The sequence below is a fragment of the Streptomyces sp. NPDC001514 genome, assembly GCF_053597075.1.
Genome location: NZ_JBSFHO010000007.1, coordinates 54,583 through 110,781, shown reverse-complemented (window position 1 = coordinate 110,781; position 56,199 = coordinate 54,583). Strand labels below are relative to the sequence as shown.

Genomic DNA, 56,199 nt, shown 5'->3' with positions numbered 1-56,199 from the left:
CGTAACACAGCTGACGTAACACGGCTGACGTAACACGGAGAAAACCTGAAGGGCCTCATCGGTGGGAACAATCCAGCCACCAGCACCCGCAGGACCGTCACCCGCGAGGAGAGCCCATGCCGCAGCACAGCGCCGTCGACCGCTACTTCAGAATCAGCGAACGGGGATCGACCCTCGTCCGTGAGGTACGAGGCGGCTTCGCCACGTTCTTCACGATGGCCTACATCCTCGTGCTCAACCCGATCATCCTGGGCGGGACCGAGGACAAGTTCGGCCAGCAGCTCTCGGGCCCGGCGCTCGTCACCTCCACCGCGCTCGTCGCCGCCGTGATGACCGCGATCATGGGCCTCGGCGGCAACCTCCCGCTCGCCATCGCTGCCGGGCTCGGCCTGAACGCCGTCGTCGCCTTCCAGCTCGCGCCGCTGATGAGCTGGCCGGACGCGATGGGCGTGGTGGTCCTCGAAGGCATCGTCATCTGCGTCCTGGTCGTCACCGGGCTGCGCGAAGCCGTCATGCACGCCATCCCGCAGCAGCTCAAGCAGGCGATCAGCGTCGGCATCGGGCTCTTCATCGCGTTCATCGGCTTCATCGACGCGGGCTTCGTGACCCGTATCCCCGGCGAGACCGGGGCGGTGCCGGTCCAACTGGGCGCGAACGGGCAGCTCTCCGGCTGGCCCGTGCTCGTCTTCTGCCTCGGCGTCCTGCTCACCATGTCGCTGATGGCCCGCAGGGTGCGCGGCGCGATCCTCATCTCCATCGTCACGATGACCGTCCTCGCGATCGTCATCAACGAGATCGCCGACATCGCCCCGCTCGCCTGGGGCCTGACCGTGCCCAGCGTGCCCACCGACGTCATCGCCGCACCCGACTTCCAGCTCGTCGGCGCGTTCAGCCTCTTCGGCGCGTTCGAGCAGGTGGGGATCGTGACCCTCGTCCTGCTCATCTTCACCCTCGTCCTGAGCGACTTCTTCGACACCATGGGCACGATCGTCGGCGTCTCCAACGAGGCCGGGCTCCTCGACGAAAAGGGCGACGTCCCCAACCTGGGCCGCGTCCTGCTCATCGACGGTGCCGCGGCCTCCGTGGGCGGCATGGCCTCCGCGTCGTCCAACACCTCCTACATCGAGTCCGCGGCCGGCGTCGGCGAAGGCGCCCGCACCGGCCTCGCCTCCGTCGTCACCGGCGCGCTCTTCGGCCTCGCCCTCTTCCTCACCCCGCTCGCCACGGTCGTCCCGGCCCAGGCGGCCGCCCCCGCCCTGGTCGCGGTCGGCTTCCTGCTGATGACGCAGGTCCGGCACATCGAGTGGGAGCGGTACGAGATCGGCATCCCGGCCTTCCTCACGATCGCCGTGATGCCCTTCACGTACTCGATCACCAATGGCATCGGCGCCGGCTTCCTCGCCTATGTCGTCATCAAGACGGTGCTGGGCAGGGCGCGGGACGTGCACTGGCTGCTGTGGGCCGTGTCGGCGCTGTTCGCGGTCTACTTCGCCATCGACCCGCTCGAGGAGCTGCTGGGCATCGGCTAGGGACCCTCGTCCGAGGGCTGTGGTCGCAGCTCCGGGGGCCTCAGCCCCGCAGGTGCCCCAGCACGGACCGTACCGCGCGCTCCACGGCGTCGCGGGCCTGATCGGTGTGGTCGATCGTCTCGAACCCGTGGTGGCCGAGCGGGACGTCGACCAGCTCCACCTCGGCCCGGCAGTCCTCGGCGGCGGTCAGGAACTCCTCGACCGTCACCGCGATCTCCGCGCGCTCCAGCTCCACCCGGGTCAGGACGATCGGCAACCGCCCTGCGGCACGCACCGCGGCCGCAGGGCGGAACCGGGAATCCCCGAGACCCCAGTTCGGCAGCGGCGCGAGCACGGGATAGGTCGCCGCCACACACCGCAACCACGGCGGGGGTGCCGCGAGCCAGTCCGCCGACAACAGCCCCCCGCCGGAGAAGAACCACAGCGCGATGCGCTCCCCGTCGACGCGCGGATCAGCGCGCACGAGGTCGACCGCTGCGGCGACATCGTCGGCAGCATGTCCGTAGTCGCCGAGACCGTGCAGCCCGTGATCCAGCGTCACGCCGACCGCGTCCCGGCTCGCCACGTACTGGCCGTAGCCGACGAAGCACGGCCAGTCCCGCGGCGTCGGCCGCGCCTCGGGGTGAACCGGGCCGCCGTGGACGAACACCACTGCCGGACGAGGGCCGTCGGCATCGGGCAGATGGAGATCGACCTGGCCCACCCGTTCGCGGCGCATCTCCGGCACGTCCATGAGGAAGGGCCGGAGATGCGCGGGCTGTTCGCCCACCTTCGCGGCCACCCGGTGTCCCTCTCCCGCGGCGGCTCGCAGCAGTACCTCAGCGAGTTCACCGGGCGTGGAGAGCATCGGCCAGTGCCCGGTGTCGAGTTCGAAGAAGCTCACCCGCGGGTCGGTGAGCGCCTGGAGGCGAGGATCGCCCAGTCCCACCAGGGCCTCGACCGTGGCGATGCTCGACCCGTTGGCGATGCAGAGGACGCCGGTCGTCGGGAGCCCGGAGACCGCCCCCGACAGCCGGAGCGGCTGGGTGAGCGTGCCCCGCGGCTGCGGAGCGGCAAGACGGGCCAGCCGGGCCAACGCGTCCGCGGGGACGCCGGCGATGCTGCCCCAGCGCTGCCACTCGTCGAGCGGCGGCGGGGGAATGCGCCAGTCCTCGTCGCCGTGCTCGGACCCGTGCAGCCGTTCCCGGAGCGCCTGGTCGGGCACCAGGTTCAGGGCCGGGTCGCCGTCCTGGGGCATCCCCGCGTCCAGGTGGACGATCCGAGCGATCCGCTCCGGGCGCCGGTCGGCGGCGCCGAGCACCGGGTGGATGCCGTAGCAGTGGCCGACGATCACCACCTCCGGCGCATCCACATGGTCGATCACATGCACCAGATCCTGGACATGCGTCTCCAGGTCCGTGTCAGGGCCCGCCAGATGTCGGCGGTCACCCATGCCGGTGAGCGTCACCGGATGCACCTCGCTCCCCGACTCCCGCAGCCGGGCGGCCACCTCCCGCCATATCCAGCCGCCCGTGTGGGCGCCCGACACCAGAACGAATGCCGTCATGACCCTCTCCCTCGCACGTCTCGTCCGCGGGACCGGCCGTAGAGGCCGTCCGCGCTCGCCGGTACGGTAGGAACTCCCCCTGAGGGAGGATCAAGCCTTGTCACCTGACGGTATGTTGAGCATCGGCGAGCTCGCCGAACGTGCGGGCGTCACCGTCAAGACCGTCCGCTTCTACTCCGACCGCGGCCTGCTGCCCGAAGCCGCCCGCAGCGCCGGTGGCCACCGCCGGTACGGCCCCGAGGCGCTCGACCGGCTCCGGACGATCCGCTCGCTGCGCACCCTCGACCTGCCGGTCCCGGACGTGGGCCGGATCCTCGACGAGGAGGACGCACTGGAGGACGTCGTCGCCGGACAGCTCCGGGAGCTCGGCACGCGGCTGTCCGCCCTGCGCTGGCGGGAGGCGGCCCTCCGGCTGCTCCAGGACTGCACCCCCGAGGAACGCGCCGACCGGCTGCACCTGATCGGCGCCATGTCCGTCCCGCCCAGCACGGCCGCGCCGGCGCGCTTCTGGCGGCGCTGGCTGCCCGCGCGGATGCCGGCCCGGCTGGTCTCGGCGATCATCGATGAGGCCGTTCCGCAGCCCCCCGCGGATCCGACCCCGGCGCAGGTACTGGCCTTCGCCCGGCTGCACGCCTTCGTCTCCCGGGACTGCCGCGGCACCGAACCCAGCCGTCCCGCCGCCCACCAGCCCGACAAGGGCTACCGTCCGGCCGTGCTCTACGACGGTCTCCGCGAGGCCTTCGCGCTGGCAGCGCCGGACCTGCGGGAGGAGCGGCCCCCGCACGAGGGCGAGGCACTCGACTGCTTCGTCTCCGCCTACGCCCACTCATGCGGCCTGCGCGACACTCCCGCCTTCCGCCGTCGGCTCAGCGGTGAGCTCGCCACCGATCCCCGGATCGACCACTACTGGCAACTCGTCGCCGAACTGTCCGGCCCGTCGCAGCCGACTCCCGGAGCCTCCCACGACTGGCTCCGCGCCGCCCTGGACATCCGGACGGCCCGCCCGGCCGGTACGGCGTGACCTCTTGGCCCGCCGCCGTCACGCGGGCTGCCGGGCACCCCTGCCCTCGTACCAGAGCGCCGCGCCCGTCACCAGCGCGCCCGCGCCCTCCCACAGGCCCACGCCCAGGAAGCCGGACGGGGCGCGTCCGCCGATCACCGCGAGGGTGAAGACCGTGCAGGTCAGCAGACGGAAGGGGACCGTCCAGCGGAAGAAGGGCTTCCAGTCGGCCAGGGACGCGAGGATGTAGTAGACGCCCATATTGACCGCGGCCATCGAGGACGCGGTGAGGAAGACCAGGGTGTGGTCGCCCTCCGCGCGGCTGGAGTCGGTTATGGGCTCGAAGCCCATAAGACGGATCAGAACGTCGGGGGCGATCAGGCCCACCACACCCAGGGCGGCGGCGAGGACGCCGAACACCGCCATGGTCCAGCCGGACAGGGATCGGGGCAGGGCGCGCACAGAAGTCCTCCGCAGACAAGGGGTGTTGAGGGGTGTTGACGCTTGAACGACCCCTGCATACCGTGCACCCCGCCCCGGCCCGCAGCCGGGGGCTACTTCAGCGCCGCCTTCATCATCTTCTGCGCGATCGGCGCCGCCAGCCCGTTGCCGCTGACCTCCGAGCGCGCCGCGCCCGAGTCCTCGACGATCACCGCGACCGCCACCTCCTCGCCGCTCTTCGTGTCCTTCGCGTACGACGTGAACCAGGCGTACGGCGTCTTGCTGTTGTTCTCGCCGTGCTGGGCCGTGCCCGTCTTGCCGCCCACCTCGGCGCCGTCGATCCGTGCGTTGCTGCCCGTGCCGTCCTCGACGACCGTGACCATGGCGCTGCGCAACTGCTCCGCCGTGGCGGAGGACACGATCCGCTCGGAGTCGGCGTCCTCGTAGCTCTGCAGAGTGTTGCCGTCCGCGTCCACCACCTGGGAAACCATGTGCGGGGACGCCATGAGGCCATCATTGGCCAGGGCTGCCGTCACCATCGCCATCTGCAGCGGAGTGGCCGTCACATCGAACTGACCGATACCCGTCAGCGCCGTCTGCGCCGCGTCCATACCGGACGGGTACAGGCTCTTCGTGGCACGCACCGGCACGTCCTGCTCGCCGTCGTTGAAGCCGAACTTCTCCGCCATCGCCCGGACCTTGTCCTGCCCGAGGTCGGCGGCCATCTTCCCGAAGACGTTGTTGCAGGAGTACTGCAGCGCCGTGCGGATCGTCGCGTTCTCGCAGGGCGCGGACTTGTTCTCGTTCTCCAGCACGGTCCGGGTGTTCGGGAGGGTGTACGGGGACGGGCTGTCCGTCCGCTCGTCCACCGAGGAGTACAGCCCGTCCTCCAGCGCCGCCGCCGCGACCACCAGCTTGAACGTGGAGCCCGGCGGCAGCGGCTGCCGCAGCGCCCGGTTGAGCATCGGCTGGTCCTCGTCCCCGGTGAGCCGCTTCCACGCGTCGCCGTCCGTCGTACCGCTGACCTTCGACGGGTCGTACGACGGGGTGCTCACCAGCCCCAGGATCCGCCCGGTCTTCGGGTCGATCGCGACCGCGGCGCCCTTCTTGTCACCGAGCGCCTCGAAGCCGGCCTTCTGCACGGCCGGATCGATCGTGGTGAGGACGTCACCGGGCTGGGCCTGCTTGCCGGTGAGCACGTCGAGCGGGTTCCTCAGCCGGTTGTCGGTGCCGTCGAGCACGTCGCTGTAGATGCCCTCCAGCTGCGTGGCGCCGTACGCCTGCGAGCTGTAGCCGGTGACGGGCGCGTACAGCTCGCCGTCCGTGTACGTGCGCTTGTAGTCGAGATCGCTGCCCTCCGTTCTCTTCGAGCCGGTGACCGGCGAGCCGGCCACGACGATGTCGCCGAGCGGCTGCGCGTACTGCGCGATGGTGTTCCGCCGGTTGTGCTTGTCGTCCGCGAGGGCCTCGGCCTTGTACGCCTGCACCCAGGTGGCCCGCACCAGCAGGGCGAGCACCAGGAGCAGGCTGAAGACCGCGGCGCGCCTGATCGTCTTGTTCATCCCAACGGAGGACGAGCGGCCTGGACGGATCCGTTCCGGTCTGTCGGGTTTCTCAGGGAATCCTCATCCGGCCCGGGCGGGCGGGCGGCTCAGCGCGGGGTGATGAATCCCGACTCGTACGCCGCGATCACCGCCTGTGTACGGTCCCGGGTGCCCGTCTTCGCCAGGACGGCCGCCACATGCGTCTTCACCGTCGCCGGGCCGACCCGCAGCCGCTCGGCGATCTCCGCGTTCGTCAGGCCCGTCGCCATGAGGCGCAGCACGTCCGCCTCCCGCTCCGTCAGGCGCGCGGCCCACGGCGGCGGGGTGGCCTTGCGGGTGCCGTAAGCGGCGGCCAGGCCGCGGAGCGCGGCCGGGTAGAGGAGCGAGTCGCTGCGGGCGACGAGCCGGACCGCAGCCACCAGGTCCTCCGCCGCGGCCCGCTTGAGCAGGAAGCCCGCGGCGCCGGCCCGCAGGGCGTCGTACACGTACGCATCGTTCTCGAAGGTCGTCACGACCACGATCCGCGGGGGCTCGTCCATCGAGCCGAGGATCTGCCGGGTGGCCCCGATGCCGTCGATCTCCGGCATGCGGACGTCCATCAGCACCACGTCGGGCCGCAGCTCGCGCACCACCGAGACCGCCTCGGCACCCGTCGCCGCCTCCCCGGCCACGTCCAGGTCCGGCTCGGCGTCGAGGATGACCCGCAGTGCGGCGCGGACCATCCGCTCGTCGTCGGCGACGACGACCCGGATCGCGCTCACCGTGCACCGCCCAGCGGGATGCGGGCCGTCAGCCGCCACAGGCCGTCGCACGGCCCTGCCTCGGCGTGGCCGCCGAGCAGCGTGGCCCGCTCGGCGATGCCGCGCAGGCCACGTCCGCCGCCCGGGCGTACCACCGGTGCCCGCTCGGGCAGCGGGTTCTCCATCATCAGCTCCAACTCCTCGTCGTGTACGTGCACATGAAGTGACACGGGCACGGCGCCGCCGTGCCGCAGCGCGTTGCTCAGTCCCTCCTGGACGATCCGGTACGCCTCGCGGGAGACCGCCTCGGGTACGGCGGCCGGGTCGCCCGACGCCTCGTACGCCACGTTCTGTCCGGCGTGTGCGAGCAGCAGCCCGTCCAGCGCGTCGAGCCCCGGCGTGGCCAGCTCGCCGTCGTCCTCTCCCTTCCGCAGCAGGCCGAGGACCGAGTCGAGTTCGCCCACCGTCCGCCGCGTGGTCTCCTCGATCGCCGCCAGCGCCTCCCGTACGAACTCCACATCGCTGTCCAGGACCTTGCGGGCGGCACCGGCCTGGAGCGTCACCGCACTCAGCGCATGGCCCACCGAGTCGTGCAGCTCACGCGCGAGCCGGTTGCGGACGGCGAGTTCGGCGGCCCGCCGCTCGGCCGCCGCCAGCCGGTCCTCGGGCGTCGGGCCCAGCAGCAGCGGCGCCTGGCGGGCGAGCAGCGCTCCGGCTCCGGCCGCGCATGCCGCGAGGGCGAGCAGCATCAGCAGCCCCGCGGGCAGGCCCGCGTACACGACCCAGGACTCGTTCAGCGACCAGAGCTCCGCGAGCGCGGACTCGCGCAGCGACGCGGAGAACGGCAGCACCATGATCGCCACCGCGAACGGCGGCAGCGCCAGGGTCGCCCCGCTGACCAGGCCGCCGAGCCCCAAGTGGAGCGTGTACCAGGCGGCGGTACGGGCTCTGGCCTGCCGGGTCCGCGCCGGCCCGTCCGCGAACCGGTCCGCCGCCACCCCGCACATCGCGCGGGCCGCAGCCACCGACAGCGGCCGGGCCAGCGGGAAGAGCGCGCTGATCGCGGCCAGCGGCAGGGCGATCCCGTACGCCCCGAACTGCACGGCCAGGGAGCCGCGGAACAGGCCCGGAGTGTCCACGAGCGGGCCTATGACGACCGTGCCCAGCAGCCAGTACGGCATCAACAGTGCGCCGCCCAGGATCAGATGGGCCCAGCGCAGCCGGGCCCGCGCCCCGAACAGAGCCCCGAACAGCGCCCTGAGCACGCGCGTCACGCGCCGCGTCGCCGCAGGAAGGACGCGATGCCGGTGGCGAGCAGCAGTCCGGTGATCATTTCCCCAGCGTAGGTCAGGGTCATCAGCGCTGTGGCCGCCTTGTCCGGATCGGCCTCGGGCATCAGCGTGACGAGCAGCATGAAGCCGCCCCATGCGCCCATGACTCCGGAACCCACCCAGCCGAGCGCCAGCGGTGTCCGCACCCGCAGCTGCGGCCCGCGCCGGACGGCGAGGAGCAGCACGCCCGTCACGGCGACCACCACGAACAGCACCCGGACGCCTTCCAGTACATAGAAGTCGGTGGTGCGCTGGTCCAGCCTTGCCGGGGACAGTCCGGCCGTCGAACCGGCCGCCCACAGCAGATGCATGACGGCGGGGAACAGCGCGAGCACCGACCCGGCCAGGGCGGTCGCCCGCATCCGGGGCCCGGTCACGGCGGTGGTCAGATCACAGACCGTTCCGCGCCACACGTGCCCCCAGCGGCCGCGGGCGTACAGCACGAAGAGCGTGCCCAGTGTCAGTCCCTGCACGATGAACCCGCTGTAGACGACGCCGAAGACCCATTCGTCGAGGAACGGCTCCTTCGGAGCGTCCTGCGCCGTCGTGCCGCCGCCGAGGGCCACCAGCAGCTGGAGCGGGAATCCCACCATGATCGGGGTGAGCAGGCCGGTCGCCACCCACATGGGGAACGCCAGGAGCCACGACCTCACCCGGAGCCCCCAGGGCTGGGTGAGCAGCAGCGCGAGGACGACGACGGCCGCGTCCATCAGGACCGTAATGCTGTTCACGACGGCCATCTGCACGCGGTGGTCCAGGAGTCCACTGCCCTCGGGGATGCCGATCTCGCTGCCCGCCACCCAGGCGATCTTGAGCGAGATGTACGGGGCGCAGGACACGATGGCGAGGGCGCGCAGCAGCCTGCGGCCCTGGCCGAGGCGCGGCGCGGGCGGAACGCGGACGGCGTCGAGCGGTGTCTGTGCCGGTGTCTGTGTCATGACACCCAGGCTTCCGGCCCGCCGCCCGCGCCACCTCCTGCCTGGAGAGGAACCCTCTCCGCCGTGCGGCGGACCCGCGCATCGGCCGGCCGACCGGGGCGGCGCCCGCGCCTCAGCCGCCGAGCGTGAGGATCAGCTCCTCGGTCTCCTCGCCGCGGGCATGGGCGAAACCGCGGTCGTGGCCGGTGACGGCGAAGCCGCACTTGGCCAGGACGCGCAGGGAGCCCCCGTTGTCGGCGGCGGCGCGGGCGTACAGCGGACGCTCCGGTACGAGAGCGAGCAGCGCCCGCAGTGCCTCGGTGGCGACACCGCGCCCCCAGTGGGCGCGGTCGATCCAGTAGGTCACCTGAAGGTCGCCCGGCTCCCCGTACACGCAGGCGCTCCCCACGACCTCACCGTCGGCGAGCACGGTCCGTACGACCTCGTTGGTGAGGATCCGCGCCCAGTGCGCGTCGAAGCGGGCACGGTCCACCGGCCCCGCGGGCCCGAAAGCCGCCATGCGCTTCGCTTCGAGGTCCTGGAAGTGCGTGAAGAACAGATCGAGGTCCGGTGCCTCGACCTCGCGCAGGGTCACCTCCATCAGAGCCGCCGCGTCGCCAGCGTGAGCCGGTCCCGCGCGTCGAACAGTGCGTCCTTGATCATCTGCTCGTGCGCCGGGGTCAGCCGGGCCACCGGCACCGAGCAGCTGATCGCGTCGCGCGCCGGGGTGCGGTACGGGATCGCGACGCCGAAGCAGCGCAGGCCCAGCGTGTTCTCCTCGCGGTCCACGGCGTAGCCCTGCTCGCGGATCTGCCGCAGCTCCTCGATGAGCTGCTCCCGGTCCGTGATCGTGTGCTCGGTGAGCGCGGGCAGCGTCTCCGGGAGCATCTTGCGGACCTGCTCGTCGCTGTGGGTGGCGAGCAGCGCCTTGCCGAGCGAGGTCGAGTGGGCGGGCAGCCGGCGGCCGACGCGGGTGAAGGGGCGCAGATAGTGCTGGGACTGGCGGGTGGCGAGGTAGACGACGTTCGTGCCGTCGAGGCGCGCCAGGTGGATCGTCTCGGTGGTGTCGTCCGAGAGCCGGTCCAGGGTGGGCCGGGCGGCCGCGACGACCTCGTCGCCGTCGATGTACGACGTACCGACGAGCAGGGCGCGTACGCCGATGCCGTACCGCGTGCCCGTCGCGTCCGTCTCCACCCAGCCCAGCTCGACGAGGGTGCGCAGCAGCATGTAGAGGCTGGACTTGGGGTAGCCGACGGCCTCCTGCACGGCGGCGAGCGAGTGCATACCGGGACGTCCTGCGAAGTACTCAAGCAATTCCACCGTCCGCACTGCGGACTTGACCTGTGCCCCACCCTGCTCGACAGCTGCCATGGCCCTTGACCCCTTCAAACGCCCGGAAATAGAGTCCCCATACATTCAGTATCGGGAACTCTGTTCAGAATACCGAACAACTCCGGGAAGGAAGCCGCGGTGGGAGCAGCACCAGTCTGGAGTGTGGACCCCCGAACCGGGAAGCCGCGTGAGCAGGTTGCGGTGGAGGCCACAGCCGAGGAGGTCGACCAAGCGGTACGGGCGGCCGACGCCGCGCGCCCCGCGCTCGCCGACCGTACGGTACGCGCCGCTCTCCTCCGAACCGCCGCCGGCCTCCTCGACGAGGCGGGCGAGCACGTCATCGAGGCCGCCGACGCCGAGACCGCGCTGGGTCCCGCGCGGCTGACCGGCGAACTGGCGAGGACCACCGCCCAGTTGCGGGCCTTCGCCGACGTCGTCGACGAGGGCGCCTTCCTCGACATCCGGATCGACCACGCGGACCCGGACCGCACCCCGCCGTGGCCCGACCTGCGCCGCTGGAAGATCCCCCTCGGGGTCGTGGCCGTCTACTCCGCGAGCAACTTCCCGCTCGCCTTCTCCGTGCCCGGCGGCGACACCGTGAGCGCCCTCGCCGCGGGCTGCCCCGTCGTCGTCAAGGCCCACCCGGACCATCCGGCCACCTCCGAGCTGTGCGCGGCGCTGCTGCGCAGGGCCGCCCGTCAGGTGGGGCTCCCGGAGGACGTCGTGGTCCTGGTGCACGGCTTCGACGCGGGCGTGGAGCTCGTCCGCCACCCGCTGGTCGCGGCCGCCGGCTTCACCGGTTCGGTACGCGGCGGGCGTGCCCTCTTCGACGCGGCGGCCGCCCGCCCCACGCCCATCCCGTTCCACGGCGAGCTCGGCTCCCTCAACCCGGTCGTGATCACCGAGGCCGCGGCCGCCGAGCGCGCGGAGGCCATCGGCACGGGCCTGGCCGGATCGATGACCCTGGGCGAGGGCCAGTTCTGCACCAAGCCCGGCTTCGTCCTGGCCCCGGCGGGCGACGCGGGCGACCGGCTGCTCAAGTCCCTGACGGCCGCGGTGAGCGAGACCGAGCCCGGCGTCATGCTCGACCACCGGATGCGGGACGCCTTCGTCACGGGTGTCACCGAGCGGGCCGCGCTGGACGGCGTCGAGGCGCCCGTCACGCCCGGCGCGGGCGGAGAGCACACCGTGAGCGCGGGCTTCCTGACCGTACCGGCACAGCGCCTGGCCGCCGAAGGGCCGCACGACCTGCTGCTGGAGGAGTGCTTCGGGCCGGTCACCGTCGTCGCCCGCTACACGGCGCAGGACGAGATCACCGGTGTCCTGTCGCGGCTGCCCGGCAATCTCACCGCCACCCTCCACACCGTCGACGACGACCCCGAGGCCGCCGGGCTCCTCGCGGCCCTCACGCCCCTCGCGGGCCGCGTCCTGGTCAACGGCTGGCCGACCGGAGTCGCCGTCGCCCCCGCCCAGCACCACGGCGGCCCCTACCCGGCCACCACCTCCACCTCCACCTCGGTCGGTGCGACGGCGATCGAACGCTGGCTGCGCCCGGTCACCTACCAGTCGGCACCGCCCGCGCTCCTCCCGCCCGAGCTGCGTGACGACAACCCGCTCGGCCTCCCGCGGCGGGTCGACGGGCGCCCGGAGGGTCTGGAAAGCTGACCGCGTGACCGACGAGATCACCCTGCCCGAACTCCCCTTCTCCCTACGTCCGTACGGACCGGACGCCGACTGGTCGTACGAGAACGGCATGCTCACCGGCTGGGCGGGCGCACGTCAGGACCGCTTCGTCCCGCCCACCGGCGACGCCGTGGACCCGGCCTCCGACGCGCCCCGGCTCCTCGGCGCGCCGGAGGGCGACTTCCAGCTGATCGCCCGCGTGAAGGTGGGCTTCGGCGCAGCCTTCGACGCGGGCGTGCTCTACCTCCATGTTGCCGAGCGTGAATGGGCCAAGCTCTGCCTGGAGCTGTCCCCGGACGAGCCGACCATCTGCACCGTCGTCACGCGGGGCCACTCCGACGACGCCAACTCCTTCGTCGTGGAGGGCGACAGCGCCTGGCTGCGGATCAGCCGCACCGGAGCGGCCTTCGCCTTCCACGCCTCGGTGGACGGCGAACACTGGACCTTCGTCCGCATCTTCACGCTCGGCAGCCGGGAGCAGGCGGAGGCCGCGCTCGTCGGCTTCATGGCGCAGTCCCCGGTGGGCGAGGGGTGCGTCGTCAGCTTCGACCGGATCGAGTACCGGCCCGCGTGGCCGGAGGGCCTGCGCGACGGGTCCTGATCACGAGCCGGTGCTCACCACGATCTTTCCGAAGTGGGTGTTGGACTCCATCAGCCGGTGGGCGTCGACGATCCGCTCCAGGCCGTCGAAGGTCGCGCCGACGACGGGGGACAGCGACCCGTCGCGCAGCCCGGACGCGATGAAGTGGGCGGCACGGCGTCGACCCGCCTCGGATTCCGTGTACACGTGGTTGTTGTAGGTGTGCACGGTGTGCGGCCAGTTCCTCGACAGCTCGCTCGGGCGCGGGTCGAGCCAGCCGTAGAGCACCGCCGCACCACCGGGCGTCAGCGCGTCGCCGATCCTGGCGAAGCCCGGGCCGCCGATCGCGTCGAAGGCCAGTTGTGCCCCGTGCCCGCCCGTGATTCGCGCGACCTCCTTCACCAGGTCCTCCTCGTCGGTCGCGATGACATGGGCCGCGCCCAGGTCGAGAAGCCGCTGCCTCTTGGTGTCGGTACGGGTGGTCGCGATGGGGAGCGCGCCGATGCGGGCCGCAGTCTGGATCGCGGCCGTCCCGACCCCGCTGGACGCGCCGGTGATCAGCACATGGTCGCCGGGGCGCAGCCCGCCGGTCGTCACCAGGCCGCCGTAGGCGGTGGAGTACGTGAGCCAGACGGCGGCCGCGGTGACCGCGTCGGTGCCGTCCGGGCGGGCGACCACGGAGGTTTCGGGCAGGACGATCCGCTCGGCATGGACACCGTGCACACCGAAGTCGAAATTGGCCGCGGCCAGCACCGGATCACCGGGCGCGAAGCCGGTGACGCCGTCGCCGGTCGCCTCGACGATGCCGGCCGCCTCGTAGCCGATCCGGGAGCCCGGGAGGGTTGGCCGGTAGTAGTACGTGCCCGAACGGAAGAGGGCGTCCGCGCGGTTGAGGCCGATGGCCTCGACCCGGATCAGCACCTCGCCCCGCCCCGGCTCGCGTAGGGGCACGTCCTCGACCGTGAGGACTTCGGGGCCTCCGAGGTCGTGGAACAGGACTGCTCTGGTCATGGTGTGACTGGTCATGGGTACGAACGTAAGCGGGCAGAGTAAGACGATCCATGTCCCAAAGGCTTCCCTTCATGTCCGATCGTCTCGCGCTCGCAGCGTTACAGTGAGTTCATGGACGTCTTGAGCGATGCGATCGCCGCCATGCGCGTCGGACGGCCCCACTCGGCGCGCACGGTCCTGTACGCCCCCTGGGGCCTGCGCTTCCCCGCCGCAGGCGGCGCCGGATTCCATGTGGTGCTGGAGGGCTCGGCCTGGCTGCTGCCACCGGAGGGTGCGGAACCGGTCCAGCTCGGCCCCGGCGACGTGGTCTTCCTTGCCCGCGGTCGCGGCCATGGCCTCGCCGGCCACCCCGACTCGCCGCTCGACGACGTCGTCCTCGCATCCGACGGCAGCTGGCCGGACGCCCCGTCCCCCCTGCCGGGACCGGAGCGCCCCTCCGCGGTCCTGCTCTGCGGGGCCTACCAGCTGAACAAGACACGGGCACACCCCCTGCTCACCGACCTGCCGCCGGTGATCCGCTTCCCGGCCCGGGTCGGCCAGTACCCCGCGTTGCGTTCGGCCGTCGAGCTGCTCGGTGCCGAACTGGCAGCGCCGCAGCCCGGATCCGACGCGCTCGTGCCCGCGCTCCTCGACACCATGCTGCTGTATCTGCTGCGCGCCTGGTGGCTCCAGGAACGTGCCGGCGAGCCCACGGGCTGGGCGGCGGCCCTCGGCGACCCGGCCATGACGGCCGCCCTTGACGCCATGCACGCCGACCCGGCCCATCCCTGGACGGTGGAGGAGCTCGGCGCACGGGCGGGGCTGTCCCGTGCGGCCTTCGCCCGCCGGTTCACGGCGCTGGTCGGGCAGTCGCCGCTGGCGTACCTCACCTGGTGGCGCATGACCACGGCGGGCCGGCTGCTGCGCGAGACCGACGCGCCGCTCCGCACGGTCGCGGTGCGCGCCGGATACACGTCGGAGTTCGCCTTCGCCAAGGCGTTCAAGCGTGAGTACGGCCTGCCGCCGGGCCACTACCGCCGCGACGAAGGCGGGCCGCCGCCACGGTCGCCGGTGCCGGTGCCGGTGCCGGTGTCGGTGCCGGTGTCGGCGACGCCGCGCTGAGCCCGTGCCGTCCCGGATGTGCGCCCGGATCCGCGTGCAACGTGCGGAATGCGGCGGCCCCCGTGCGTGTTGAGAGCGTGAGCGGAGGGACCCTCCGCGCCCGTACGCCGTCCGGACAGGCCGTCCGGACCGAAGGCAGAGAACAGAGAGCGGAGACATGCGCGTCGAGATCTGGAGCGACATCGCCTGCCCGTGAACCAACGGAACCCCAGGTTATCGCGGGCCCGTTGACCAGGGGCAACGAACGCAGAGAAGCCCCGTCCACACGGGGTCAGCGCATGGACCGGGCTTCCAACTGGCTGGCGGCCTCCCTTCAACGTCCCTGGGGACCGGGCATAGCCAAAGCGGTGCGCGACGCATCGACGTGTTCCCAGCACGCGAACAGCTCTTGTGGTCTCTTGAACCATCCGAGCCGTTTGGTGAGCCGATGATCAGCGGAGCGTTCACACGACGGGATGCAGCACGGCGGAAGCGGAGCCCCGTCGTAAATGACGGCCTGAGTCCGGATCAACTGCCCATTGACCTCTTGAATGTCCATATGCGGAGGCTATAGGCGGGTAGGCACGAGAGGCCATGGCTAGACGAGACGGCGCAAAGCCCCGCCCGCCTGTCAGGGGGACGGCAGACGGACGGGGCAGTACCGGCGCGCTGAGGGTCGGCGTACTCAGCGGGCCGGGCACTACTCCGCGCGGGTCACTTTCGCGTGATCGGTGAACACCCGCCGAAAGACGTCGTGACCGGTCCGGCCGGTATGGCGAAGGCACCAATCCTGTGCCCCCTCTTGATCATCCTGAGAGCCGGATTCAGCGGCGCATCCGGGGGCAGTGCAGAACGCTTCGTACGTGACACCACCTTCCGGCGCATGGCGGATCGTGTGCTCTACGAACCGGTACGCACTGCGCGTCATCTCGGGCATCCCCCGGCATGCCGGTAGACGACGACTGGCGGACCGGACTGCCTTTCCAGGGTTCCCCGATGGCAGAGCTCAAGACTCTTGATGGGCTTCATGCACGCCGGGCACGTCTCGCCCTTCGGCGCGTAAGTCTTGTACTCCCACTTGCTTGCGTCCGTGCTCTGATCCTGTGTCTTGCTGGTCATCCTGCGTCGTCCCCTCAGGTCGCGTAGCGGTGATCGTCACGCCGATTCCCGGGACGTAGGAACCACGTACGTTTCCCACTTTGGGACGTCCCGGAAGGGGTAGAACGTCCCTGGGAAGTGCGGAGTGCAGGAAGGGCAGGGGACATGCCAAACGAACGCCTACGGGTCGCCATGACAGCCGGCGGGTGGACGCACGCAACTCTCGCTGACGCCACGGGCGTTGATCCGAAGAGCGTCGAACGATGGGTGAACCTGGGACGCACCCCCCGGCGCGTGACAGCGCTCAAGGCAGCCGAAGCCCTGAGGGAAGACGTTCACGCACTCTGGCCAGCGCTTAGGCAGGCACGTGCGGCACGGGCCGTCAGCCCCGAACTGGTCACCCTGTACGACCAGCGCGCAGACCTCCCCGTTTCCACGTTCATTGACCTGATGAGCCAAGCCCGCGAGCGAATCGACGTGCTTGTGTATGCGGCTGTGTTCCTCCATGAGGCATACCCCCGCCTGAATGACCTGTTGCGCGAACAGGCCGTAGAAGGATGCGCAGTCAGGATCGCGCTGGGAGACGCGGGCAGCGACAACGTCCAGCAGCGTGGCAAGGAGGAACGATTTGGGCACGGCATTGAGTCCCGCTGCCGACTCGCGCTGATGCACTACCGGCCGTTGCTGGACGTTCCGGGGGTAGAGCTGCGGACGCACGGAACGACTCTCTACAACAGCCTGTATCGCGCTGATGATCAGGTGCTGGTCAACGCTCATGTGTGGGGCGTGAACGCCTACGGGGCGCCTGTCTGGCACCTTCGACGGAACGGCAGCGGCGGCATGTTCGACACCTACGCGGAAAGCTTCAATGCCGTGTGGGAGACAGCTCGACCCGTGGAAGTCTGAGCCCATGGCGCGAACCGAGTATTACGACGATCCGAACGCCCCGAAGCCCAATAGTATGGTTGTAGCGGCCTCAGCCGTTGTGACCGATGGCCGGGGGCGAATCCTGCTACAGCGCCGCCGGGACAACGATCTATGGGCGCTACCTGGTGGCGGAATGGACATGACTGACTCGCTTCCCGGCACGGCCGTACGGGAAGTGAAGGAAGAGACAGGGCTAGACGTAGAAGTCACGGGCCTTGTCGGCACCTACACGGACCCGCGCCACATCATCGAGTACAGCGATGGGGAAGTGCGCCGACAGTTCAACGTCTGTTTCCGGGCACGCGTCATCGGCGGGGATCTCAGCATCTCTGACGAGTCGACAGAACTCCGGTTCGTAGACACCAGCGAGCTGGAGGCGCTGCCCATGCACCACACCCAGCGGCTACGGCTGGCGCATTACCTAGAGAATCGCGATCAACCCTATCTCGGCTGAATCGGAACTCCACACAAGTCCTGGGTGAATCAGTCATTCCCAAGGGGGGAACATGAGCATTTCCGAGAAGGCCAGGAAAATTCTTTGGGTGCAGGCTGGCGGTCGATGCGCCATTTGTAGGGAACAAGTCGTCACGCCGGGCACTGCGTCAGATGACCCGTCGGTATTCGGCGAGGAAGCGCACATTGTGGCACGTTCGAAGGGAGGTCCTAGGGCGGGGGGCTTGGCGGATGGACTGCTCGATAGCCACACGAACCTGATCCTTCTGTGCAGCAAGGATCACAAAAGGGTAGATGATCAACCGGGACACTTCACTGTGGAGCTGCTACGGAAAATCAAATCGGAACATGAGGCATGGGTGCGGTCCTTGGGGGATACGGACGAGAACCGCTTGAGACTAGTGCCAGATCCGATGTTTCCTCAGCCCAGGGTTTTGAAGCTAATCACCCGCGGAAACCCGCTCTGGAACATGATTAAGGAAAGTGTCGCATTCGAGTATGCCATGCCGGACGGCTTGTCCGATGACGATGAAGACCTGATCATCGAGTTCATGGATCTACTAAGAGACTTCCTCGACATAGCCGGGGAACTCTATAGCGTCCGCGAGAACCGTGATGCAGAGAAGATGATTCAGCAGCACATCAGCCAACTCGCTGAGCGTGACTATTTGGTAGGTGCCTACGTTCGGCACATGCTCTTGACTGGCGGGGGTTCTGAAAGCCCAACCCCATGGCCCATGCTGCGGGTCGAAGTGCAAACGGCTGCATCCGCAGTGGTGGCAGATGAGAGTGGCCGCGCCTATCCAAATCAGGGATAGCGGCACAACCAGCGAAACACGACAGGGCCCGTTTGCCCAGTCAACTAAGGCTCAGGAAACGGGGCTTCGCACCTACGAACTTGGGTACGTGGCCTCTTCGGCCATGCGCAGACCGGCGGCCATACTCGCTGAGCATCCGGCAGCTTGGACGAGTTCGCAGCAGCGCACGCGGGCGCAAAGGCGCCAGCCAGGGAAATTGCATTTCCAGAGTGGTCGGCCTAGCTCTTCGTCGCTGAGTGCCAGTAACGCAGCAAGGCGGGCCTTGTAATCAGAGGTCATGGGTGCTCTCAGGGCATAGGAAAGCCCCGGCCAGTAGGTGATCGGGACCAATTAGGGTCGAGATCATCCCGCGCAAACGCCTCAGGTTGCGGGGCTAGCTTTTTGCCTCCCTGCCGTGCTGCCTCGGGGCGGGGAGGGGGTCCTCCCCCGGGTCGGCTGCTCGGGTGCCCAGGGCGATGCGAGATCATCGACAAATGGCGGGACAGCAGGATCCGCAGCCGGTCATACTGAAACGGTGGACAAGCGAGAAACATGGTTCAGCGAGGGAGCGCCACTATTTCGGCGTGCACTAGAGCAGATCGGGCTAGCCGATAGGCTGCCGAGCGAGGGTGACTATTACGCGTGCCCGTGCTGTCTCATCGCACTACCCTACGCTGCGATCGCTGCGCAAGAACTCACCATCGAGCATGTTCCACCAAGCGGACTTGGCGGGAAGGGAATCCTCCTCACATGCAAACCCTGCAACAACAATTCGGGTACGCACTTTGACTCCCATGCCATCACCCGCGCTGCAATACATGATCTTCTGATGGGCGAAGGCTCCAGCCGTCCAATACGTGCAACGTTCACAGCTGATGGTGTGGACATACGGGGGGAGGTCCTGAGGGCTGGAAACGGCTGGCTGTTGCAGGGGGTCCCCAAGCGAAACAACCCGGTGATGGTCGATGCCCACGAGGAAGCCCTACGCCGCGCATCGGAAAGCGACGCAGCAGCATCCCTTTCCTTCACGCTCTCCGAACGCTTTTCCTCAACCCGTGCGGATGTCTCCTGGGTGCGGTCGGCTTACCTCGCGGCATTCACGGCACTTGGCTGGCGTTACATCCTTCGCCCGGAATTGGATCCCGTTAGAGCCTTGCTCCGAGATCCCGAAAACCCTTCTCGTCCGCCCTTCATTGGCTTCAATCCGAAATCTAATGTTGGGAGAAGGGAGATCATGCTCGTTGAGTCTCCAGGTGACCTGAGCGGCGTATGCGTCATAATTGACCAGTTCGCAGTGTTTTTGCCTGACCCCTGGGGGACGTCTACTTGTGAAAGCCTGGCGGACGTTCTTTCGCAATATCGTGGGGAGGGTGGAAAGGTCATGCCTAGCCTGAGCGGAAAGGTCGTCCCTTGGCCTGCCAAGCCCATGTATCTGTTGGATAAGGCAATTGCCTAGGGCCCGGAAGGGTGTGCCGGCTCAGGGCTGAATTGCTTACGAAAGGGCCATGCCGTTGGGTTGGGTACCAGCGGCACGGCCCTTAGCGCTGTGTGTCAGGTAGCCGCGATTACCGGCGGATTGATTGGGTTGCCGTCCGCGTCGTGCGGAGTCTGGTCAATGATGATTCGCTGACCGTCCCGAACAATCGTGGTCATGCCCCGTGGCATCCGATTCCCGTAGTAATCAGCGGGGCAGAGATCCGACCATGCGGGCCTGCCGTCTGGCAGCCGGGGGAAGTGCGGGTAATCCCCGTTCGGCCCGGGATCGAGAGCGTCTTGGGCCATCAGGCTTCGCCCCCGCTGACATACGCCTCGCGCTCCGCCTCTCGCTTCGCTGCTATGGCCTCAGCAATATTGCTCGCGCGCTGCTCGGCGAAAGCGGCAAGGTCCTCCATGAACGGCGAGTCATACATTCGGTTGTCCGGTACGGACATGGGGTCTTCACCAATAGCAACCTTGGCGTTCTGCGCCTCGCTCATAATGTGCGAGCGGTACATGCGGTGAGCCCGGTACTCACAGAAGGCAATGAACCAGGGCTCAGCCGAAATCAGCTCGAAGTACCGCTCTCGCGCGGCATCCTCGGCAGCACGGTTCTCGTCATCGCGCTGACGCAGGGTGGCAACGGTCTGCGCGGCGTATTCCTTGGTGCGCTGAGCGCGCTGTGCGGCAACTTGCGCCGCCTTCTCAGCCTCAACGGCCTCCAGCTTCGCTAGCTCCTGCGCGGCCGTCTCAGCAGAAGCACGTGCCTTCTCAATGGCGTTCATCGGTTCTCCTTAAGGGTCTGAGCGGCCGTGCGGGCATTCTTCGAATAGCCCATAGACATACGAGTGGACGGGGTCAGCGTGATGCCACGGGCCTCAATGGCCTCCAGGTGGGCAATCTGCGCGTCGTCGTCCTCGTTGTGCTGCGCAGCGAGCATTTCGAGATAGGCCCGCTGACGCTCGGGCGAGCCCTTATCGGCGCTGGTGCTGTCGGTGGTGCGCATGTACCAGGGGACGCTATTCGTCATGGTGTTTTCCTTTCAGGTGGTGTTCAGGCGGATACCGTGGATCCGCTTGTATGGCTTGCGGGTAATGGAGTAGCCGGTTACGAGTGTCAGCTTCATAAACACACCAACCGGCATTTCCGTGCGGCCATTCGCGGCAAGCCATGCAGACACAGCGCGATAGGCGACCATGGCGGGTTCCCAGTGCCCATCCCGGTCAGTCACGCAGGCCAACATGGCGTCTGAGAAATCGGAGATAAAGCGGCGTTCATAGTGGTTAAGTTCAGCGAGCATGGCGGGCTGCCTCCGTTGTAAGGCGGAACATTGCGGCAAGTTCTTCGATCACAGCGAATGCCCGGAGTACGGCCGTGCGCTCCTTTTCGTCCGCTGGGACGATCGTGTGCGAGGCAAGCACATTCAGCGCGTGCGCGGCAGCATCAGCGTTATGCACGGTGGGTGGCTCCTTGGATCTCTCGGCGGCATTCGGTGAGCAGCCGGCGGATTGCTGCCAGGTATTCCTCAGTGGTCATGGGCGGCGCTCCTCTCGCGCTGGAATTCGAGGGAACACAACTGAGCGCGTGTCACTGCGTTCAGCAATTCCGGCACGTCGGCGAGCAAGGGATGAGGGGATCCGTCCGGCATCAGGCCGTCGGCGGTAATGCGGTCTAGGACGTCGTTCAGGATCTGCGCCGTTCGGACGCGCAGGGGAAATTGGGCTATGGTTGTTTCCTTGCGGTGTGGTGGTGTTACAGCGAGGGAGGGGGCGGGTGAAGTGGTGAAGTGAAGAGCCCTGGTTTAAGGACCTCTAGCTAGACCCAAGGGAATATTTGAAAAGTCCTAGATCTCTCTTCATCTCTTCACCTCTTCACCTCTGGCCCAAAACTGCAGGTCAGGCAGTGTGAAAGGAGGTGAAGAGAAACAGGCGGTGAAGAGGGGTGCTCTTCACCCCACCTGGAATGTCCGAATCTCAGTCAGGCGCCCGCCCCAACACCCGCTGAGGGGTGAAGTGCTATTCACCCAGCGAAGATGCCCGGACCCGATGATCCAGCTTGCTCCGCCGTGGTCATCATGCGAATGCCGGTCAGGACCGTGCCCCTCTTGCTGTGCTTCTTACCGAGCGAGGGATACCGCTCCAGCAGCGCTGAGTTGAGCGTTTGGGCTTGCTTGAACACGGGCTCACCTTGCTCGCTGGCCCACGTCCGGTACTCCGCTAGGACGTCCTTTGCGAGCACACCCGGCGCGCTGTCGTCCAGCACGTAGAGGCTCTCCAGGAAGCCGTCCAGCGGGTCACTGTCGCGCTTGTAGTCGGCAACGCTCTCCCGCATGCGTGCTGTGTCCGCCAGCCCCTCAGCGGCCCACTCAACGGCTCCGCGCACGGCCCACGCCAGGATGCCCGCAGCCTCGGCATCAACTAGCCGGTCCTCTAGCCCGCTGTCTCGCTGCGCGCCATCGAATCGGGCGTCAAAGTCAATGACCTTGACGCGTCGCCAGGTTCCGTGGTCGGCATCCCGAATCTGCGGCCGGTAGTTGGTCGCCAGCAGGATGAGGCACTGGGGCAGGAACGTGTATGCGTCCCGGTACTTCGGATTGACCGTCAGCCGGTCCCCGCCGGTCGCTTCCTTGATGGCAGCCGTACTCAGGACAGCGGATCGGTTCGTTTCGCTGGCGAGCGCAAGCCTGGCACCCTTCAGTGGTTCGATTTCCGGTCCTCCGCGCTTGGCTTCACCTAGGAAGACGTTGAACGAACACCGCGCGCTGTAGGCAGCGAACACGCGCTCTAGGACGTTCAGGAAGACGCTTTTGCCGTTGGCACCCCCGCCGTGAAGGACAGCAAAGAACTGCTCCTTTGTGTGCCCCGTGACTCCGTAGCCGACCATGCGGCGGATATAGGCAGGCATTTCATGGTCGTTGGGGAAGACCTCAGCGAGGAACTGTTCCCAGCGGGGGGCAGTCGACTCCGCGTCATAGTCAACGTCCACGTATTTGATGAGGCAGTCTGCCGCCCGTCCCTCGCGAAGCTCACCGGTCCGTAGGTCGATTACGCCGTTGCGGACAGCGAGGAGGTTGGGGTTTCGGTCGTACGTCTCGGCTACCGTGCCAGGCTCCAGCGTCACCCCGGGCAGCGCCGCCAGCGCGTTGGTTACCGCATTGCGCATGTGGACAGAGCCGAGCCGATTTCGTAGCGCCCGGTCCTCTTTGCTGTCACCCTTGACGCGCTCTCTTCGGATACGCAGGAAATCAGCGACCGCCTCATGAACTGCCGCACCTCGCTGAGAAAGCTGCCAAACCTGGTTGCCAGGGCGGAAGATGACCCAGCCGGCTGAGGGATCAAAGTGGACGTGCGATCCCAGCGACTCACGGAACTTGATTGCGAGTCCGTCTTCAGTGGTGTCGGCGAGTAGGTCTTCCGCCTGGAATTGTTCCAGCGTCTTCCCCTGCGCTGCTAGGCCAACTTTTAGTAGCTCTAGGATAGCGGGATCAATGGTGGTGTCGATGGCCAAGTCAGTTCACCTCAGCAGGAACTAGAAAATACTGCTGCGGTGAGACCTTCCAGCAGTGCGAGACGCGATATCCGTAGTCGGTACCGCCGTGAGTGTGTGCGCCCTTACAGAATGGGCAGCGAGGTACGCGCAGCGAGGGTCCGCCGAATTTGTCGGCAGGCTCCAGGATTGCTGATACGCGCGGTAGGTCGTCCATGTGGTGTCAGTCCTTTTGGGTACAAGAAAGCCCCCAACCGGACCGGCTTACCTCACAACCTGACACCACATCCGCTGTGAAGAAGCCAGCCCAGTTAGGGGCCAGGGTCAGGCTTTACCCGAGCCTGTACGGGTGTTCATGGTCCCGGGATTGATGTGGTGTCAACCGGGAGATACGTTTTCGCATCTTCGAAGGGAAGTGAGCGAGTCGAATGCTTTTCGGCGCGCTCGCCATTTCCCCCTCTATGTCTTACCTAGCGAGTCGACTGCCCGCAATTCGGGCATCCGTTTGAAAACGTTCACGGGAATTGCTTTTCGTTATGGACCCGTTATGGATAGGCAGCGAAAAGCCCCCATTCCGGCGCTCGGCCAGAATGGGGGCCTGTCTCAATGACACCGCGTGGGTGTCAGCGCTGTTCCTCCCACGCATCGAATGCAGCGTCTGTCTGGCTCGTGTCCCGCTCCCGCCAGTCGGGATCCAGTCGCTCAAGGATCGGTGTCCGGTCCCCCCGGTACCGCGCTGGCTTCAGCGTGATCCTCCGCAGCGTCGCCCGGAGTAGTGCTCGCTGCCCGCTGATTCCTGCGGCACCCCACAGGTCTGCCAGCGATTCCGGGTCCATCAGCGGCGAAAGGTCGGCATCCTGCGACAGATCGGCCAACTCCGCCTTAAGGGAAGCGATTTGGCCAGTCAGCGCGCCCGAAAGGAACTCGTAATCCTCCTCGCTGATGGTCCCCGCCACATAGCGCTCAGTGCGCAAGCGGAACTGCCGAGAAGTCGCCGACTCAAGCGCAGCGCTTACCTGTACCCGCCGGGCCTCTGTCTCCGGGTCTCGGTAGGCGAGCCATTCCCGCGCTATCTCGTGAACCACCGGCGAATCCGGCGACAGATTCAGCACGTGGTTGACCCACAGCGTGGCTACCGCCTCATCAGCGCGGGTGCGCTCAGTAGAGACCCCCTTGCACGACGACGGGCCCTCTACCTGACGGGCGTAACAGCGGTAGTTCACCCCGCCGTTAGCCATAGCACCGCCACAGAGTCCGCAGCGCAGGAGTCCGGACAGCAGAGCCACAATCTCCCGCTTCCCGCGCGTCCGGTCGCCGATGGACGTTCCGGGTTGTGCGCGGTCGGCGAGAATTGCCGCAATCTTGACGTGCTCGGCAAACGTGATCACACCCTGACCCAGCGAGATCGGGTGTCCGTTCCTGTCCAGTAGCGGAGTCCCGCCCCGATGGTACTTACCGAGGGGCTTTCCCTTGTTGTCATGCATCATTTCGCGATTGGCGACCAGTCCAGCCCACGTCACGCTGTGGGCCAGCGACGCGATGCCCGGCCCTTTCCAGGTCTTACCGTGCCGCGTGAGCACCCTTTCGCTGTTGAGCTGGTCGGCTATCCACCCTGGCGTTTTGCGGTCGAGCAGCCATTCGCCGATCCTGCGCGCTGTCGGGTACTCCGTGGGATCGTGCTCCAGCTTTCCGTCCCTGGCGCGGAGGCCGTACGGGGTTACTCCGCCGGTGAATCGCCCGTCTGCTTTGTTGGCGTCAATGCCGAGTTTGGTGAACTGTGAAATGTCGGCTGCTTGATCGCGCGCTTGTTCGCTGAGAATCGCAAGGACCATGCGGCTACGCGTTGAGTCGATATTCTCGGCGACGACATAGATGCGCGCCTCTTGCTCTTCCAGCGCATCTAGCAGTAGGCCGACCTGGCCCATCCCCCGGCGCGAAAGGCGGGACGTTTTGAAGACGTACAGGGTCTTGGACAACCCAGCGTCGACGATTGCCGCTGTGGCCTTTTCGAATTCCTCGCGGCGGACGTACGCCTTGCTGGCACTCTTCTGCTCAAACCACACGTGGCGGATGCGCTTGCCTTCGTCGTTGGCGCGAGCGCACATGCGGCGCACTTGTTCCCGCAGCGAGGTGAGCGTGTCTTTCTTCTTGCTTCGCCGGACGTACATCTCAGCGAGGGTTGCGGGGGTGCCGGTGGCAGGTTCCCAGAGTCCGAGCTCTTGCAGCTCGCTGTCCTCGAAACCCAGTGCGCGCAGCGCGGGCAGGTCATCCCGTTCCATGGTCCATCCGTTCGCCGAAGTCGTGCCGCCTCGGTGGCCTGAGAGCGAGTGGACTGCCTGAAATAGGCATCACCCCAGGTCAGAGGTGGTATGGCTCCGTTGGTCCATGGGTGCCCCTGGTGCTACATCGGCAAGGCCCGCTTCGAGAAGGGCCTCGCGGCCTTCGCCCACCGCGACGAGATCGAGGTGGTGCACCGCTCCTTCGAGCTCGATCCGAACCGTGCCAAGGGCGACACCGCACCTGTGATCGACATGCTCGCGAAGAAGTACGGACGCACCCTCGACGAGGCCCGCGCCATGGAGGAGCACGTCGCCTCCAACGCGCGCGCCGAGGGCCTCGGCTACCGCACCGAGGGCCGGGACCACGGCAACACCTTCGACATCCACCGCCTGCTGCACCTGGCCAAGGCCCGCGGCCGTCAGGACGCGCTGCTGGATCTCGCCTACCGGGCGAACTTCGCCGATGAGCGGTCCGTCTTCGACCCGGAGGTGCTGGTCGGGCTGGCCGTCGAGGCCGGGCTGGACGAGGACGAGGCGCGCACCGTGCTCGCCGACGAGGACGCGTATGCCGACGAGGTGCGGGCGGACGAGCGGGAGGCCGCCGAGCTCGGCGCCAACGCCGTGCCGTTCTTCGTCATCGACCGCCGCTACGGGGTCTCCGGCGGGCAGCCCGCCGAGGTCTTCACCCGGGCGCTGGAGCAGGCCTGGGAGGGCCGGGCCCTCGTCCCGGTGGGCACGGACGCGGATGCCGCGGCCTGCGGCCCCGACGGTTCCTGCGAGGTCCCGCAGGCCTGATCGTGTGGACAGGGTGGGTACAGGTGGGTACATGGACACTCCGGGAGGCGCCGAGTTCGCGCCGAAGTCGACGTATCTGAACACCTCCGGCTGCGGCCTGCTGCCGCGTCGCACGGTCGAGGCGGTCAAGAAGCTCGCCGAGGAGAACGCGGACGGACGTCCCGACGGCGCGGGCAGCTTCGACTCGATCGAGGCCGCGCGCGCCTCCTTCGCCCGCCTCGTCGGTGTGCCGGCGGAGCGCGTCGCGGTCGGCGGCTCCGTTACCGTACATGTCGCGCTGATCGCGGCCTCGCTGCCGCCCGGCGCCGAAGTGCTCTTCCCCGAGGGCGAGTTCAGTTCCGTGATCACTCCCTTCACGGTCCGGGGGGATCTGAAGGTGCGATACGCGCCGCTCGACGGGGTCGCGGAGGCCGTCGGCCCCGACACCGCGCTCATCGGGCTCTCCGCGGTGCAGTCCGCGGACGGCAGGATCGCGGATCTGCCGGCGGTACGAGCCGCCGCGGCCGCCCACGGCACACGGGTCCTCCTCGACGCCAGCCAGTCCGCGGGCTGGCTGCCGCTGGACGCGGGCGCGTACGACTACACCGTCACGGGTGCGTTCAAGTACCTGCTCTGTCCGCGCGGTACGTCGTTCCTCACCGTCAGCGCCGAGGCGCAGGAGTCACTCGCCCCCGCCCACGCGGGCTGGTTCGCGGCCGAGGACCAGTGGGGGAGCACCTACGGTCCGGTCGAGCGTTTCGCCCCGTCCGCCCTGCGCTACGACGAGCCGCCGTCCTTCCTCGCGTACCACGGCGCCGAGCAGTCCCTCGGACTCCTGGAGGAGATCGGGATCGAGGCGATCCACGCCCACAACACCGCACTCGCGGCCCGCTTCCGGGCGGGGCTGAAGGAGCTCGGGCACGCGCCCGTCCCCGGTGACTCCGGCATCGTCGCCGTTCCCGGACTGGGCGGCCGGCAGCCGGAGCTCGCCAGGGCCGGGGTCGTCGTCTCGGCCCGCGCGGGCAATCTGCGGGCCTCGTTCCACCTCTACAACGACGAGGCGGACGTCGACAGGGCGCTCGACGCGCTTTCGGGCTGAGCCGCCCGTCCCGGGGCCTGCTCGGGGCAGTCCGCGGTCTCCGTGCAGAGGTTCGCCTCGACCTTGGCCAGCAGCCGGCCCAACTCGGCGCGCTCGGCCGGGTCGAGCCCGGCCAGCGTCTGCCGCTCCAGCTCGGTCCAGGCACGCTCCACGGCGGACAGCAGCGCACAGCTCTCGTCGGTCGCCTCGACGAGCACCGCGCGCCGGTCGTCCGGGTCGGGCCGCCGCCGGACGTGCCCGGACTGCTCGAGGCGCTGGAGCATCTTGGTGACGGTGGACGGGTCGAGCTCGCATGCCTTGATGAGCTCCGACTGCCGTACCGGACCGGCCTCCCAGAGACGCATCATCACCATTTCCTGACCCGGGTAGAGCCCGACCTGTTTGAGGAGCCTGCCCGCGGCGATGCGGTGGAGCCGCGCGACCCGGGACACGGCATGGCTGACCGGGCCGCCGCGGGCCGCGGCAGGCAGCGGGTCGTAGGTACAGACGGGGTCGGCCTCGGGCTTCATCGGGCCTCCTCAGGACTCCTCCGGGGGGTTCGCGGGCAACTCCGACGTTCCCACAGACTCCTGCGAACAGATTACCTTGGTCGGCCAAGTAATGCGCTACAGTGGCCACGGCGCATTTACTTGGCCGACCAATTTTGTCTGCTACGGGAGCCCTCATGACCATCGCCTTCGACCCGATCGACCTGTCCGGCACTCGGCTCGCCAATCGCATCGCCATGGCGCCCATGACCCGCAGTCGCGCCTTCGGCCCGGGCCTCACCCCGACCGAATCCACCGTCGAGTACTACGCCCAGCGCGCCGCGGCCGGCCTGATCATCACCGAGGGCATCCAGCCCTCGGTCATCGGTCAGGGCTACCCCGACACCCCGGGGCTGCACAACGCCGAGCAGGTCGCCGCCTGGCGCAAGGTCACCGACGCCGTGCACGCCAACGGCGGCAAGATCTTCGCCCAGCTCATGCACGCCGGCCGGATCGGCCACCCCGTGCTCTGGCCGGACCAGGAACGGCTCAGCGTCGCGCCGTCCGCCGTCGCGGCCGCGGGTCAGCTCTACACCCACGAAGGCCCCAAGGACTTCCTCCCGCCGCGCGAGCTGACCGGCGACGAGGTACGCGCCACCATCGGCGACTTCGCCTCGGCCGCCCGCAACGCGATCGAGGCCGGCTTCGACGGCGTCGAGCTGCACGGCGCCAACGGCTACCTCATCCACCAGTTCCTCACCGCCGCCACCAACCGGCGCACCGACGAGTGGGGCGGCCCCGTCGAGAACCGCATCCGCTTCGCCCTCGAGGTCACCAGGGCCGTCGCGGCGGAGATCGGCGCGGCGCGCACCGGTCTGCGCCTCTCGCCCGGGAACCCTTACAACGACATGGCCGAGACCGACACCGAGGCGACGTACCTCGCGCTGGTCGAGGAGCTGGAGCCGCTGGGCATCGGCTATCTGCACATCACCGAGAACGTCCCCGACTTCCGGGACCTGACGCTGGCGCTGCGCAAGCGGTTCAGCGGCACGTTCGTGCTCAACCCGTCGACCGAGGGCTTCACCGACCACGGCGCGCTGCCGCTGATCGAGGACGGCACGGCGGACATCCTCGCCTTCGGCGCACTGTTCCTGGCCAACCCGGACCTGCCGGCCCGGCTGAAGACCGCGGGCCCGTACAACACCCCGGACACCGCGACCTTCTTCGGTGGCGACGACAAGGGCTACACCGACTACCCGACACTCGCCGGCTGACGTACCGGAACCGGGTACGGAAAACCGGGTACGGAAAGGGGCCGGCCGCGCACCCCGCGACCGGCCCCTGGCCTTTCCTCACCGCACAGGCGTGAAGTCCCGCGCTCCGATGCTGCATTTTCTGGGGGACACCCCCCAGACCCCCGGCCGCCTTCGGGTCACCGCACAGGGGTGAAGTCCCGCGCTCCGATGCTGCATTTTCTGGGGGACACCCCCCAGACCCCCGGCCGCCTTCGGGTCACCCCACAGGCGTGAAGTCCCGCGCTCCGATGAACGACGGCCGCCGCACCGGTGCCGCGAACGGCTCCTGCGCCGCGTTCTCCACGCTGTTGAAGACGATGAAGACGTTGCTGCGCGGATACGGGGTGATGTTGTCCCCGGAGCCGTGCATCGCGTTGCAGTCGAACCAGGTCGCCGAGCCCGCCCTGCCGGTGAAGAGCCGGATGCCGTGCCGGTCCGCGAACGCGGTCAGCGCGCCGTTCGACGGCGTACCGGCGTCCTGCATCTGCAGCGACTTCTTGTAGTTGTCCTTCGGCGTCTCACCCGCGCAGCCCAGGAACGTCCTGTGCGACCCAGGCATGATCATCAGCCCGCCGTTGGTGTCGAAGTTCTCGGTCAGCGCGATCGACACCGACACCGTCCGCATCCGCGGCAGCCCGTCCTCCGCATGCCAGGTCTCGAAGTCCGAGTGCCAGTAGAAGCCCGAAGCCCCGAAGCCCGGCTTGACGTTGATCCGCGACTGGTGGACGTACACGTCCGAGCCGAGGATCTGCCGCGCCCGGCCCACGACCCGCTCGTCGCGCACCAGCGCGGCGAAGACCTCGCTGATCCGGTGCACCTCGAACACCGAGCGCACGTCCTGGGACTTCGGCTCGACGATCGAGCGCTCGTCGGCCCGGATCAGGGGGTCGTTCACGAGCCGGTCCAGCTCGGTGCGGTAGACCGCGACCTCGTCCGGGGTGATCAGCTCATCGACCGCCAGGAAGCCGTCGCGCTCGTACGACTGGAGAGCGGACGGGGCGATCGGGCCCGGCGCGCCGGGCGGGGACCAGACCACCGGGTCCTGGCGGGGGACGGCCGTCTCGGCGGCGCCGCGGGTGGGGTAGAGATCGGTGAGCGCGGTGGTCATGATCAGCCCTCCTCGGCCTCGGTCAGCAGGGGGTAGACGCCGTTCTCGTCGTGGTCCTCCCGTCCGGTGACGGGCGGGTTGAAGACGCACACGCAGCGGAAGTCGGTCTTGGGGCGCAGGGTGTGACGCTCGTGGCCGTCCAGCAGATACATCGTGCCGGGCTCGATCCAGTGCGCCTCGCCGGTCTCGTCGTTCGTCAGCTCGGCCTCGCCCTCCACGCAGAGCACGGCCTCGATGTGGTTCGCGTACCACATCGACGTCTCCGTACCCGCGTAGAGCACGGTCTCGTGCAGGGAGAAGCCGGCCTTCTCCTTGGCGAGCACGATGCGCTTGCTCTCCCAGGTGCCGGACTTCGACCTGATGTGGCGGTCGGTGTTCTCGATGTCCTTGAACGATCGGACGATCACGGTGGTGCGCTTCCTTTCGTACGTACAGGGCGTGCAGGGTCAGGCGGTCTCGCGGACGGCGCGGGAGAGCGTGCGAAGCCCCTCGTCCAGCTCGTCGGGCGTCACGGTGAGCGGCGGCAGCAGCTTCACCACCTCGCTCTCCGGGCCCGAGGTCTCCAGCAGCAGACCGAGCTCGAAGGCACGGGAGCAGACGGCCGCCGCCCGGCTCTTCTCGGCGAACTCCAGTCCCCAGACCAGGCCACGGCCCCGGAAGCGGGCCCCGTGCGCGGAGTTCTCGTCGGCGATCGCGAGCAGCGCCTGCTCGACCTGCTCGCCGCGGGCGAGGGTCTGCTTCTCCATCTGGCCGTCGGACCAGTACGCGTCCAGCGCGGCGGCCGCGGTGACGAAGGCCGGGTTGTTGCCGCGGAACGTGCCGTTGTGCTCGCCCGGCTCCCAGATGTCGAGCTCCGGGTTGAACAGGCAGAGGGACATGGGCAGTCCGTAGCCGCTGATGGATTTCGACAGGGTGACGATGTCCGGGGTGATGCCCGCCTCCTCGAAGGAGAAGAAGGCGCCGGTGCGGCCGCAGCCCATCTGGATGTCGTCGACGATGAGCAGCATGTCCTGGCGGTGGCACAGGTCGGCGAGCGCCCGCAGCCACTCCGGGCGGGCCACATTGATGCCGCCCTCGCCCTGCACGGTCTCGACGATGACCGCGGCGGGCTTGTTGAGACCCGAGCCCTGGTCCTCGAGCAGCCGCTCGAACCAGAGGAAGTCCTGGACCTGCCCGTCGAGATAGTTGTCGAACGGCATCGGCGTGCCGTGCACCAGTGGGATGCCGGCGCCGGCCCGCTTGAAGGCGTTGCCGGTGACGGCGAGCGAGCCCAGCGACATCCCGTGGAAGGCGTTGGTGAACGACACGATCGACTCACGGCCCTTGACCTTGCGGGCCAGCTTCAGCGCGGCCTCGACCGCGTTGGTGCCGGTCGGGCCGGGGAACATCACCTTGTACGGCAGATCGCGCGGCCGCAGCACGATGTTCTGGAAGGACTCGAGGAAGGCGCGCTTCGCGGTCGTCGCCATGTCCAGGCCGTGCGTGATGCCGTCGCGCTCCAGGTAGTCCAGCAGCGCGCGTTTCAGTACGGGGTTGTTGTGGCCGTAGTTGAGTGATCCCGCGCCGGCGAAGAAGTCGAGATAGGTGTGGCCGTCCTCGTCGGTGAGGCGGGCGCCCTGCGCGCGGTCGAACACGGCGGGCCAACCGCGGCAGTAGCTGCGCACCTCCGACTCCAGGGTCTCGAAGACACTCAGGGCGGGCGGGGTGATGGTCACAGCGTTTCACTCCTGATGTGGGGGTCGGACGGAGTTCGAACGTGGATCAGCCGCTGATCGGGCCGATGCGGTACAGCACTTCGGGCTGATGCGCCCCGTCGGGGAACAGTCCGCCGTCGAACAGGACCTCGCGCTCCAGCGACGCGCCGCGCCGGGCGGCGTACGAGCTGAAGAGCCGGTCGGAGGCGGTGTTGTCCGGGGTGACGGTCGTCTCGATCGAGCGGACGCCGCGCTTGGTGGCGACGCGGTGGGTCAGCGCGTCGAGGAGCGCCCCGGCCAGTCCGCGACCGCGGTGCGCCGCGTCGACGGCGACCTGCCAGACGACCAGCGTCTCCGGGCGCTCCGGCCTGATGTAGCCGGTGACGAACGCGATCGGCTCACCGTCCGTACCGCGGGCCACCACGGAGGTCGAGGCGAAGTCGCGGCACCACAGCAAATAGCTGTACGAGGAGTTGAGATCCAGGACCTCGGAGTCCCGCGCGATTCGCCAGATCGCGGCTCCGTCCTCCACTCGTGGGCTGTCGATGCTCAGTGCGGTGGTCATGCGGATTGAATTTAGCGAGCAAATTCGGAGATTGCATCGGGGGATGGGGTTGGGCGACATGGGATTGTGTGTTATCGCGCGGGCGCGCGCGAACGCGAAACGGCCGCGAGCCGTGGTGAACTCTCCCTGTTTGACCGGGAGTTATCGGACAACGAGACTCTTCGATGTGGGGTCGGTCACACACCTGCAACGTGCCCGAAATGCGACGTCGATCTTGTTGGAACTTTGGCGTTTAGCCCCCCGGAAACCGGGCAGAAGAATGCGGGGAGCTGCTCTCGATAAAGCAGCTCCCCGCATTCTTGAATTCATGCGCTATTTATTTGTTTCCAAGATGCCGGACATTACTTGCGCCAGGCGTCGTCGACGGCACGGCGGGCGCCTTCCCGATCCACCTCGCGACCGTATTCGCCGAGCGCCGCGCCCAGCGCCGCCAGCGAGGACGCCACGGCGCCGGGCGTCGCGTCCGCGCCGTAGTGGTTCACCCGGATCATCTCCGCGGACAGGGCCCCACCGCCCGCGATCGGCGGCACCGACGGGTCGGCGGCCAGCGCCTTCGCCACCAGGTCGGAGGCGTCGATCCCCGCCGGGGCGCGCAGCGTGGTCGCCACCGGCGCCGCGTACCGCGCCTCGTGGACGAACGGGACCAGCCCGCCGCCCAGCGCGATCGCACCGGCACGCGTCGCCGCCGCGGCCGAGGCGTGCCGGGCCATCAGCGCGGCCGGCCCCTCCGCCTCGATCCGCTCCAGGCACGCCTCCAGCGCCAGCATCTCCAGCTGGGCGGGCGCGTGCAGAAGCGCCTTGCGGCCGCCGTCGATCCAGCGCTCCTTCCAGTCGAGGAGCGAGAGGTACGAGCGGCGGGGCGCGGCCGGGTTCGCGGCGAACCGCTCCCAGGCGCGCTCGCTCACCGAGACGGCCGACACCCCGGCCGGGCCGCCCATCGCCTTCTGTGCGCCGATCACGCACAGGTCCACGCCCCACGCGTCCGGCAGCAGCGGCTCGGCACCCACCGAGGCGACGGCGTCCAGCATGAACAGGGCGCCATGGGCCCGTACGACCTCGCCGATCTCCGCGACGGGGTTGGTGTTGCCGGTGGCTGCCTCCGCGTGGACGAGCGACACGAAGTCGATCTCCGGGTGCCGCTCCAGCGCCCGGGCGACCTGCTCGGCGGTCACGGCGGTGTGGAAGGGGGCTTCCAGGTCGACGACGGCCGCCCCGCAGTCGCGCAGCCAGTTCCCGAAGGTCTGGCCGTACGGCCCCGTCACCACGTTCAGGGCGGCCGAACCCGGCCGGGCGCCGCTGCGGATGCAGGCCTCCAGCGGAAGCAGCGCCTCACCCTGCGTGATCACAACGTCCTGTCCGGTGGAGAGCAGGGCGGCGACCCGCCGCTCGATCGCCGCGAAGTGCGAGGCGGTCAGCGGGGCCAGGTTCAGAAACGGGTGTGTCACGGCGGTGCTCTCTTCGAAACGGAGGTTCAACAGGCGTTCTCGGCTGCCCTCGGTCGAGGGTAGAGCAGGCTCGTAGAGTGCTGGTCATGAGCGATCGCGTGGTGCTGCATATCAAGGGGCGGGTGCTGGTCGGACCGGAGGAGGTCCGGGACGAGCTGTGGGTGGTCGGCGGCCGGATCACGTACCAGCGGCCGGCGGGCGCCCGTGAGGTACGGACCGTGGAGGGCTGGGCCCTGCCGGGCCTGGTCGACGCCCACTGCCATGTCGGGCTCGACCAGCACGGCGCGGTGGACGAGGCGACCAGCGAGAAGCAGGCGCTGACCGAACGGGACGCGGGCACACTCCTCATCCGGGACGCCGGCTCGCCCTCCGACACCCGCTGGATCGACGACCGCGAGGACCTGCCGAAGATCGTCCGGGCCGGCCGGCACATCGCCCGCACCCGCCGCTACATCCGCAACTACGCCCATGAGATCGAGCCCGACGACCTTGTCGCGTACGTCGGGAAAGAGGCGGTGCGCGGCGACGGCTGGGTCAAGCTCGTCGGCGACTGGCTCGACCGCGAGTCGGGCGATCTGGGCGCCTGCTGGCCGCGCGGCGCGGTCGAGGCGGCCATCGCCGAGGCGCACCGGCTGGGCGCACGCGTCACCGCGCACTGCTTCGCCGAGGACTCGCTGCGGGATCTCGTCGAGGCGGGCATCGACTGCATCGAGCACGCGACCGGGCTGACGGACGAGACCATCCCGCTCTTCGCCGAGCGGGGTGTCGCGATCGTGCCGACGCTCGTCAACATCGCTACGTTCCCGCAGCTCGCGGTGGGCGGCGAGAAGAAGTTCCCGCGCTGGTCGGACCATATGCGGCGACTGCACGAGCGCCGTTACGACACCGTCCGCTCGGCGTACGACGCGGGCATCCCCGTCTACGTCGGGACCGACGCGGGCGGCTCCCTGCCGCACGGGCTCGTCGCCGCCGAGGTCGCCGAGCTGGTGAAGGCCGGCATCCCGGCGGTGCAGGCGCTGTCGGCCACGACTTGGGGGGCGCGGAGCTGGCTGGGACGGCCGGGGCTCGAGGAGGGCGCGGAGGCCGACCTCGTGGTGTACGAGGCGGATCCGCGGGCCGACGTACGGGTGCTGGGGGCGCCGCAGAGGGTGATTCTGCGGGGGCGCGTCCTTGCTTGACGGGCGCGTGTCCCTGGGGCGGCGCTGCTCGTTGAGGTACCCGGCGCACGCCCCGTAGGTCCGCCGCAGGAGCGAATCAGGAGAACGTCCGTACCTACGGAATCGAATGCGGGCGCGGAAACACCACTTTGGAGTGAACTCACCACAGGTGTCTGTCGGTTCACTCTCAGTGCGTAAGGATTCCGGTGTTCTCAGTCGCCGCCGTCGCGCACGAGTCCCCGTGGCGGGCGGGCCTGGCGATGTCATGTCTCCTGTGGGGGTTCCACCACCTTGAACAGCAACACCTTCCGCATGCCCGTACGCCGCTCCGCAGCCGCGGCGGCCGCCGTCGCGCTGGCCGCCGGGCCGCTGGCGCTCGCCACCGCACCGGCCGCCCATGCGACGGGCGGCGGCGAAGGGCGGGCGAGTGCGGTCGTGCTCCGAACCGGCCTCGACGTCTCCCTGCTCAACAAGACGGTCGACGTGCCGCTGAAGACCTCCCTCAACGAGGTGCAGGCCCCCGCGAGCACGGAGAAGGCGGAGAAGACCGCGCTCACCGTCCAGGTGGAAGGCGTCGACCAGGGACGGCCGTTCAGCGTGCTGCGCGCGGACGTCGCGAGCGCGAGGGCGACCGCGGACCGGGAGCGGGCCGAGGCGGCCACGACCCTCGCCCATGCGAAGGTGCACGTTCCCGGACTGCCGCTGCTCTCCCTGATCGAGGTCGAGAAGGTCACGGCCCGCGCGGTCTGCGAGGCGGGCAGGAAGCCGGTGGCCGAGTCGAACGTGCTCGGCACGGTCCGGGCGCTGGGGAAGAAGGTCACGCTGACGTCGGGGGGCACGACGCGGATCGAGGTGCCGGGCGTCGGCGACGTCACGCTCGACCTCTCCCGTACGGCGACGACGTCGCGTACGGCCGCGGCGACCGCGCTCGAACTGAAGGTGTCCGTCAACCCGCTGAAGCTGAACGTCGCGGAGGTGGAGGGCGTCGTGACGCTGGTGTCGGCGACGTGCGAGGCGCCTTCGCCTGCGGCTGCGCCTGCCGGTGGGGATGTGAAGCCCCAGACGGGCGCGGAACCGGCTGCCGCCGGGCCGGAGTTGGCGTCCTCCGACGCCGGGGACAACCTGGCGGAGACGGGCGGGAGCGCGACGACGCCGTACTTCGCGGTGGGTGCGATCGCGCTCCTCGCCGCGGGCGGCGCCGCGATTGTGCTGGCCCGCCGTCGGGCCCGGGACTAGCCCCTGGCGGGGTGCCTCGGTGTGCGGGGTGCCTCCGGCGGGGTGCGGTGTGCGCGGTGCCGGGTGGGCGTCCGGTGTGTCCGTCCTCAAGCGCCGGACGGGCTTGGTGCGGCTGCTGTGGGTGGGTGGTGGTGCGGGGCCCCTCCGGGCTCGCCTCCTCGGAAATCGGTGGGTATGGCGTCGTCCGGTACCACCGCCCGATTTCCTGCGGGGGCGACCCTGCACGGCCCCGCCCCGGGTCGTCCCCCGACTGCAGGTCGGGGGGTGACCCCGTGGTTTGTGGGCAGTCGTTCCGCAGGGCGGAACGGGTGGGCACAAACCCGCCCACCGGGGCGAGCCCCCACCGTTCACCACGCCCGGGGTCGCGCAGGGGTCGTGTTCGGGACACTCAAGCGTGATTTGTGGCGCGCGACATGGGCGATGACTGGTGGGTCCGGGGTTTGCGCGCGCCGTAAATCATGCCGTCCCGGATACGAGCCCCGGAGCGGACCCGGACGGCAACCGCCAGGTACCGGGCACCCCCGACCACCCAGCCCGTCCGGCGCTTGAGGACGGACACCCCGGCCCACCCGGCGGCACCGGGTGCACACTCAGCCCGTCCGGCGTTTGAGGACGGACACACCGGTCACCGTCGCGGCACCGGGCAAGCCGGGACGCGACCCGGCCCGGCACGGGCGAGCGGGCACCCCGTACCCCAGGGCGCCCGAAAGCGTCAGGCGCTGCCGACCACCGTCAGTGCCTGGTCCAGCGCTTGGAGGAAGCGGTTCGTCGTCGTACGGTCGCGGACCGCTACGCGAAGCCAGCGGCGGTCCAGACCCGGAAACGTGTCGCCCCGTCGCGCCGCGAACCCCAGACCGCGCAGGCGCTCCCGCACCTCGTCCGCACGCTCCATGCGGAGAAGGACGAACGGCCCCTCCGCCCCCGCCACCGCCCGCACCTCGTCGAACTCCGCCAGCCCGGCCATGAGATGCGCCCGGTCCTTGGCGATGAGTTCGGCCGCCTCGGCGGCCTCCGCAAGTGCCCGGGGCGACATGCACGCCTCGGCCGCCGCCAGCGCCGGCGTCGAGACCGGCCAGAGCGGCTGCGCCCGCTCCAGCTCGGCGATCGTCTCCGGCGCGGCCAGTACGTAACCGATGCGCAGCCCCGCGAGACCCCAGGTCTTCGTGAGGCTGCGCAGCACGACGAGCCCCGGGACGTCGGTCCGCGACGCCAGCTCCTCCGGCTCGCCCGGCACCGCGTCCATGAACGCCTCGTCGACCACCACGATCCGACCCGGCCGGGCCAGCCCGGCGATTGCGCCCGCGGGGTGGAGGACCGACGTCGGGTTCGTCGGGTTGCCGATGACGACGAGGTCGGCCGACTCGGGCACGGCCCCCGGGTCCAGCCGGAAGCCGTCCTCCTCGCGCAGCAGCACTCGCCCTACCGCATGACCCGCGTCCTGCAGCGCCGCCTCCGGCTCGGTGAACTGCGGGTGCACGACCACCGGCCTCCGTACCCGCAGGGCCCGCGCGAGCAGCACGAACGCCTCCGCCGCCCCGGCCGTCAGCAGCACCCGCTCCGCCGGCAGCCCGTGCCGCGCCGCGACCGCCGCCCGCGCCGCACGCCCGTCCGGATAGGCGGCGAGCGATGTGAGCGCATCGGTGATGCGCTCACGCAACCACACCGGGGGAGTGCCGGCACGGACGTTGACCGCGAGATCGGTCAGCCTCCCGTCCCGTACCTCCGCGTCGCCGTGGTGGCGCAGATCGTGGGTGTCAGTGTGCGCTTGCATGAGTGTCCTGCCGCTGAACGGACGGTGGTCGATGCTGTGCCGGTACGGGGACGGACACGGCTTCCCGGAAGCGCTCCACGACCAGATCGGCCAACTCCCCGACAGGACCGATCACTTCCGCGAACCGTATGTCCGTCTCCGGATGCGCCGCCTCCCAGCCCTCCGTGTGCAGCCGCGCCCGCTCCACCGGACCGCCGTCGAACAGGACGTACGGCACGACGACGATGCGCCGCGCCCCGAGGCGTACGCAGCGGTCGAGCCCGGCCGGCACATCGGGCGCGGCGGAAGACACGAACGCCGTCTCGACCCCGGCGTACCCCCGCCCCTCCCACAGCAGCCGGGCCGCCCGGTGCACCTCGGCGTTGGCCTCGGGATCGGTCGAGCCAGGGGCCACGAGCAGGACGGTCACCTCGGCACGGTCCCGCGGCGTACGGCCCGCCGCGCCCGCTCCCAGCGCCTCGTCCAGCCGCCGCTCCAGCAGGGCGAGCAGCGCCGGGTCAGGGCCGAGTGCCCGGCCCCGGGCGACGGACAGCTCGGGATGCTCCTCGCCCGCGTTCGCGAGCGCCTCGGCGATCCCGTCCTCCGTACGCGCGTCGGGCACCAGCGCCAGTGACACGGCGGCGATCCGGCTCGCACCCGCCGTGACGAGCTCGTCCACGGCCTCGGCGACCGGCCACCGGTCGGCCCCGACGAGCCCGCCCGCGACGGGAATCCCGGGGTGGCGTCGGCCCAGCAGTGCCACAAGGTCCTGGAACGCCGCCGCTGCGGCGTCGTGCCGGGCGCCAGGGGCGGCGATGAGCAGTGCGGGCGGGGAAGTCACACGTTCTCCTCGGAAACGGGGCTGTGGTGCCGGTGATGCGGCTCCTGCGGGTGCTGCCGGTATCGATCATGTCCAACGCGGTCGGATCCACGCCGGGCGGGTGCCGTCGGCGTTCCCTCCGGAATCGGAGGGTCCGGAAAAGGGGGGTCCGGAAGCCGTACGATCGCACAGGTCACACTGCCCGGTCGCCCCTGCGCCCCCGACTTCCGTTTCGGTACGAGCAGTTCGCCGCCGCCCGCGAGCGCCGCGGCCTCCGCCACCGACGGCGTGCCCACCGCGTTCCGCGCCGCCCCGGACGGGTGCGGCACGGGCACGAGGGCCAGCTCCTGGGCCGAGTACGTGCGCAGCGGGACGCCGAGCGCGGCAGCGGCGGCGACGAGCCCCGGCTCGGCCGCCTTGCTGTCCACCGTCGCCAGGGCGACGACCGCCCCCGTCGGCTCTCCGGCCTCGCGCAGCACATGGCGGACCAGCCCGAGCACCTCGTCGAAGGGCGCACCGCGGCGCGCGCCGATGCCGACGACGAGAGCACTCATGGCGTGGCACCCGGCGCCGGCGGGGGTACATCCGCTAGCAAGAACGCATGGCCGTGTTCGTCGCGCTCGGCGCGTTCCTGATGACGCTGTTGGGCGGGTGGGCGGCGCAGCGCGTGACCGACCGGCGCCATCTCGTGCTGGGTCTCGCGGGCGGGCTCATGCTCGGCGCGGCCGGGCTCGATCTGCTGCCGGAGGCGGTGGAGGCGGCGGGCCACGAGATCTTCGGGGTGCCGCAGGCCTTCCTGCTGTTCGTCGGCGGTTTCCTGCTCGCGCACCTCACGGAGCGGCTGCTGGCAGGCCGGCAGGCGGCGCACGGCGCGTACGACGGAGGACGCCACGAACACCGCGTACCCCGGATCGGCATGGCCGCCGCCGCGGCCATGGTCGGCCACAGCCTTATGGACGGCATCGCCATCGGCGCCGCCTTCCAGGCCGGCGGCGGCATGGGCGCCACCGTCGCGCTCGCCGTGATCACCCACGACTTCGCCGACGGCTTCAACACGTACACGATCACCAGTCTGTACGGGAACGAGCGCCGCAAGGCCCTCGCCATGCTTCTCGCGGCCGCGCTCGCACCCGTGGTCGGCGCAGCCTCCACGCTGCTGTTCACGATGCCGGAGGAACTGCTCGGCAGCTATCTCGGCTTCTTCGGCGGAGCGTTGCTCTATCTCGCCGCAGCAGAGATCCTCCCTGAGGCGCACCACGCGCATCCGGCCCGCTCCACGCTGCTGTGCACCGTGGCGGGGGTGGCGTTCATCTGGCTGGTGACGGGCGTGGCCGAATGACGCCCGCCCGTGCCTCACACCTGCCCGGACCATTCCGCACACCGCTGGACGAGGCGGCGCGCCGTGTCCGGCGCCCCGGCCCAGTGCGTGTGCACGTAACTCGCGTGCACACCCTGCTGTACGAAGCCCTCGACCCGCCGCTCGGGCTGCCGCAGTCCCCAGGCCGCCTGCGGCCCGGCGCCCGGCTCCAGGACCGTGCGATGGAACTCGTGCCCGCGCATCCGCGTCCCCGCCGCGGCCAGGACGCTGTCGCTCACGGCGACCGCGTCCCGGTAGCCGAGGGTGAGCCGCTCGGACATCCGCGCATCGGCGTCCAGCACCCCGCACATGGGCTTCCCGTCCAGTGAACGGGCGAGATAGAGCAGCCCGGCGCACTCGGCGGCGATCGGCGCGCCCGACCGGGCCAGCTCCGCCACCGCCTTGCGCAGACGGGAGTTGGCGGAGAGTTCGGGGGCGTAGACCTCGGGGAAACCGCCGCCGATGACGATGCCCGCGGTGCGATCGGGGAGGTCTTCGTCGCGGAGGGGGTCGAAGGGGACGACCTCCGCGCCGGCGGCCGTCAGCAACTCGGCGTGCTCGACGTAGGAGAACGTGAACGCGGCACCGCCGGCGACGGCGACGACCGGCCTCCCGCTGTCGGCCGGCTGCGAGCCGGTGGTCGGGTTGTGCCCAGGCCTTCCGCCCTGCGGAACGCCTGCCCACAACCCGGTGGGGTCCCACGCCTCGGCGCTCACCGGCGGCGCACTCCGCGCCAACGCCAGCAACCCCTCCAGATCGCACCCCAGGCGCACCTGCTCCGCCTGCGCGGCCACCGCCTCCACCGCGTCCGCGTGCCGCTCCGCCACCGGCACCAGCCCGAGGTGCCTGGACGGCGTCGCCACCGCGGGGGCCCGCCGCAGCACCCCCAGCACCGGCACCCCGGACTCCTCCAACGCCTCACGCAGCAGCGCCTCATGGCGGTCCGTGGCGACCTTGTTGAGGATCACCCCGCCGAGCCGCACCTGCGGGTCCCAGGACGCGAAGCCGTGCACGAGCGCAGCCACCGACCGCGACTGCGACGACGCGTCCACGACCAGCACCACCGGCGCCCGCAGCAGCTTCGCGACCTGGGCCGTCGAGGCCAGTTCACCGGCTCCCGCCGCGCCGTCGTACAGCCCCATCACGCCCTCGATCACCGCCAGGTCGCAGCCGCCCGCGCCGTGCGCGAACAGGGGCGCGATCAGCTCCGTACCGCACATGTACGCGTCGAGGTTGCGACCGGGGCGGCCGGTGGCGAGCGCGTGATAACCCGGGTCGATGTAGTCGGGACCCACCTTGTGCGGGGAGACGGCGAGACCGCTCGCCGCGAAGGCGGCCATCAGGCCCGTCGCGACGGTGGTCTTGCCGCTGCCCGACGCCGGCGCCGCGATGACGAGACGTGCTACCACTCGATGCCTACCATTCGATGCCCCGCTGGCCCTTCTGACCCGCGTCCATCGGGTGCTTGACCTTGGACATGTCGGTGACGAGATCGGCGAAGTCGAGCAGCGCCTGCGGGGCGTTGCGGCCGGTGATGACGACATGCTGGGTGCCGGGGCGGTCGCGCAGCACCTGGATCACCTCGTCGGTGTCGATCCACCCCCAGTGCAGCAGATACGCGAACTCGTCCAGGACGTAGAACCTGTACTTCTCGGCGGCGAGGTCGCGCTTGACCTGCTCCCAGCCCTCGCGCGCCTTGTCCTCGTGGGACTGCTCCCCCTCGGCCGGGGCCCGCTGGATCCAGGACCAGCCCTCGCCCATCTTGTGCCAGTCGACGGCCCCGCCCTCGCCGGACGCCCCGAGGACCTTCAGCGCGTTCTCCTCGCCGACCTTCCACTTGGCCGACTTGACGAACTGGAACACCCCGACGGGCCAGCCCTGGTTCCAGGCGCGAAGCGCCATCCCGAAGGCGGCGGTCGACTTCCCCTTGCCGATGCCCGTGTGCACCATCACCAGCGGGCGATTGCGGCGCTGGCGGGTGGTGAGTCCGTCGTCCGGTACGACGGTCGGTTGTCCCTGCGGCACTACGCGGCCCTCCTTGTTGTCGATGCCTGTACGTCCCTGACGAGCCCGGCGATGCTGTCCGCACGCAGCTCGTCCAGGGTGATGGCGGTGCCGCTCAGGTCGGCGGCGAGCCGTCCGGCGAGACCGAGCCGCACCGGGCCGGTCTCGCAGTCGACGACCACGGAGGCGGTGCCGTCGGCGGCGTGCAGCCGGGCTGCCCGCCCGGCCAGCGCCACCGGGTCGGGGCCGCCGGTCGCCCGGCCGTCCGTCACGACCACGAGCAGGGGGCGGCGCGACGGATCGCGCAGCCGCTCCACGCGCAGCACGTCGTGCGCCTTGAGCAGGCCGGCGGCCAGCGGTGTACGCCCACCCGTCGGCAGCTGTTCCAGGCGCGCGGCGGCCGCGTCCACGGACGACGTCGGCGGCAGCGCCACGTCGGCGCCCGTGCCGCGGAAGGTGACGAGACCGACCTTGTCGCGCCGCTGGTACGCGTCCAGCAGCAGCGACAGCACCGCGCCCTTGACCGCGCTCATCCGCTGCCGGGCCGCCATCGACCCGGACGCGTCCACGACGAACAGCACGAGATTGCCCTCGCGGCCCTCGCGCGTGGCCTGGCGCAGATCGTCACGCCGGACCACGAGACCGGCGCCCGCCCGCCCGCGCGCCCGCTGGTACGGGGCCGCGGCCTGCACGGTGGCCGACAGGTGCAGCTTGGTGAGCGCCCCTCGGGGCCGTCGGGCGCCGGTCGTCCTGCCGTGTTCGGTACGGGCGCGGGAGCGGCGCCCGGCCGCGCCCTCGCCGAGCCCGGGAACGCTCAGCATCTTCGTACGGAAGGGCTCGGCGGCCCGTACGGCCGACTGTTCGCCCGGGCCCTGGGCGGGCTGCTCCTCGGCGGGCGCTGCGGCATCGGGCCCCTGCGACTGGGGCGGAATCCCGCCCCCGCCGCCCGGGCCGCCGCCGGGCCCGCCCTCCGGGCCGTCCGGGCCGTCGGGATCCGGATCCGGATCGTGGTCGGGGTCGTGCTGCGGCTCGTCGTCCCCGTCGAATTGCTCCAGGGTCTCGTCGAGTTTCTCCTCGTCGAGGCCGGGCGCGTCGAAGGGGTTGCGCCGACGCCGGTGGGGGAGTGCGAGGAGCGCCGCCTGCCGCACGTCCTCCTCGAGTACGTCCGTACGCCCCGCCCACGCGGCCAGTGCCGTCGCCGTGCGCGCCATCACGATGTCGGCGCGCATGCCGTCCACCTCGAACGCCGCGCAGGTCGCCGCGATCCGGCGCAGCGCCCCGTCACCCAGCACCACGCTGGGCAGCAGCGCCCGCGCGGCCACGATCCGCTCGCGCAGCGCCGCCTCCTCGTCCGCCCAGCGAGCCGCGAAGCCGGCCGGGTCGTCGTCGTATGCCAACCGGCGCCGAACGACCTCGACCCGCTGCTCCGGCTCCCGCGACGCCGCCACCTCGACCGTCAGCCCGAACCGGTCCAGCAACTGCGGCCGCAGCTCGCCCTCTTCGGGGTTCATCGTCCCCACGAGCAGGAAGCGCGCGGCATGCCGTACGGACACGCCCTCGCGCTCCACGTACGAGGCGCCCATGGCGGCCGCGTCCAGCAGGAGGTCCACCAGGTGGTCGTGGAGGAGGTTGACCTCGTCGACGTAGAGAATGCCGCGGTGCGCGTCCGCGAGCAGCCCGGGCTCGAACGCCTTCACCCCCTCCGCGAGGGCCCGCTCGATGTCGAGCGCCCCGACCAGCCGGTCCTCCGAGGCCCCGACGGGCAGCTCGACCATCCGGGCCGGCCGCGCCGTACCGGGTGCCGCCTCGTGCGGCCCGTCCGGACACCCCGGATCCGGCGCCCCCGGCGCACACGAGAACCGGCATCCGGCGACCACGTCCACGTCCGGCATGAGCACCGCGAGTGCCCGTACGGCGGTCGACTTGGCCGTGCCCTTCTCCCCGCGCACGAGCACACCGCCGACCGCCGGGCTCACCGCGTTGAGCAGCAGGGCCAGCCGCAGGTCGTCCATCCCGACGACCGCGGTGAACGGATAGGGGGTGCTCATCGCCTGATCACTCCTTCGCTGAAGCCGCGCCGGTTGCGCGGCTCGTTCGTACCCTGCCGAGGGCCCGGGCCGGTGTGGCCGTCCTCGAGCGCCGTACGGGCTTGGTGTGTGCCCGGTACCGCGGGGTGGGGCGGGGTGTCCGTCCTCGAACGCCGGACGGGCTGAAGAACAGCCCCGCGGGCGTTCGAGGCGCGGGGGTTCGGGGGCGGAGCCCCCAGGGACGTGGTCCGGGGCGGAGCCCCGGTTCGGGAAGGGGCGGGGTGGGGCGAGGGCCCACCGCAGGCGCTCACGGCGCACCAGGTGCGATGAACGGCAGGCCCGAGGGCGCGCCGCCCTCGATCAGCCGCAGCAGCGCGTCCGTGTCCGCGTGTTCCGCGATCAGATCGCCCAGCCGGTCCAACTGCTCCTCGCGCAACGCGCCGAAGCTCGTGTCCGGGGCCGGCACGAAGCGCCGGCCCGCCGCCGCCGCGACCACCCGCAGGAACGCCCGCCGGAAGCCGTCGCTCTCCAGCGAGCCGTGCCAGTGCGTCCCCCACACCGACCCCACCCTGCAGCCGTCCAAGAAGGGCTCACCGCCGAGGACTTCGGCGACACCGTGGTGGATCTCGTACCCCTCGACCCGCTCGCCGAGCGCCTCGCCGACCGGCCGCGCCAACGTCTTCTCGCGCGCGAACCGCACCCGCACCGGCAGCAGCCCGAGGCCGTCCACCTCGCCCGCCCGTGACTCGACGTCGTCCTCGATACGTTCGCCCAGGACCTGGAAGCCGCCGCAGATGCCCAGCACCGGCAGGCCGGCCGCCGCACGCCGGGCGATGGCATCGGCCAGTCCCCGCTCACGCAGCCACTCCAGTGCGCGGACGGTGCCGCGCGTGCCGGGCACGACCACCAGGTCGGCGTCGGCGAGTTCCTCGGCGCGGTCCACGAAGCGCACGACCACCCCCGGTTCGGCCGCCAGCGCGTCCACATCGGTGAAGTTGGACATGAGCGGCACCGCGCACACGGCGACCCGCAGCACGTCCTCGCCGACCGGCGGGGCGACCACGGACTCGCGCACCGCACCCCGCAGGGAGACCCTCAGCCCGTCCTCCTCGTCGATGCCGAGGCCGTGCGCGTACGGCAGGACTCCGTACGTCCGCCGCCCGGTCAGCCCGTGCAGCATCTCCAACCCCGGTTCCAGCAGCGACACATCGCCCCGGAACTTGTTGACGAGGTAGCCCGCGATCAGCTCCTGGTCCTCCGGGGCGAGCAGCGCCGTCGTACCGAAGAACTGCGCGAAGACCCCGCCCCGGTCGATGTCCCCGACCACCAGCACCGGGAAACGCGCCGCCCGCGCGATGCCCATGTTCACGATGTCGGTGCGGCGCAGATTGATCTCGGCGGGGCTGCCCGCGCCTTCGCAGATGACGGCGTCGTACGTGCTCCGCAGCTCCTCCAGGCACTCCACGACCGGTTCGAACAGCTCTCGCTGCCTTCCACCGTGGTAGCCGCGCGCACTCAGCTCGCCCACCGGCTTGCCCATCAGGACGACCTGGCTGGAGCGGTCGCTGCCCGGCTTGAGCAGCACGGGGTTCATGAGCGCCGAGGGCTCCACGCGCGCCGCCTGCGCCTGCATGGCCTGCGCCCGCCCTATCTCCGCACCCTCGCGGGTCACAAAGGAGTTGAGGGACATGTTCTGTCCCTTGAAGGGCGCGACCTTCACCCCCTGGCGCACCAGCCACCGGCAGATCCCCGCCGTGACGACGCTCTTGCCCGCGTCCGACGTCGTCCCGGCGACCAGCAGTCCGCCCCCGCTCATGCACGCCTCCCCTTCAGGGCCCCGGCGGCCAGCCGCGCGCCCGCGCACGCCACGAGCGCCAGTACGCCCACGCGCCGCGAGAGCCGTACCGCACGCTCGATGTCCGTGACCTCGACGGCCCGGCCGCCGCCGTTGAGCACGGGCCGGTGCTCGACCCGTCCGGCGTACGAGAGCGTCCCGCCGAGCCGTACGCCGAGCGCCCCCGCGAACGAGGCCTCCACCGGGCCCGCGTTGGGGCTCGGGTGCTTCGCGGCGTCGGCGCGCCAGGCTCGTACGGCACCACGCGGGTCGCCCCCCGCGAGGACCGCCAGTCCGGCGGTGAGGCGGGCGCCCGGCCAGCCCGCGACATCGTCGAGCCGCGCCGACGCCCAGCCGTACCGCCGGTAGCGGGGCGACTTGTGACCCACCATCGCGTCCAGCGTGTTCACGGCACGGAAGCCCACCAGACCCGGGACTCCGCCGAGCGCGCCCCACACGAGCGCGCCGACGACCGCGTCGGAGGTGTTCTCGGCGACGGATTCGACGACCGCGCGGGCGATTCCGGGGCCGTCCAGCGCCTGCGGGTCCCGCCCGCACAGATGCGGCAGCCGCTCTCTCGCGACCTCGATGTCCCCGGCCGCCAGCGCCCCGCCGATCGCCCGGGCCTCCCGTCCCAGCGACGTTCCGCCGACGACCGCCCAGGTGGCGGCCGCAGTCAGCGCGATCGACGCCGTACGGGAACGGCGTACGGAGGCAGCGGCCAGCGCGCCCGCTGTGATGGCGCCCCCGGCGCACACGGCGGTGTGCACCGCGCCCCACCCGCGGTGGTCGCGCCACAGCGCCCGCTCGACGGCAGCGGCGGCCCGGCCGAACGCGGCGACCGGATGTCCTCGGCGCGGATCGCCGAAGAGCAGGTCGCCGGCGAGTCCGGCAGCTGCACCGCATGCAAAGGTCCGCTCTGCACGCATGTTCGTCCTCACTCAGGGTCCGCGCCCTGGCTCGACGTGACCGGCGGTGAGAGTTCCTGGCTCCGGGAGTGGAGTGCACCCGTGACAGTGGCGGGACCGCGCCGGACTCGCACCGGCTTCCTCTTCTGCCGCCGTAAATGGCTCCGGAAGTCCACCACGGCCGCGAACACCCGTCAACTCGCCCTTGACCTGCGGCGGGACAGTGTGCGGAGTGCCACATGGGGCGCACGCGGGGGCGCACACGACAGGGGCCGGACCCACCCGGAGGTGTGCCCGGCCCCTGTACCGAGGACGGTGTCGCGCCGGCCTTGGGACGGCGTCGTGTGACGACGTCGTCCCAAGGTGATCAGACGACGATCAGATAGATCCCGTAGGTCACCGCTGCCGCGCAGAGCGCGAAGCAGGCGTACGCACCCGTGCGGGCGAGTACGGCGGAGCCTCCCTGCGCGGCCGCGGACTCCTGCTTGGAGAGGCCCGCGATGCCCAGGGTGAACAGGCCCACGAGGGCCACGGTGACGATGAGGCTCACGCCGAAGACGGAGCCCAGAGCTGCCCAGTCGATCTTCATGCTGTTCTTTCCTTACACCGTGGCGGCGGGCGTCGGGGCGGTCGAGGGCGCCGTGGCGGTCTCGGCGGCCGGGGCGGGGATCGTGGCCCTCAGGTCCTCGGGCTCGGTCGCCGCGGCGGTGGCGACACCGGCCGGGGGCGGGGTGACGGCCGCGATGGCGGTGGTGATCACACCCGCGGGCTCGGCGGTCTCGTCGTCCGTGACGTTCGTGTGGTCGACCGGCTTGCGGCGCGAGAGGGACCAGATGACCGCGGCACCCGCGATCAGCAGCACCGCCACGGCCCCGACGCCCCAGGTGCCCAGGCCGGTCAGGAACTCGGCGCCGGCGGCGACCAGCGCAGCGGCCGGCAGCGTCAGGCCCCAGGCGATGAACATCCGGGTGGCGGTGGACCAGCGGACCACGCCGCCCTTGCGGCCGAGGCCGGCGCCCATGACCGCGCCGGAGCAGGACTGGGTGGTGGAGAGCGAGAAGCCGAGGTGCGAGGAGGCCAGGATGACCGTCGCGGCGCTGGTCTGGGCGGCGAAGCCCTGCTGCGGCCGGAGGTCGGTCAGGCCCTTGCCCATGGTGCGGATGATGCGCCAGCCGCCCAGGTACGTACCGAGCGCGATCGCCGTACCGGCGGAGACGATCACCCACATCGGCGGGTTCGAGCCGGGGGCGAGGACGCCGCCGGTGACCAGGGCCAGGGTGATGACGCCCATGGTCTTCTGCGCGTCGTTGGTGCCGTGGGCGAGGGAGACGAGCCCGGCCGAAGCGATCTGGCCGGCGCGGTAGCCCATGGACGTGGCCTTGTCGTCCGCCTTGCTGCCGATGCGGTACGTCAGCTTGGTCGCGAGGAGCGCGGCGAGACCGGCGACGATCGGGGCGGCGACGGCCGGGATCAGGACCTTCGTGACGATGGTCCCGCCGTTGACGGCGGAGAAACCGGCGGACATCACGGCTGCGCCGATGAGACCGCCGAAGAGCGCGTGAGAGGAGCTGGACGGCAGGCCCAGCAGCCAGGTGGAGAGGTTCCACAGAATGGCGCCGACGAGCGCCGCGAAGATCACTTCGGTGCGGATGCCCTCTTCGTTGATGATCCCGCCGGAGATCGTCTTGGCGACCTCGACGGACAGGAATGCGCCGACAAGATTCAGCACGGCGGACATGGCCACCGCCGTCTTGGGCTTGAGCGCGCCGGTCGAGATGGTCGTCGCCATCGCGTTGGCTGTGTCGTGGAAACCGTTCGTGAAATCGAACACGAGAGCGGTGATGATCACGATCCCGAGGAGAAGCGTGATGTTTTCCATTTACCCAGGCTTCTTTTGGACGTCAGTGGCTCGGCGACCGTAAGCAACCTGGGTGAACGGAAGATGAACTGAGGCAGGCGGTGTGGTGTCTCAACCTGGTTACAGCCGTTCCGCTTGTGCAGGGAGAAGCGCCAGAAACCGGGCAGGGGCCCGGCAGCGGGCGGGTGGCGACCCCCTTCGGCCGGGGCTGCCGGGCCGCCGAGGAGATCCTGGTCACTCCGGAGGCCGACGCCGTGGTGGAAGGATCACCGCATGACCAGGCAGCAGGGGCAGGGGCAGCAGCAGGAGCAAGGGCAGGACGGGATCGGGCGGGCCTGGGCGGACCTCGTGGCCACCGCCCGCAGAACCGCGGCGGACGGACTCGTCGTCGGGACCTCGGGCAATGTCTCCGTACGGGTCGCCACGGATGACGGCGACCTGGTCCTGGTCACCCCGAGCGGAGTGCCCTACGACCGGCTCGGCGCGGAGGCGCCCGTCGCCGTCGGCCTCGACGGTCGGCAGATGCTCGGCGAGCTCACCCCCACCAGTGAGCTGCCGCTGCATCTGGAGATCTACCGGGCCACGGACGCGGCCGCCGTCGTGCACACCCATGCTGTGCACGCCACCGCCGTCTCCACCCTGGTCACCGAGCTGCCACTGATCCACTACATGGCCGCGGCCCTCGGCGGCCCTGTACGCGTCGCCCCGTACGCCCTCTACGGAACGGACGAGCTGGCCGCGAACATGCTCCGGGCCCTGGCGGACCGCACGGGATGCCTGCTCCAGAACCACGGAACCGTCACGTACGGAGCTTCACTCGACCAGGCGTACGACCGGACCGCGCAGCTGGAGTGGATGTGCCGGGTCTGGCTCACCGCGAGCTCCGTCCCCGGCCGGGAGCCGTCTCTCCTTTCCCCCGCCCAGCTCGACGAGGTGCGCGACAAGCTCCGGAGCTACGGCCAGTCCCGCTGACACCGAGCGCTTCGATCACACGGGCGTCACCCGCTGTGACCTGTCCACTGGCAGCCTGGCCGGGACGTGCTGACACTGGAGCAGTGCGCCCGGCTACAGCGACGGCAGCGGCCGTCACCACCCTGATAGGTCTCGGTACGGCCACGTTCGCGGCAGGCCGCTACGCCAGCGACGCCGCGCTCAAGGCACCCCCCGGACGGCCCCTGCCCGGCGAGCCCCGGCTCACCGTGCACGCCACGGGACCGGGCCGGATCACCCTCACCCGCAGCCTCGTCTCCCTTCGGCCCGGTACGTACGGACTCACCGGCACCGATGTCCACGCGGTCGTCGGCCCCGTCCTCGAGGACGTACCGCACGCGGCGGACACCGTCGTACGCCGGCTGGAGAGCGTCGGGCACGGCAGCCTCGACATCGGCACCAAGGTGCGGCTCACCCCCCAGGTCCACAGCGGCACACCGAGCAGCGCCCTCGGCATCGACCACGAGGACGTGGAGATCCCCGGTGAACTCGGCTCGCTGCCCGCCTGGTTCGTCCGCGGGCCCCGCAGCACCTGGGTCATCGCCGTGCACGGCCTGGGCGCCACCCGGCAGCACACCCTGAACCTCATGCCCTTCCTCGTCGGCCGGCGGCTGCCCGTGCTGGCCGTCACCTACCGCGGCGACCCCGGCGCGCCCGGCTCCCCGGACGGCCTCGGCCACCTCGGCGACTCCGAGTGGCGCGACCTCGACGCCGCCGTCCGGTACGCCGTCCGCGGCGGCGCCGAGCGCGTGATCGTGCACGGCTGGTCCACCGGCGCCTCGATGGCCCTGCACGCCGCCGCCAACTCGGCGTACCGGGACCGGATCGCCGGGCTCGTCCTGGACTCCCCGGTGCTCGACTGGGAGGCCACCCTGCGCGCGCTGGCCACCGCGCGCCGTACCCCGTCGTTCCTGTTGCCCCTCGCCGTGCGCGCGGCCAAGGGCCGCACCGGGCTGCACGGCGACCGGCTGCGGGAGGCCGCCGACCCGGAGGCCGTGCGCGTCCCCGCGCTGATCTTCCACGGCCCCGACGACAGACTCGCGCCCTGGGCCCCGTCCCGGGAGCTCGCCGCCCGCCGTCCGGACCTGGTCAGCCTCCATACCGTGCCCGACGCTCCGCACGGCGCGATGTGGAACGTGGACCCGGCCCGCTACGAGGAGGCCCTCCGCCGCTTCCTCACCCCCCTTTCGTGACCGCCCGTCCGGCAACCGCGCGGCAACCTCTGAGCAGCCCCTGAGCCACTCCCGAGCCGGCCATCGGCCACCCCTTTCCACGAGATCACGGATTCCGTTTGGGCTTTCGGGCCGTCAACGGGAAGACTGCACCCGTGACGTCCCGTAACCTGCGCGACTCCAGACTCCGTCTTGTCCGCCCTCGTCCCACCGTCACGGCCCGCCGCGCCGTGTCGAACCGGCGTACGCGCCCCGCTCCGCGCCCGCCCGAGGGCACTCCGCCGGCCGCGGAACTGGCCCGCCAGGCGCGCGAGGTCCTCGCCGACGCGGTCCGTGTCGCCCGCTGGGCCGCCGCCGAGCGGGGCGCGGCGGTCGGTCCTGCCGCGCTGGAACGGACCGCGGACGCACTGGAGTTGACACCGGAACAGGTGGGCGCGGGCTGGGACCGCGCCCGGCTCGCCGGACTGGTGGAACTCCACGGCGACACGGCCCGTCCCGGCTGGCGGCTGAACGCCTGGGACCGCGACGACACCGCCGTGCTGCGCGGCTGGGTCGCCCTCTTCGACGCCTGGTCCCTCGTCCACCCCGCGCCCGCCGATGTCGCCCCCGCAGCGGTCGCGGAGGTCGTCGAAGCCGTTCCCCAGGTGCTCTCTCTCCTCCAGCTCTCCGCAGGACCCGTGCTCGTACCGGCCCTGCTCGATCTGCTCCAGCAGCGCGTCGTGGAACTCCGCGAGGAGCGCTGCGAAGTGCCCTACGGGCCACTGCCCGACTCCGTCCCGGCCGGCCCCGGCGCAACCGCCTCCGCCGCGGCCGACTCCGACGTCCCCCTCTCCGCCCTGCTCGACTGGGCCCTGGAGGGCCTTGCCGCGGTCGGCGCGCTCACCCTCGGTCCGGGCCAGGCCACGCTCACCCCGCTCGGCAACTGGGCGGTCTGGGTCAAGCTCGAACAGATCTGCGTCGCCGCCCAGAGCCCTGCGGGCCATATCGAGCAGTCCGCCGAGGACATGCTCCGCGCCTGCGCCGGGCTCACCCCCGGCCCCGCCCGTGACGAGTACCGCGCCTGGCTCGCCGCCCGTACCGTCTCCAGCGCCGTCACCGAACTCCTCGCCGCCGCCCGCGGCGAGGACGCCCTCCTCCGCGGCCTCGCCTTCGAGGCGCTCCGGGTCGTCGGCGCCCCTGCCGAGGCCGGAGTGCGCGCCGCCGCCGAAGAGCCGTCCCTGCGCCCGTACGCCCTGCTCTGGCTCGCCGAGTACGAGGGAGCGGACCCCGAGGACACCGCCGAGGTGCTCACCCGTGAGGAGGCGACCTGGCTCTGGGTCGACACCGCGGCCGCCGTCGCCGACCACGGCGAGACCGCACTGCTGGTCCGTCACCTCGACTCGGCCGTCCAGGGCACCGTTCCCGCCCTGCTGGACGAGGTCAGGGCCGTCGGCCACCCGCGCACCGTGCAGGTCCTGGTCGCCCTCGCGGCCGCCCACCCCGACCCCGCCCTCGCCAAGGCCGTCCGCCGGGCGGCCTTCCAGGTGCACACGGGAGGCGCCTGACAGCGGGCCCCGAAGCAGACGGGCCCGGGCGGCGCTAACCCTCCGCCGCGCCCGGCCGGTACGTCCCGAAACTCCAGACGTTGCCCTCCACGTCACGCGCCACGTACTCCCGGGAGCCGTAGTCCTGGTCGGTGGGCGGCATCACGATCTCCACCCCGTGCTCCACGGCCCTGCTGTGGTGCGCGTCCACGTCGTCGACATGGACGAAGACGCCGGCCGGACCCCCGCCCTCCATCAGCTTGTCGAACTGGCTCCCCGTGCCCTTGCTGCCGAGCATCACCATCCCGTTCCCGTACGACAGCTCGGCGTGGACGACCCTGCCGTCCTCGCCCTCGTACACGGCGCTCTCCGTGAAGCCGAAGGCCTCGGTGAGCTGCTTGATCGCGGCCTTGGCGTTCACGTACACCAGCGTCGGACAGATGCCCGGTGCCTCCGCCATCTCGATCACCCCTAACTCCTCGCTCGACGACAGGAATGTGATCTGACTCTCAGTCTGGCAGGGGGCACTGACAATGCCCGGCACCCGAGAACGGCAGCGTCGTCGGCACGGTCGGCGGAAGGTGTTCGCGACAGCGCCGTCAGCGGAAGCGGAAGGTGTCGCACCGGGCCATGTCGCCCGTGCGGTGGCCGTTGTGCGACGCACATCCCTGACCTCGGAGGTGTCCGGGTCGGCGCGGTCGTCGAACTGCATGCCCAGAGTGTCGATCAGCACCGCGCGCTCCGGCCGTTCTGCGGCCTTCGTGCACGCCTTGGTGGCCGCCCCACCGTGGGGAGAACCACACAAAACCGGTTGCACACGCCCGGTAGACTGACCCGTATGGCAATTCTCCTTGTGGATTAGACGGCGTCGAAGCTGCCGCACGCCCCGTCGTCCTTCCGCCGTCCGTCCCGCCCTGGAGTTTTACCGTGATCACCGCTTCCGGCATCGAGCTGCGTGCCGGCGCCCGCATCCTCATCGAGTCCGCCACCTTCCGTATCGCCAAGGGCGACCGCATCGGCCTCGTCGGCCGCAACGGAGCGGGCAAGACCACCCTCACCAAGTGCCTTGCGGGCGAAGGCATCCCCGCCGCCGGCCAGATCGCCCGCTCCGGCGAGGTCGGCTACCTCCCGCAGGACCCGCGCACCGGCGACCTCGACGTCCTCGCCCGCGACCGCATCCTCTCCGCCCGCGGCCTCGACGTCCTGATCCGCAAGATGCGCGACAACGAGCAGCGCATCGCCACGGGCAAGGGCACCACGCGCGACAAGGCGATGAAGCAGTACGAGCGCCAGGAGACCGAGTTCCTGACGAAGGGCGGTTACGCGGCCGAGGCCGAGGCCGCCACCATCGCCGCCGCGCTCAACCTGCCCGACCGCGTCCTCGGCCAGCCGCTCCACACCCTCTCCGGCGGCCAGCGCCGCCGTGTCGAGCTCGCCCGGATCCTCTTCTCGGACGCCGACACGCTGCTCCTCGACGAGCCGACCAACCACCTCGACGCCGACTCGATCGTCTGGCTGCGCGACTACCTGAAGACGTACCGCGGCGGCTTCATCGTCATCTCCCACGACGTCGACCTCGTCGAGACCGTGGTCAACAAGGTCTTCTACCTCGACGCGAACCGCTCGACCATCGACGTCTACAACATGGGCTGGAAGCTCTACCAGCAGCAGCGCGAGGCCGACGAGAAGCGCCGCAGGCGGGAGCGGCAGAACGCCGAGAAGAAGGCCGCCGCGCTCAACGCCCAGGCCGACAAGATGCGCGCCAAGGCCACCAAGACCGTCGCCGCTCAGAACATGGCGCGCCGCGCCGAGCGGCTGCTCTCCGGCCTCGACGAGGTCCGGGTCGCCGACAAGGTCGCCAAGCTGCGCTTCCCCGAGCCCGCGCCCTGCGGCAGGACGCCGCTCATGGCCGAGGGCCTGTCCAAGTCGTACGGCTCCCTCGAGATCTTCACCGACGTGGATCTCGCGATCGACAAGGGGTCCCGCGTCGTCATCCTCGGCCTCAACGGCGCCGGCAAGACCACGCTGCTGCGCCTCCTCGGCCGCGTCGAGAAGCCCGACACCGGCCAGGTCGTCGCGGGGCACGGCCTCAAGCTGGGCTATTACGCCCAGGAGCACGAGACCCTCGACCCGGACCGCACGGTGCTGGAGAACATGCGCTCCGCCGCGCCCGACCTCGACCTCGTCGAGGTCCGCAAGACGCTGGGGTCCTTCCTGTTCTCCGGCGACGACGTCGACAAGCCGGCCGGGGTGCTCTCCGGCGGTGAGAAGACCCGGCTGGCCCTGGCCACGCTGGTGGTCTCGTCGGCGAACGTGCTGCTGCTCGACGAGCCGACCAACAACCTGGACCCGGCCAGCCGCGAGGAGATCCTGGGGGCTCTGCGCACCTACAAGGGCGCGGTCGTGCTGGTCACGCACGACGAGGGTGCGGTCGAGGCGCTGCAGCCGGAGCGGATCATTCTGCTGCCCGACGGGGTCGAGGACCTGTGGGGCGCGGACTACGCGGACCTCGTCGCACTCGCCTGACCCGGGCCGCCCGGCAGCGCAGGGACCGGCTGTGCCGTGACCTGTCCGGCTCCGTCCGGCAGCGCTCGGACCGGGCTGTGCCGCGACCGGGCGGGCTCCACCCGGCAGCGCTGCGGCCCGCTGTGCTCCGACCGGGCGGGACTGATCCACTTCGTATGGATCATTCGGCTCATGAGTGATCCTTCATCTGAGTGAGTGCGTCTCGTACCTCGGCGTGGCGATCTGCCGAAACGGTCCGCCGGGGCCGGCCGGTACCCGGAACCGCACCGTCCGGACCACAGCGGCCCTGACCTGGAATTTCACCCTGTGAGACGCCGGAACGTCTCGGCAGCCAGCCCCGGAATTGCGGATTCCGTTCGTGACGGCGGTCTTGTGCCCGGCAAAGCTTGTCGCACGGACCTTGTCGAATGGGTGGCCATGAAGCCCTTGAGGGGTGATCATGAGAGTCCAGAGCGCACTTCCCATGAGGAGGCACGGGTGGCCGAGACTCTGAAGAAGGGCAGCCGGGTGACCGGCGCCGCGCGCGACAAGCTCGCGGCAGACCTGAAGAAGAAGTACGACTCCGGTGCGAGCATCCGGGCGCTGGCCGAAGAGACCGGCCGCTCCTACGGATTCGTCCATCGGATGCTCAGCGAGTCCGGAGTGACGCTGCGGGGACGCGGCGGAGCGACGCGCGGCAAGAAGGCCGCCTCGGCCTGACGGCCGGGAGCGGGCAGCTGCCGAGAGCGGAGTGTGAGGCCGGCCGGCCGATTCCGGTGCCGGCCACCCGGTCGACCGTGGGGTCGGCCGGGTGGTTACTGTGCAGTCACTTAACCGTCGCTGCACCGACTGCACCGCACCGGAACCGGAGGCACCTCATGACTTCGCTCGACTCGCTGGACTCTGTGCTCGACAAGGACGGCGTACGGCTCACCGTCGAAGACGCGGTGGCCACGGTGACCCTCACCAACCCGGACAAGCGCAATGCCCAATCTCCCGCTCTCTGGCGGGCGTTGACGGAGGCCGGGCGGTCACTGCCGGGCAACGTGCGGGTCGTCGTGCTGCGCGGTGAGGGCAAGTCCTTCTCCGCGGGGCTCGACCGGCAGGCTTTCACGCCCGAGGGCTTCGACGGGGAGCCGTCGTTCCTCGATCTCGCGCGCGGCTCGGACGAGGAGCTGGACGCGGTCATCGCCGAGTACCAGGAGGCGTTCACCTGGTGGCGCCGCAACGACATCGTGTCGATCGTGGCGGTCCAGGGCCATGCGATCGGTGCCGGGTTCCAGCTCGCCCTCGCCTGCGATCTGCGGATCGCCGCACAGGACGTGCAGTTCGCCATGCGCGAGACCGGTCTCGGTCTGGTC

At 70.2% G+C, this 56,199-nt stretch carries 53 protein-coding genes and 1 riboswitch (1 of these 54 only partly in view); of the genes, 21 read left to right on the top strand and 32 right to left on the bottom strand.

Features of this window, described 5'->3' with window-relative positions; all coding sequences use genetic code 11:
• Positions 1–116: 116 nt before the first annotated feature.
• Positions 117–1,529 (top strand): NCS2 family permease, encoded by a 1,413-nt coding sequence (locus ACWCXB_RS10525; RefSeq protein WP_450721159.1) that lies wholly within the window; start codon positions 117–119, stop codon positions 1,527–1,529.
• 40 nt (positions 1,530–1,569) lie between these two features.
• On the opposite strand, the gene ACWCXB_RS10520 is transcribed toward ACWCXB_RS10525, so the two are convergent.
• On the bottom strand, positions 1,570–3,075 hold the full coding sequence (locus tag ACWCXB_RS10520; protein WP_450721157.1) for an alpha/beta hydrolase: 1,506 nt from the start codon (positions 3,073–3,075) through the stop codon (positions 1,570–1,572).
• 112 nt (positions 3,076–3,187) lie between these two features.
• Here ACWCXB_RS10520 and ACWCXB_RS10515 point away from each other — a divergent pair, with 112 nt between their 5' ends.
• On the top strand, positions 3,188–4,096 hold the full coding sequence (locus ACWCXB_RS10515) for a helix-turn-helix domain-containing protein (protein ID WP_450721155.1): 909 nt from the start codon (positions 3,188–3,190) through the stop codon (positions 4,094–4,096).
• 18 nt (positions 4,097–4,114) lie between these two features.
• Here the strand turns inward: ACWCXB_RS10515 and ACWCXB_RS10510 are convergent, their stop codons facing one another.
• From ACWCXB_RS10510 to ACWCXB_RS10480, 7 genes are all read right to left on the bottom strand, one after another.
• A complete protein-coding gene (locus ACWCXB_RS10510; protein ID WP_450721356.1) occupies positions 4,115–4,501 on the bottom strand; it encodes a hypothetical protein in 387 nt (128 codons plus the stop codon).
• A gap of 128 nt (positions 4,502–4,629) precedes the next feature.
• A complete protein-coding gene (locus tag ACWCXB_RS10505) occupies positions 4,630–6,078 on the bottom strand; it encodes a peptidoglycan D,D-transpeptidase FtsI family protein (protein ID WP_450721153.1) in 1,449 nt (482 codons plus the stop codon).
• Between the two features lie 89 nt (positions 6,079–6,167).
• Positions 6,168–6,782 (bottom strand): response regulator, encoded by a 615-nt coding sequence (locus tag ACWCXB_RS10500; RefSeq protein ID WP_450721354.1) that lies wholly within the window; start codon positions 6,780–6,782, stop codon positions 6,168–6,170.
• A gap of 35 nt (positions 6,783–6,817) precedes the next feature.
• Complete coding sequence (locus ACWCXB_RS10495) at positions 6,818–8,074, bottom strand: sensor histidine kinase (RefSeq protein WP_450721151.1); 1,257 nt, start codon at positions 8,072–8,074, stop codon at positions 6,818–6,820.
• Positions 8,071–9,069 (bottom strand): hypothetical protein, encoded by a 999-nt coding sequence (locus ACWCXB_RS10490; RefSeq protein WP_450721149.1) that lies wholly within the window; start codon positions 9,067–9,069, stop codon positions 8,071–8,073. Before ACWCXB_RS10490 ends, ACWCXB_RS10495 begins: the two co-directional genes overlap by 4 nt.
• 112 nt (positions 9,070–9,181) lie before the next feature.
• A complete protein-coding gene (locus tag ACWCXB_RS10485) occupies positions 9,182–9,649 on the bottom strand; it encodes a GNAT family N-acetyltransferase (protein ID WP_450721147.1) in 468 nt (155 codons plus the stop codon).
• Positions 9,649–10,419, bottom strand: a complete 771-nt coding sequence (locus ACWCXB_RS10480) for an IclR family transcriptional regulator (RefSeq protein ID WP_351225252.1) — start codon at positions 10,417–10,419, stop codon at positions 9,649–9,651. Before ACWCXB_RS10480 ends, ACWCXB_RS10485 begins: the two co-directional genes overlap by 1 nt.
• Before the next feature lie 99 nt (positions 10,420–10,518).
• Between ACWCXB_RS10480 and ACWCXB_RS10475 the strand changes: the two genes are divergently transcribed.
• Both ACWCXB_RS10475 and ACWCXB_RS10470 read left to right on the top strand, forming a co-directional pair.
• On the top strand, positions 10,519–12,045 hold the full coding sequence (locus ACWCXB_RS10475) for an aldehyde dehydrogenase (NADP(+)) (RefSeq protein ID WP_450721145.1): 1,527 nt from the start codon (positions 10,519–10,521) through the stop codon (positions 12,043–12,045).
• A gap of 4 nt (positions 12,046–12,049) precedes the next feature.
• A complete protein-coding gene (locus ACWCXB_RS10470; RefSeq protein ID WP_450721143.1) occupies positions 12,050–12,664 on the top strand; it encodes a DUF1349 domain-containing protein in 615 nt (204 codons plus the stop codon).
• On the opposite strand, the gene ACWCXB_RS10465 is transcribed toward ACWCXB_RS10470, so the two are convergent.
• Positions 12,665–13,669 carry a zinc-dependent alcohol dehydrogenase family protein gene (locus ACWCXB_RS10465; protein ID WP_450721141.1) on the bottom strand — a complete coding sequence of 335 codons (1,005 nt, stop codon included), beginning with the start codon at positions 13,667–13,669 and terminating at the stop codon, positions 12,665–12,667.
• A gap of 96 nt (positions 13,670–13,765) precedes the next feature.
• Here ACWCXB_RS10465 and ACWCXB_RS10460 point away from each other — a divergent pair, with 96 nt between their 5' ends.
• Positions 13,766–14,755 (top strand): AraC family transcriptional regulator, encoded by a 990-nt coding sequence (locus tag ACWCXB_RS10460; RefSeq protein ID WP_450721139.1) that lies wholly within the window; start codon positions 13,766–13,768, stop codon positions 14,753–14,755.
• Positions 14,756–15,434: 679 nt separating this feature from the next.
• Here the strand turns inward: ACWCXB_RS10460 and ACWCXB_RS10455 are convergent.
• Complete coding sequence (locus ACWCXB_RS10455; protein WP_450721137.1) at positions 15,435–15,662, bottom strand: DUF7848 domain-containing protein; 228 nt, start codon at positions 15,660–15,662, stop codon at positions 15,435–15,437.
• Positions 15,663–15,997: 335 nt separating this feature from the next.
• On the opposite strand from ACWCXB_RS10455, the gene ACWCXB_RS10450 reads away from it, so the two are divergent.
• From ACWCXB_RS10450 to ACWCXB_RS10435, 4 genes are all read left to right on the top strand, one after another.
• Entirely contained in the window at positions 15,998–16,738 is a 741-nt protein-coding gene (locus ACWCXB_RS10450) for an XRE family transcriptional regulator (RefSeq protein WP_450721135.1), read from the top strand.
• A gap of 4 nt (positions 16,739–16,742) precedes the next feature.
• On the top strand, positions 16,743–17,213 hold the full coding sequence (locus ACWCXB_RS10445; protein ID WP_450721133.1) for an NUDIX hydrolase: 471 nt from the start codon (positions 16,743–16,745) through the stop codon (positions 17,211–17,213).
• Positions 17,214–17,265: 52 nt separating this feature from the next.
• Positions 17,266–18,030: an HNH endonuclease gene (locus ACWCXB_RS10440; protein WP_450721131.1), complete on the top strand. Its 765-nt coding sequence runs from the start codon at positions 17,266–17,268 to the stop codon at positions 18,028–18,030.
• A 514-nt stretch (positions 18,031–18,544) separates the two neighbouring features.
• The gene (locus tag ACWCXB_RS10435) at positions 18,545–19,465 is read left to right on the top strand and encodes an HNH endonuclease (RefSeq protein ID WP_450721129.1); all 921 of its coding nucleotides are present in this window, start codon (positions 18,545–18,547) and stop codon (positions 19,463–19,465) included.
• A gap of 325 nt (positions 19,466–19,790) precedes the next feature.
• On the opposite strand, the gene ACWCXB_RS10430 is transcribed toward ACWCXB_RS10435, so the two are convergent.
• The 5 genes from ACWCXB_RS10430 to ACWCXB_RS10410 all read right to left on the bottom strand — a co-directional run bounded on the left by ACWCXB_RS10430 (position 19,791) and on the right by ACWCXB_RS10410 (position 25,250).
• Positions 19,791–20,270: a hypothetical protein gene (locus ACWCXB_RS10430; RefSeq protein ID WP_450721127.1), complete on the bottom strand. Its 480-nt coding sequence runs from the start codon at positions 20,268–20,270 to the stop codon at positions 19,791–19,793.
• Positions 20,267–20,515: a hypothetical protein gene (locus ACWCXB_RS10425; RefSeq protein ID WP_450721125.1), complete on the bottom strand. Its 249-nt coding sequence runs from the start codon at positions 20,513–20,515 to the stop codon at positions 20,267–20,269. The genes ACWCXB_RS10430 and ACWCXB_RS10425 overlap by 4 nt, the downstream gene beginning before the upstream one ends.
• 12 nt (positions 20,516–20,527) lie before the next feature.
• On the bottom strand, positions 20,528–20,785 hold the full coding sequence (locus ACWCXB_RS10420) for a hypothetical protein (RefSeq protein ID WP_450721123.1): 258 nt from the start codon (positions 20,783–20,785) through the stop codon (positions 20,528–20,530).
• 719 nt (positions 20,786–21,504) lie between these two features.
• Positions 21,505–22,992, bottom strand: a complete 1,488-nt coding sequence (locus ACWCXB_RS10415) for a DNA primase family protein (RefSeq protein ID WP_450721121.1) — start codon at positions 22,990–22,992, stop codon at positions 21,505–21,507.
• Positions 22,993–23,594: 602 nt separating this feature from the next.
• Entirely contained in the window at positions 23,595–25,250 is a 1,656-nt protein-coding gene (locus tag ACWCXB_RS10410; protein WP_450721119.1) for a recombinase family protein, read from the bottom strand.
• Between the two features lie 90 nt (positions 25,251–25,340).
• On the opposite strand from ACWCXB_RS10410, the gene ACWCXB_RS10405 reads away from it, so the two are divergent.
• On the top strand, positions 25,341–26,045 hold the full coding sequence (locus ACWCXB_RS10405; RefSeq protein ID WP_450721117.1) for a DsbA family oxidoreductase: 705 nt from the start codon (positions 25,341–25,343) through the stop codon (positions 26,043–26,045).
• Positions 26,046–26,076: 31 nt separating this feature from the next.
• Positions 26,077–27,123 (top strand): aminotransferase class V-fold PLP-dependent enzyme, encoded by a 1,047-nt coding sequence (locus tag ACWCXB_RS10400; protein ID WP_450721115.1) that lies wholly within the window; start codon positions 26,077–26,079, stop codon positions 27,121–27,123.
• Here the strand turns inward: ACWCXB_RS10400 and ACWCXB_RS10395 are convergent.
• Complete coding sequence (locus ACWCXB_RS10395) at positions 27,072–27,632, bottom strand: MarR family winged helix-turn-helix transcriptional regulator (protein WP_450721113.1); 561 nt, start codon at positions 27,630–27,632, stop codon at positions 27,072–27,074. The two genes, ACWCXB_RS10400 and ACWCXB_RS10395, sit on opposite strands and share 52 nt — an antisense overlap.
• A 155-nt stretch (positions 27,633–27,787) precedes the next feature.
• On the opposite strand from ACWCXB_RS10395, the gene ACWCXB_RS10390 reads away from it, so the two are divergent.
• Entirely contained in the window at positions 27,788–28,864 is a 1,077-nt protein-coding gene (locus ACWCXB_RS10390) for an alkene reductase (RefSeq protein ID WP_450721111.1), read from the top strand.
• A gap of 238 nt (positions 28,865–29,102) precedes the next feature.
• On the opposite strand, the gene thpD is transcribed toward ACWCXB_RS10390, so the two are convergent.
• The 5 genes from thpD to ACWCXB_RS10365 all read right to left on the bottom strand — a co-directional run bounded on the left by thpD (position 29,103) and on the right by ACWCXB_RS10365 (position 33,697).
• Positions 29,103–29,993 (bottom strand): ectoine hydroxylase, encoded by an 891-nt coding sequence (gene thpD, locus ACWCXB_RS10385; protein ID WP_450721109.1) that lies wholly within the window; start codon positions 29,991–29,993, stop codon positions 29,103–29,105.
• Between the two features lie 2 nt (positions 29,994–29,995).
• The gene (locus ACWCXB_RS10380; protein WP_450721107.1) at positions 29,996–30,400 is read right to left on the bottom strand and encodes an ectoine synthase; all 405 of its coding nucleotides are present in this window, start codon (positions 30,398–30,400) and stop codon (positions 29,996–29,998) included.
• A gap of 39 nt (positions 30,401–30,439) precedes the next feature.
• Positions 30,440–31,708, bottom strand: coding sequence for a diaminobutyrate--2-oxoglutarate transaminase (gene ectB, locus ACWCXB_RS10375; RefSeq protein WP_450721105.1), 1,269 nt, complete (start codon positions 31,706–31,708; stop codon positions 30,440–30,442).
• A gap of 46 nt (positions 31,709–31,754) precedes the next feature.
• Positions 31,755–32,252: a diaminobutyrate acetyltransferase gene (gene ectA / locus ACWCXB_RS10370; RefSeq protein WP_450721103.1), complete on the bottom strand. Its 498-nt coding sequence runs from the start codon at positions 32,250–32,252 to the stop codon at positions 31,755–31,757.
• Between the two features lie 341 nt (positions 32,253–32,593).
• Positions 32,594–33,697 carry a pyridoxal-phosphate-dependent aminotransferase family protein gene (locus ACWCXB_RS10365; protein ID WP_450721101.1) on the bottom strand — a complete coding sequence of 368 codons (1,104 nt, stop codon included), beginning with the start codon at positions 33,695–33,697 and terminating at the stop codon, positions 32,594–32,596.
• A gap of 86 nt (positions 33,698–33,783) precedes the next feature.
• Between ACWCXB_RS10365 and ACWCXB_RS10360 the strand changes: the two genes are divergently transcribed.
• Positions 33,784–34,875: an amidohydrolase family protein gene (locus ACWCXB_RS10360; RefSeq protein ID WP_450721099.1), complete on the top strand. Its 1,092-nt coding sequence runs from the start codon at positions 33,784–33,786 to the stop codon at positions 34,873–34,875.
• A gap of 270 nt (positions 34,876–35,145) precedes the next feature.
• Positions 35,146–36,090, top strand: coding sequence for an SCO1860 family LAETG-anchored protein (locus ACWCXB_RS10355; RefSeq protein ID WP_450721097.1), 945 nt, complete (start codon positions 35,146–35,148; stop codon positions 36,088–36,090).
• A gap of 712 nt (positions 36,091–36,802) precedes the next feature.
• Here ACWCXB_RS10355 and cobC read toward each other — a convergent pair.
• The 3 genes from cobC to ACWCXB_RS10340 are packed head-to-tail and all read right to left on the bottom strand — an operon-like array spanning position 36,803 to position 39,214.
• Positions 36,803–37,861 carry an Rv2231c family pyridoxal phosphate-dependent protein CobC gene (cobC, locus tag ACWCXB_RS10350; RefSeq protein WP_450721095.1) on the bottom strand — a complete coding sequence of 353 codons (1,059 nt, stop codon included), beginning with the start codon at positions 37,859–37,861 and terminating at the stop codon, positions 36,803–36,805.
• Positions 37,845–38,681 (bottom strand): sirohydrochlorin chelatase, encoded by an 837-nt coding sequence (locus tag ACWCXB_RS10345; RefSeq protein ID WP_450721093.1) that lies wholly within the window; start codon positions 38,679–38,681, stop codon positions 37,845–37,847. Before ACWCXB_RS10345 ends, cobC begins: the two co-directional genes overlap by 17 nt.
• The gene (locus tag ACWCXB_RS10340) at positions 38,678–39,214 is read right to left on the bottom strand and encodes a cobalamin biosynthesis protein (RefSeq protein ID WP_450721091.1); all 537 of its coding nucleotides are present in this window, start codon (positions 39,212–39,214) and stop codon (positions 38,678–38,680) included. Before ACWCXB_RS10340 ends, ACWCXB_RS10345 begins: the two co-directional genes overlap by 4 nt.
• A gap of 47 nt (positions 39,215–39,261) precedes the next feature.
• Between ACWCXB_RS10340 and ACWCXB_RS10335 the strand changes: the two genes are divergently transcribed.
• Positions 39,262–39,999: a ZIP family metal transporter gene (locus ACWCXB_RS10335; RefSeq protein ID WP_450721089.1), complete on the top strand. Its 738-nt coding sequence runs from the start codon at positions 39,262–39,264 to the stop codon at positions 39,997–39,999.
• Between the two features lie 14 nt (positions 40,000–40,013).
• Here ACWCXB_RS10335 and ACWCXB_RS10330 read toward each other — a convergent pair whose 3' ends face one another.
• From ACWCXB_RS10330 to ACWCXB_RS10300, 7 genes are all read right to left on the bottom strand, one after another.
• Positions 40,014–41,426 carry a cobyrinate a,c-diamide synthase gene (locus ACWCXB_RS10330; protein ID WP_450721087.1) on the bottom strand — a complete coding sequence of 471 codons (1,413 nt, stop codon included), beginning with the start codon at positions 41,424–41,426 and terminating at the stop codon, positions 40,014–40,016.
• A gap of 7 nt (positions 41,427–41,433) precedes the next feature.
• Positions 41,434–42,042 (bottom strand): cob(I)yrinic acid a,c-diamide adenosyltransferase, encoded by a 609-nt coding sequence (cobO, locus tag ACWCXB_RS10325; RefSeq protein WP_450721085.1) that lies wholly within the window; start codon positions 42,040–42,042, stop codon positions 41,434–41,436.
• Entirely contained in the window at positions 42,042–44,069 is a 2,028-nt protein-coding gene (locus tag ACWCXB_RS10320) for a putative cobaltochelatase (protein WP_450721083.1), read from the bottom strand. Before ACWCXB_RS10320 ends, cobO begins: the two co-directional genes overlap by 1 nt.
• A gap of 286 nt (positions 44,070–44,355) precedes the next feature.
• Complete coding sequence (locus ACWCXB_RS10315; protein ID WP_450721081.1) at positions 44,356–45,864, bottom strand: cobyric acid synthase; 1,509 nt, start codon at positions 45,862–45,864, stop codon at positions 44,356–44,358.
• Positions 45,861–46,811, bottom strand: a complete 951-nt coding sequence (locus ACWCXB_RS10310) for a cobalamin biosynthesis protein (RefSeq protein WP_450721079.1) — start codon at positions 46,809–46,811, stop codon at positions 45,861–45,863. The genes ACWCXB_RS10315 and ACWCXB_RS10310 overlap by 4 nt, the downstream gene beginning before the upstream one ends.
• A gap of 31 nt (positions 46,812–46,842) precedes the next feature.
• Positions 46,843–46,982, bottom strand: a riboswitch (cobalamin riboswitch).
• A 175-nt stretch (positions 46,983–47,157) separates the two neighbouring features.
• Positions 47,158–47,379, bottom strand: a complete 222-nt coding sequence (locus ACWCXB_RS10305) for a hypothetical protein (protein WP_450721077.1) — start codon at positions 47,377–47,379, stop codon at positions 47,158–47,160.
• A 12-nt stretch (positions 47,380–47,391) separates the two neighbouring features.
• A complete protein-coding gene (locus ACWCXB_RS10300; protein ID WP_450721075.1) occupies positions 47,392–48,669 on the bottom strand; it encodes an anion permease in 1,278 nt (425 codons plus the stop codon).
• A gap of 252 nt (positions 48,670–48,921) precedes the next feature.
• On the opposite strand from ACWCXB_RS10300, the gene ACWCXB_RS10295 reads away from it, so the two are divergent.
• From ACWCXB_RS10295 to ACWCXB_RS10285, 3 genes are all read left to right on the top strand, one after another.
• Entirely contained in the window at positions 48,922–49,620 is a 699-nt protein-coding gene (locus ACWCXB_RS10295) for a class II aldolase/adducin family protein (RefSeq protein ID WP_450721073.1), read from the top strand.
• An 83-nt stretch (positions 49,621–49,703) separates the two neighbouring features.
• Entirely contained in the window at positions 49,704–50,831 is a 1,128-nt protein-coding gene (locus ACWCXB_RS10290) for an alpha/beta hydrolase (RefSeq protein WP_450721071.1), read from the top strand.
• A 134-nt stretch (positions 50,832–50,965) separates the two neighbouring features.
• The gene (locus ACWCXB_RS10285) at positions 50,966–52,354 is read left to right on the top strand and encodes a hypothetical protein (RefSeq protein WP_450721069.1); all 1,389 of its coding nucleotides are present in this window, start codon (positions 50,966–50,968) and stop codon (positions 52,352–52,354) included.
• A 34-nt stretch (positions 52,355–52,388) separates the two neighbouring features.
• Here the strand turns inward: ACWCXB_RS10285 and ACWCXB_RS10280 are convergent, their stop codons facing one another.
• Positions 52,389–52,793, bottom strand: a complete 405-nt coding sequence (locus tag ACWCXB_RS10280; RefSeq protein ID WP_450721352.1) for a VOC family protein — start codon at positions 52,791–52,793, stop codon at positions 52,389–52,391.
• Positions 52,794–53,260: 467 nt separating this feature from the next.
• Between ACWCXB_RS10280 and abc-f the strand changes: the two genes are divergently transcribed.
• The 3 genes from abc-f to ACWCXB_RS10265 form a co-directional block, all read left to right on the top strand.
• Positions 53,261–54,859 (top strand): ribosomal protection-like ABC-F family protein, encoded by a 1,599-nt coding sequence (abc-f, locus tag ACWCXB_RS10275; RefSeq protein WP_450721067.1) that lies wholly within the window; start codon positions 53,261–53,263, stop codon positions 54,857–54,859.
• A 477-nt stretch (positions 54,860–55,336) separates the two neighbouring features.
• Positions 55,337–55,558, top strand: coding sequence for a helix-turn-helix domain-containing protein (locus ACWCXB_RS10270; RefSeq protein WP_006123601.1), 222 nt, complete (start codon positions 55,337–55,339; stop codon positions 55,556–55,558).
• Positions 55,559–55,716: 158 nt separating this feature from the next.
• Positions 55,717–56,199, top strand: partial view of an enoyl-CoA hydratase/isomerase family protein gene (locus tag ACWCXB_RS10265; protein ID WP_450721065.1) — the 5' portion only. Its footprint extends 318 nt past the window's final position; the window shows 483 of its 801 coding nt (coding positions 1–483); the start codon lies at positions 55,717–55,719; its stop codon lies beyond the right edge, outside the window.

Bases quoted from the DNA above. Each gene is read 5' to 3' on its own strand.
- ACWCXB_RS10525 (WP_450721159.1), top strand. From the start codon at position 117: ATGCCGCAGCACAGCGCCGTCGACCGCTACTTCAGAATCAGCGAACGG.
- ACWCXB_RS10520 (WP_450721157.1), bottom strand. From the start codon at position 3,075: ATGACGGCATTCGTTCTGGTGTCGGGCGCCCACACGGGCGGCTGGATA.
- ACWCXB_RS10515 (WP_450721155.1), top strand. From the start codon at position 3,188: ATGTTGAGCATCGGCGAGCTCGCCGAACGTGCGGGCGTCACCGTCAAG.
- ACWCXB_RS10510 (WP_450721356.1), bottom strand. From the start codon at position 4,501: ATGGCGGTGTTCGGCGTCCTCGCCGCCGCCCTGGGTGTGGTGGGCCTG.
- ACWCXB_RS10505 (WP_450721153.1), bottom strand. From the start codon at position 6,078: ATGAACAAGACGATCAGGCGCGCCGCGGTCTTCAGCCTGCTCCTGGTG.
- ACWCXB_RS10500 (WP_450721354.1), bottom strand. From the start codon at position 6,782: ATGGTCCGCGCCGCACTGCGGGTCATCCTCGACGCCGAGCCGGACCTG.
- ACWCXB_RS10490 (WP_450721149.1), bottom strand. From the start codon at position 9,069: ATGACACAGACACCGGCACAGACACCGCTCGACGCCGTCCGCGTTCCG.
- ACWCXB_RS10485 (WP_450721147.1), bottom strand. From the start codon at position 9,649: ATGGAGGTGACCCTGCGCGAGGTCGAGGCACCGGACCTCGATCTGTTC.
- ACWCXB_RS10480 (WP_351225252.1), bottom strand. From the start codon at position 10,419: ATGGCAGCTGTCGAGCAGGGTGGGGCACAGGTCAAGTCCGCAGTGCGG.
- ACWCXB_RS10465 (WP_450721141.1), bottom strand. From the start codon at position 13,669: ATGACCAGTCACACCATGACCAGAGCAGTCCTGTTCCACGACCTCGGA.
- ACWCXB_RS10460 (WP_450721139.1), top strand. From the start codon at position 13,766: ATGGACGTCTTGAGCGATGCGATCGCCGCCATGCGCGTCGGACGGCCC.
- ACWCXB_RS10455 (WP_450721137.1), bottom strand. From the start codon at position 15,662: ATGACGCGCAGTGCGTACCGGTTCGTAGAGCACACGATCCGCCATGCG.
- ACWCXB_RS10450 (WP_450721135.1), top strand. From the start codon at position 15,998: ATGCCAAACGAACGCCTACGGGTCGCCATGACAGCCGGCGGGTGGACG.
- ACWCXB_RS10445 (WP_450721133.1), top strand. From the start codon at position 16,743: ATGGCGCGAACCGAGTATTACGACGATCCGAACGCCCCGAAGCCCAAT.
- ACWCXB_RS10440 (WP_450721131.1), top strand. From the start codon at position 17,266: ATGAGCATTTCCGAGAAGGCCAGGAAAATTCTTTGGGTGCAGGCTGGC.
- ACWCXB_RS10430 (WP_450721127.1), bottom strand. From the start codon at position 20,270: ATGAACGCCATTGAGAAGGCACGTGCTTCTGCTGAGACGGCCGCGCAG.
- ACWCXB_RS10425 (WP_450721125.1), bottom strand. From the start codon at position 20,515: ATGACGAATAGCGTCCCCTGGTACATGCGCACCACCGACAGCACCAGC.
- ACWCXB_RS10420 (WP_450721123.1), bottom strand. From the start codon at position 20,785: ATGCTCGCTGAACTTAACCACTATGAACGCCGCTTTATCTCCGATTTC.
- ACWCXB_RS10410 (WP_450721119.1), bottom strand. From the start codon at position 25,250: ATGGAACGGGATGACCTGCCCGCGCTGCGCGCACTGGGTTTCGAGGAC.
- ACWCXB_RS10405 (WP_450721117.1), top strand. From the start codon at position 25,341: ATGGCTCCGTTGGTCCATGGGTGCCCCTGGTGCTACATCGGCAAGGCC.
- ACWCXB_RS10400 (WP_450721115.1), top strand. From the start codon at position 26,077: ATGGACACTCCGGGAGGCGCCGAGTTCGCGCCGAAGTCGACGTATCTG.
- ACWCXB_RS10395 (WP_450721113.1), bottom strand. From the start codon at position 27,632: ATGAAGCCCGAGGCCGACCCCGTCTGTACCTACGACCCGCTGCCTGCC.
- ACWCXB_RS10390 (WP_450721111.1), top strand. From the start codon at position 27,788: ATGACCATCGCCTTCGACCCGATCGACCTGTCCGGCACTCGGCTCGCC.
- thpD (WP_450721109.1), bottom strand. From the start codon at position 29,993: ATGACCACCGCGCTCACCGATCTCTACCCCACCCGCGGCGCCGCCGAG.
- ectA (WP_450721103.1), bottom strand. From the start codon at position 32,252: ATGACCACCGCACTGAGCATCGACAGCCCACGAGTGGAGGACGGAGCC.
- ACWCXB_RS10360 (WP_450721099.1), top strand. From the start codon at position 33,784: ATGAGCGATCGCGTGGTGCTGCATATCAAGGGGCGGGTGCTGGTCGGA.
- cobC (WP_450721095.1), bottom strand. From the start codon at position 37,861: ATGCAAGCGCACACTGACACCCACGATCTGCGCCACCACGGCGACGCG.
- ACWCXB_RS10340 (WP_450721091.1), bottom strand. From the start codon at position 39,214: ATGAGTGCTCTCGTCGTCGGCATCGGCGCGCGCCGCGGTGCGCCCTTC.
- ACWCXB_RS10335 (WP_450721089.1), top strand. From the start codon at position 39,262: ATGGCCGTGTTCGTCGCGCTCGGCGCGTTCCTGATGACGCTGTTGGGC.
- ACWCXB_RS10320 (WP_450721083.1), bottom strand. From the start codon at position 44,069: ATGAGCACCCCCTATCCGTTCACCGCGGTCGTCGGGATGGACGACCTG.
- ACWCXB_RS10315 (WP_450721081.1), bottom strand. From the start codon at position 45,864: ATGAGCGGGGGCGGACTGCTGGTCGCCGGGACGACGTCGGACGCGGGC.
- ACWCXB_RS10310 (WP_450721079.1), bottom strand. From the start codon at position 46,811: ATGCGTGCAGAGCGGACCTTTGCATGCGGTGCAGCTGCCGGACTCGCC.
- ACWCXB_RS10305 (WP_450721077.1), bottom strand. From the start codon at position 47,379: ATGAAGATCGACTGGGCAGCTCTGGGCTCCGTCTTCGGCGTGAGCCTC.
- ACWCXB_RS10300 (WP_450721075.1), bottom strand. From the start codon at position 48,669: ATGGAAAACATCACGCTTCTCCTCGGGATCGTGATCATCACCGCTCTC.
- ACWCXB_RS10295 (WP_450721073.1), top strand. From the start codon at position 48,922: ATGACCAGGCAGCAGGGGCAGGGGCAGCAGCAGGAGCAAGGGCAGGAC.
- ACWCXB_RS10280 (WP_450721352.1), bottom strand. From the start codon at position 52,793: ATGGCGGAGGCACCGGGCATCTGTCCGACGCTGGTGTACGTGAACGCC.